This is a genomic window from Thermococcus sp. (assembly GCF_027023865.1).
GTDB lineage: Archaea > Methanobacteriota_B > Thermococci > Thermococcales > Thermococcaceae > Thermococcus.
Window position 1 is genome coordinate 1 of the sequence record NZ_JALVUC010000001.1, and the last position, 54285, is coordinate 54285.

Sequence of the window (54285 nt, forward strand, 5' to 3'; positions counted from 1 at the left end):
TCAAAACCTGTATTGTCCCTGAAGCTCTGGCCGTCAGCGTGGACGAGTCTGACATTTTTAATTCCTAAAATCTTTATCTTTTCTCTCATTCTCATCAACCGGTCGTAGGAATAATCCACCGCTACAATCTCTCCCTTATTCTCCATCAGCGCCGCCACGTGGAAGGTCTTTGAACCTGGGGCTGCCGCTAGATCAAGGATCCTGTCTCCAGGTTCGGGGCTTAGGACGTGGGCGACGTAGGCTGAAGCCAGATCCTGGATTACGAACTTCCCTTCCCTGTACCACTCGAACCTCGTGACCGGTGTTTTGTATTTAAGAACTTTCAGGACATCAGGAACAGGAGTTAAGGCAGTCCTAACGCCCTTTTCTTCAAGGTAGTCTCTCAGCGAGTCCACGTCCGTCTTCAGGGTATTAGCTCTAACGTAGTATCTCTGCGGCCTGTTGTTGCTGAGGAACAGACGAACGGCTTCGTCATAGCCCAAAAGGTCGATGATGTACTCAACGTACCAGCGTGGATGGGAGAATTTAACTGAGAGCCACTCTGCTCTGTCTTTTTCCTTCAGCTTCTTTAGCGCCTTTTCGATGTCGAACTTCTCTATCGAGTGCATCAATGCGTTGACGAACTTAGCCCCTGAGAAATCGAGGCGCTCCTTAACAACGCGGATTATCGAGTCAGTGGCAACGGCGGGCGGGACCTTTCGGAAGTGTATCTCAAATGTTCCTATCCTTAAGAGATTTGTCAGATAGGGGTCGAGGTCTTCAACCGTTGAGCCTTTAAGGGCTGAATTAATTATGAAATCGATTTTAGCCCGCCACTTCTCAATCTCAAAGACGTAGGCGTGGGCCAAACCCCTCGCCTTCTCACGATCTTTTCCGGTTGCCCTTTTGAAGACCCTCTCGAGGGCATGCTTCGATGACAGCTCGCGTTCCTCAACTAGGCTTAACGCGTCCGCCACCATCTCATGAAAGCCCACACGGTAAAACAGCTCCATGGGCAGGACTCCGATGGGAGCTTTAAAAATGTGGTGGTGAGGTTTATTAGGAAGAACGTTTAACCCAGAGACGGTGGTAGCATGGAGGAGGTTGATAGGTTAGTGTTCAATTTTCCCCTCTTCAAAGATTATCGGGAAAAGGAGCGGTTCCTCAAGGTCGTTGGACTCTTAGTGAGCCACCAGATAACGTTTGAGAAAGCTGCCGAGCTTCTGGACATGAGGCTAGAAGAGCTGGTGTTCCTCCTCGACAAGCTCGGGGTGGGATACTCACTTCTCGATGAGGAAGAGATAAAACTTGAGAGAGAAGAGGCCGATAAACTCATGGGGGAGCTGAAACGTGAGGACCGTCTTTAATTCGTCCCCACTTATAATCCTTGGAAAGCTTGGATACTTAACTAGTTCGATAGCACTTTTTGGAGAGGTTTACGCTCCTGAGGGAGTTCTGCTGGAGATCACCACGAAGGAGGATGAGGTAAGCGCCCTTCTGCGAGAACTTACGGAGAGGAACCTTATCTCAGTCATGGAAATTGAGAAAATCACCGAGTTGGAGTATCTGGGACTTCACAGGGGGGAACTGGGGGCAATAACCCTTGCAAAGTGCCTCGATGCTGTGGTCGTTCTCGATGACCTGAAAGCCAGGAAAGCCGCAAGACTTGAGGGCTTGAATGTTATAGGTACGCTGGGCATACTGAGGATTTTAAACGAAACCGGCATGCTCAAAGAATCCCCCCAAACGCTTTTGGAAATTTTAACCCATGTTGGTTTCCGGATTCGCCCCGAGCTGTTTTACAAGGTTATGGGTGAGAAAGAATGATTCTCGATACTGACTACATCACCGAAGACGGAAGGCCCGTCATCAGGGTGTTCAAGAAAGAGAACGGCGAGTTCAAGATAGACTACGACAGGAACTTTGAGCCGTACATCTATGCTCTCCTGAGGGACGATTCAGCGATTGAAGACATCAAAAAGATCACAGCCGAGAGGCACGGCACGACGGTGAGAGTAGTTAGGGCCGAGAAGGTGAAAAAGAAGTTCCTCGGCAGGCCGATTGAGGTCTGGAAGCTCTACTTCACCCACCCCCAGGATGTTCCGGCGATAAGGGACAGAATAAGAAAACATCCCGCCATTGTAGACATCTACGAGTACGACATACCCTTCGCAAAAAGATACCTTATCGACAAGGGCTTAATCCCGATGGAGAGAGATGAAGAACTCAAGATGCTTGCCTTCGACATTGAGACACTCTATCACGAGGGTGAAGAGTTCGCCGAGGGACCGGTTCTCATGATAAGCTATGCCAGTGAGGAAGGGGTAAGAGTTATAACCTGGAAGAAAATCAACCTTCCCTACGTCGACGTCGTCTCCACCGAGAAGGAGATGATAAAGCGCTTCCTCAAGGTCGTCAAGGAGAAGGACCCGGATGTTCTCATAACTTACAACGGTGACAACTTCGACTTCGCCTACCTCAAAAAGCGCTGTGAAAAGCTCGGTGTAAACTTCACGCTCGGCAGGGACGGTAGCGAACCGAAGATACAGAGGATGGGTGACCGTTTTGCCGTCGAGGTAAAGGGAAGGATTCACTTCGACCTCTACCCCGTCATAAGGCACACCGTCAACCTGCCCACTTACACGTTGGAGGCCGTCTACAAGGCCATCTTTGGGCAGCCAAAGGAGAAGGTCTATGCCGAAGAGATAGCGCAGGCCTGGGAAACGGGCGAGGGCTTAGAAAGGGTGGCACGCTACTCAATGGAGGATGCACAGGTTACCTACGAGCTGGGAAGGGAGTTCTTTCCAATGGAGGCCCAGCTCTCGCGCCTCGTCGGGCAGAGCTTCTGGGACGTCTCGCGTTCCAGCACGGGCAACCTCGTTGAGTGGTTTCTCCTGAGGAAGGCCTACGAGAGGAACGAGCTGGCACCAAACAAGCCTTCCAACCGGGAACTTGAGAGGCGCAGGGGTGGCTACACCGGTGGCTATGTCAAGGAGCCTGAGAAAGGACTGTGGGAGAATATAGCTTACCTCGATTACAAAGCTCTTTACCCCTCGATCATCATCACCCACAACGTCTCGCCTGACACTCTCAACCGCGAGGGTTGTAAAGAGTACGACGAGGCTCCGCAGGTTGGTCACAGGTTCTGCAAGGACTTCCCCGGCTTCATCCCGAGCCTCCTCGGCGACCTCTTGGAGGAGAGGCAGAAGATAAAGAAGCGTATGAAGGCCACGATAGATCCGCTGGAGAAGAAGCTCCTCGATTACAGGCAACGGGCCATTAAGATCTTGGCCAATTCATTCTACGGCTACTATGCCTATGCAAAGGCCCGCTGGTACTGCAAGGAATGCGCCGAGAGCGTTACCGCGTGGGGTAGGGGATACATTGAAATGACCATGAGAGAAATAGAGGAGAAGTTCGGGTTTAGAGTGCTCTACGCAGATAGCGTCACCGGGGATACGGAGATTATCATCAGAAGACGGGGCAGAATTGAGTTCGTTCCAATTAAGAACCTCTTTGAGTGCGTTGATTACAGGGTTGATGAGAAAGAGTACTGTGTTCTTAATGGGGTTGAGGCGCTAACACTGGACAACAGGGGTAGGCTAGTGTGGGAAAGAGTTCCATACGTCATGAGGCATAAAACAGACAAGAGAATTTACAGAATATGGTTCACCAACTCTTGGTATCTAGATGTTACAGAAGACCATTCTCTGATAGGCTACCTGAACACAAGCAAGGTCAAACCCGGAAAGCCCTTAAAAGAGCACTTCGTCGAGGTCAGGCCTGAAGAACTGGGGGATATAGTTAAGTCACTCATTACACCCAATCGGCCAATTGCTCGCCCCATCAAGGCCAACCCAATTGCCGTCAGGCTCTGGGAGCTTATTGGCCTGCTAGTTGGAGATGGTAGCTGGGGAGGGACTTCACATTGGGCCAAATACTACGTTGGCCTCTCCTGTGGGCTGGATAAGTCTGAGATAGAGAGGAAAGCTCTAAAGCCTCTAAAGGAGGCAGGCATTATCTCTAACTACTACGACAAAAACAAGAAGGGCGATGTTTCCATATTCTCCAAGTGGCTCGCGGGATTCATGATCAAATACTTCAAAGATGAAAACGGGGGCAAAACCATTCCCAGCTTCATGTTAAACCTTCCGAGGGAATACATAGAGGCCTTTCTACGGGGATTGTTCTCAGCGGACGGAACAGTGAGTTTACGTAGGGAAATCCCCGAAATTAGACTGACAAGCGTTAACAGAGAGCTTAGTGATGCCGTGAGGAAGTTGCTGTGGCTGGTTGGGGTCTCCAACTCACTATTCACCGAAACCAAGCCAAACCGGTATCTGGAGAAAGGAAATGGAACGCATTCAACTCACGTGAGGATAAAGAACAGGCATCGCTTTGCCGAGAGGGTAGGCTTCCTCATAGACAGAAAATTCACCAAACTCTTGGAGAATCTAGGGGGGCATACAACCAAGAAGAGGACTTACAAATATGATTTCGATCTGGTATATCCCAAGAAAATCGAAGAGATAGCCCACGACGGCTACGTCTACGATATAGAGGTTGAGGGAACCCACAGATTCTTTGCCAATGGAATACTCGTTCACAACACCGATGGATTTTTCGCGACTATACCCGGGGCAGACGCCGAAACCGTCAAAAAGAAGGCTAAAGAGTTCCTAGATTACATCAACCCTAGACTGCCCGGTCTTCTGGAGCTCGAGTACGAGGGCTTTTACAGGCGCGGTTTCTTCGTGACGAAGAAGAAGTACGCCGTAATCGACGAGGAGGGCAAGATAACGACACGCGGGCTTGAAATCGTCAGGAGGGACTGGAGCGAGATAGCGAAGGAGACGCAGGCAAGAGTCCTCGAAGCCATATTGAGACACGGTGACGTTGAAGAGGCCGTTAGGATCGTCAAAGAGGTGACGGAGAAGCTGAGCAAGTACGAGGTTCCGCCCGAAAAGCTCGTCATCCACGAGCAGATCACGAGGGATCTAAGGGACTACAAAGCAACCGGACCACACGTGGCCATAGCGAAGCGCCTCGCTGCCAAGGGGGTTAAAATCCGGCCCGGAACGGTCATCAGCTACATCGTGCTGAAAGGCTCCGGAAGGATAGGAGACAAGGCGATACCCTTCGACGAGTTCGACCCCACGAAGCACCGCTACGATGCAGACTATTACATCGAGAACCAGGTTCTGCCAGCGGTTGAGAGGATTCTAAAGGCCTTCAGTTACAGGAAGGAGGACCTACGCTACCAGAAGATGCGGCAGGTTGGACTGGGGGTGTGGCTGAAGCCGAAGGGAGAGAGATGAAATTTACGTCTTTAGATGAATCCAGTACTGATATTTCCCTTTTCTTTTGATTCTGAGTTTTCCTTGAACGCAATACTCTCTAGAGGGCATCTTCCAAATTTGGGGTTGCAATGAGGTTGTGTGGCCACACCTATAGTGTGGGGGGGTTATGCAACTTTATCCTACCAGTACCAGCAGTAAATGAGCAAGATTTTTTTTATTCCAGAGATTGAATGAACTTTTTGTACTCTTCGATAGCCACGTCTAACTGTTCATCTCCGAATATAAATTTATGTATCCCAATAGCCCAGTTAAGGGTAGCTCTTCTAGCGTTATCGATTCCTTTGTGAGGATACTTGGTTCTGTATGAGGTATAGTAATTCTTGATTCTAAGTTTAGATATCCTCTTCATATCACTCATGGCTTCACCTCCCGTGAGTGACAGGATAAAACTGAGTTGCTAGTCTGCTCTGAATAGTACGTAGTTGATGATACTCATAAATTTAATGTTGCTACATGCGATGTAAGTTAGTTAGGTAACGAGACTTATGTTAGACCTTGGACTGTCCAACCCGTATCCTGTAAGTGTGCTCCTCTCCGTGGATCTTTTTGTAAGGGTAAGAAAAGGGGATTCTCCGAGAGAGTGATGATTATTTCTTTCAGTTTCCTTCTATGAGCATCCTGGAGGTTTCTAACCTGCTTGGCGGCCTTCTTTGTGAAGATGACTTCGTACATCAGTCTTCACCGAAGAGTTCTTCGAACTTCACGAAGTTGCCCTCCTAACCTCTTCCCTCATCCCTCTGAGCTCCTCGCGCTCCCTTTTTGTCAGGCTCTCATATCCGAGAAAGTTATCCACCTTTGAGTTAAGCGCTATGAGCAACTTTTCTATTCTCTCCAGCCTCTCAATGACTCGCTCAAACCCCTCGCCGTCTCATATTTCGGTGCTTTAGCTTAAATATCATTCCCATCAATTAGCTCCAGCACCTTTAAAATCCCCTCAACCCTTGGCACCTCAAAGCCCCTCTCGTGGATTCGCCGCACTCCCTCAGCTTCCGGATTTATCCAGACTGCCCACATTCCGGCCTTTAAAGCACCCTCAAAGTCCTCCGCGTAGGTGTCGCCGATGTGTACTGCCTCCTCTGGATTTATCCCAAATGTCTTGAGTGGCTTCTCGAACATCTCGGGCATTGGCTTGTAGGTCTTCACCTCATCGGCGAAGAAGGTCCTGTCAATGTAATCCATCAGACCAAAGCGCTCGAGAAGGAGCCTTGTGTAAGAGCCTGGCCAGAACATCACGTTGCCCGTAACGGTGACCTTCAGGTCTCTCCTCTTGACGCCTTCCAGGGCATCCTTCGCCCCCGGCAGGACTATCCTGTCCCCAATCCCGAGGGTGGCCCTTGCCGCCGCCCTCTTGACGAGTTCAACATCGATTCCAAGGACTTCCGCCAAAAGCTCCTGGCTCTCTTCGAGTGTTCTCTCCGGATTCCCGGCCGCTCTGGCGCGCATGGCCTTTATCCTCTCCCGAGCGAGGGTAACTCCCCTATCCGTTTTAGTCTCGTTCATTCCAGTTATCTCCGCAAGGCCCCTCGAGAGGGTGGAGAGCATGACGTTAATGTTGAGGAGGGTGTTCCAGACGTCAAAGGAGACCAGCTTTACCCTCATCTCTCCCACCCTGCAAGGTGTTGTAGCGGTTCCATCAGCCCGGCTTCCCTCAGGACGGCCTTCAGGTTCCTGAAGCGGGAGCGCATAACGAACAGTTCGTAGAAACCCTCGAGGTTGCCCCAGTGGCCATAGGCTGATAAAGCCAGGTACATAACCTCCTTCGGCTTGAGCTTCCTTCCGAGGCTCCCGTTGAGGGCCTTTAAGCCGGGTTTTATCTTCTCGAGGAGGCCTTCCCTTGCTATTAGGTGGAGCATCAGGTCTTCGACGGTTGGCTTCTTCCACTCTATCGCCTCGTCCTCGAAGGGCAGGCCGATTATGAGGGGAATTACTTCAGTCTCACCAATACGGTAGCCGAATTGAGTTTCCTCTCTCTCAAAGCCTGAGAGCTTCCCTGTTATGGACGCGAGGGCTGCGTCCCTGTCCTCGTCGATGTCTATGGCTGTGCCTATCATGTCCACTTTAAAGTCAAAGACATCCATCGCCCGGAGGAAGTTCCCGAGATTCCTGATGACGCCGGAGTTGCCCTCACTCGGGATAACCGCGAGGTAGTGGTTGTCGTGCTCCCTCATTAAGAGGTCAAAGTTGTCGCGCTCGAAAACGCGCTCTATGAACCTCGGGCCCCTCGGAGCATCCCTGCTCTCCTTGAACTCGAAGAGCTTCTTGGAGACCGCCTTGAAGAACTTGGCGTCGGTTTTGCCTTCAACGAACAGGACGCTCGTTTTAGCGTTCTCACCCGAGAATCCGCCCCTTACATCGAAGTCGAGGTACTTTCTCATCTCATAGCTCTCTTTGAGCGTGACGGAGTTTCCAGTGTTTGAGTAAATCAGAACGTTGTTCTCGTCCTTCTTAAAGCGACTCGCTATCAAGTCAATCAGCTCAAGGCTTGCTGTTACAACTGTCTCATCCCCGTTGAGAGAGTCAGCGAGTTCTAACAGCCCGTCCCGGTTCTTTTGGTACTCCGGAAAGAGAACTGAATTCTCATCGGCAAATTTTTCCCATCTGCTTCCCGTTACAACCCGCATTTACCCCACCATATTAATTGTTATCGCCCCAGCGACCGCGAACGTGCTCACAAGCACGTCTCGTTGAGGTAGTGAACTTGCAACTGAGTCTACCTGTTTTAAGGATATACTGGTCCGCGGATATTGTCTGACCTCCTCCCCGCCGTGAACGGCGAGGGTTCCAACGAATTAACCCCTCACCAATGACAGGGAGGTTTGAGGGGGCCTCATCAAAACCCACTAAAAAGCGGGTCTTCGACCCCTCTGGCTCGGCCTTGAGCCAATTACCCCTCCTCTGAGCGTAAAGACCGCCCAAGTTCGGGGTTATGGTTTTAACAACCTTCTTTAAGATATTAAACGCTCCAACTAAGTCCGCGTTAAAGATAAGCCCCGTTGCGGGACACTTAAATAATCCACGAACAAACCTCGCCCCATAATGAGGCTTCCCGCAAACGGGACAAACCTTAGACGTGAAAGCCTCATCAACAACCACGACACTAATACCATACTCCTCAGCAACTTCTTTAAGACGTTTGATAACGTAATTAAACCGCCAGACGTGGGAGAGGAGGAAATTCTGCTTTTTGCCCTTATCGGAGTTCCTGCTAATGCCCTTTGGATAACCAACGACAATCCTCGAAACTCCAAGGTGATAAAGCCTCTCGAGCGTCTGTCTTACCGCCGTGTTAATGTAGTGTTTGGCTTGGAGTTTGGCCTTCTCGTGCAGTTTTCTGAGTTTTCTGCTCGTTTTAACTCCAGACTTGTTGAGTTTGGACTGATAATCGGCAATAATTCTCCTAAAGTAGAAGTCTATGGCTTTCAAGGGTCTTCCGTTCACGAGGAAGCTTTCACCGTTCTCGACGTAAACGGCCATTAGGTTGTTTACTCCAAGGTCTATTCCCGTTGAAAGGTCGCCCAAGGATTGTCTTGGAACGCTCACCCACTCGCCGTTGATTAGCTTCTCCTTCACCGTGAAGCTAACGTGAGCGAACCATTTTCGCTTAACGGGGTCGTAAGTTATTTCTAATCTTCCTTGCTTCCCCTTCAAGTGTATTCTGCCTTTAAACTGGATTTCCAAGCGCTTGAATTTTCCGAGGCCTTTTAGGATTAGTTTGTTCCCTTCAATCTTGTATTGGTCGTTCCTAAGGACGATTAAACCTCCTTTCTTGATGTAGTTTGGTGGTTTTGGTTTGAACCATTCCAGCAGTTCTCCGTTCCTCTTGCTCCTTAAGAGTGAGAAGAAGCTCCGCCAAGCTTCAGCATTCTTCCTACAAATTTGCTGGACTGTTGCGGAACCGATTTCCTTCTTAAACTCTTCGTAAACTATCTTTTCGGTTTTGTTGAAGTCCACGATTTGTTCTTTGAAGAATCCTTGTCGTCTTAGGTAGTTCACCCGGTTCCAGATTTTGGCTCCAACGTCGGCTAACTCGAAGAGGATTTTCTCTTGGGCTTTCGAGGGTTGGAGTTTGAGGGTTACTGTTCTCTTCATTGTTCCTCGCTTTCGACTTTTTTAATCCAGAGTTTCATTGCTTCGGTTATGGCTACTCCTAAGGCTCCTCTGATTTTCCCATACTTCTTTTCCACGAGTTTTCTGAATTTCCTCTCGACTTCATCGTCAATGGAGATAGTGATGACTCCCATATTCTCCACCAACATTTAATAGTATGGCTTAGTATTTAAGCTTTTTGTTGAGTGCTTTCTCGCTTGATAGCTCTTGGGTGGTTTACTTCATCCCCGCCCTAAAGGGCGAGGCTTTCAGAAGAGAAAAGTAAGTTATCACCGCTACTGTCGCTGCCCCCACAACCTCCTGTCCTATGTCGTCCCAGCCGAGGGCATCGAGCTTTTTCCTCTTTTGTTTCAGTTTTTCAAGCCTGCTGTGTATCTCTCCCAAGGTTTTCATCCTGACCCCCATCCTTTCTCCGCGCTCAGGTTCGGGGTTCATCATCCCTTCAGTATTGGATTCACTCATCATCGCATTCCATGCTTCCCGGGAAAAGTTATAAAGGTTGAGTCCGAGCTTACTCTGGTGAAAAGAGATGAAGAGGGCTTTAACGCGCCTCATTGTGGCGTTAGTGGCGTTTTCAATGGTCATCATCCCCGCTTCTGCATCCACTCCCATTAACTCCTCCAACACGGTGATAGTTCTTCCCACGACCAAAGTTGCCAATGGCATCCCCCTCCACATCGGCGATGACGCGATAAGTGGCTCCCGCCTCGGCGCGTTCTTAGTTCTCCAGGGGATAAGGAACGGCACCTACAACGTTACCGTCTCCGTCCCAGTGGAGTACCACAGCGTTCCAATAGTGGATGCGAACCAGTTTTACACCCTCAACCGCATTGACATGCCCGACGTCGGGATAAACGTGAGTGATGAACCCTTGGGAAAGGCCGTCGTCGTGGCGGTCAACTTCTCAAGGGTAGGTTTCAACGAGAGTTCTGGGGCTTCTTATTTCCTTGACAGAAGCGTGGAGGTAATCTTCAACGAGAACACCACACCTATGATCCCAAAGGGAAACTATAAGGCGGTGTTCTCGACGTTTGACGGTAAGGGCACGCTCTACGTCTACTCCGTGAACAACGTAAGTGACGAGACAAAGTCCATAGGTGAGAGTCTGAACGCAGACGGCTGGACCCTTAGGTTCCTTGATATGAACATGAACTCTTCCAAGCTGCTCGTGGAGGTTGACTACCCTGATGGGGCGAGGAAGCCGAAGATAATGCTCGAGGGAGAGTACTACCTTATGTACACGGACTTTCAGGGACGGGGTGAGTTCCAGTCCTACGATTATTACCCTAGAAAAGAGATTAAGGAGCTTATGAGGGAAGGTACCCCGGCACTGTTCGTGTTCTCTCCAACGGAGTTCTTTGTGGGCATCAACAGTAATATGATGGTCGTTTACAACTACGCATCCTACAAAAAGGTTCGCGAATACCACGATGGAGACGTCTTCAAGGGGCAGTGGGTCTGGGACATCAACCCGACGAAGAACCTCACCACCCTCTACCTCCACGTAGACCCCTCGAAGGGCTTCAGAAGGGTCGAGGTTAAACCCGGTGGGAGGCTTGAGATACCTTTAAACTGGGGACTGAGCATTGTTCCACTCTTTGAGCGCGACTCTCAAGGGAAGGTCACGGGCGTTGAGGGTTACGTCTTTGTCAGGAGGGTTCTCGTGAAGAAAACGGTCCACTTTACGGCTCCGCTGGTCAACGTTACTAAAAATGTTAACTCCCTCATAATCAACGACACCTCCCTCAAGGCCCTGCCGAAGGACAAAAATGTTATCATAGTTGGTGGTTGGGTGAGCAACAAAGCTTGGAACCTCCTGACGAAGGTTTATGGAAACACAACGGTGGCCAAGATAAAGGTTGAGGTGCTCGAGAAAGGTTACGTCGTGGAATCTCTACCGAACCCCTACAACCCAGACTACCACGTGATAATCCTCGCGGGGAGGACGCATTCCCTGACGTGGAAGGCAGTTCAGGAGTTTATGGCGTCCTTTGGCTGAGCCGGTTCATCCCTGTTTCTTTTTGATAAAGTCTATCCTCTACGCCCTGTCGATGGCCGGTTTCTGGGGTTTCTTCAGGAGAGAGAAGAAGGTAAAAGGTATCAGAGTTTGAACCGCTCGACGCTTTCCTTGAGTTGCTTTGCAATTTCTCTCAGCTTCTCTGCTCCCTCATTCAGGGCATCAATCTCCTCCCTCTGCTCTTGCATTGCTGAGTTGACCTCTTCGGCGCTTGCGGTGGTCTCCTCTGCACTGGCGGCAAGCGTTTCGAGGGCTTGGAGGGTTCTCTCCACTTCCTCCCTTGTCTGTAGGGCCCGGTCTTTGACCTCTGAGACCCTCTGGCCAACGTTCTGTATCATCTCCGCTATGTAACCGAGGTAGCCTATACTCTCGTTCAGCGTCTCCGTTGAGCTTGCGACGTTCTGTACTCCCTTTCCCGTCTCCTGCACTGCGCGCTGAACCTTCTCGTCCATCTCGCTGATTATCTCGCTTATGTTCTCAGCGGCTTCCTTGCTCTCCTCCGCGAGCTTCCTTATCTCCTGGGCGACGACAGCGAACCCCCTTCCGGCCTCTCCAGCACGGGCAGCCTCAATGGCCGCGTTCAAAGCAAGGAGATTTGTCTGCTCTGCTATGGCACTTATCGTGCGCGTTATCTCTCCTATGCGCCGACTCATCTCACTTACGGCATTTACTGCCTCCTCAATAAAGCCCATGGAACGCTTTATGCTCTGTCTCCTTTCAGCCTGCCATCCTCGGCGGTCTTTATTACCTCTTCGATTGCCTTCTCAAACTCCTCCATCGTGCTCGTTGTTTTCCCCGTAACGTCGGAGACCATGCGCATTCCTTCCGTTATCTCGTTGATGCTTTCCTGCTGTCTCTGCGCCTCGGTGCTGACCTGTTCTATGGCCTCGCTCACTTGATTCATGGAGTTCCTCACGTTGGTCGCTATCTCGGCCAGCCCGTCCGCCTGCGTGTCCAGTTCCAGGCCTATGTCCTTGATGTTTCCGATTAGGGCTTTCAGGTTGCTTGACGTCCTCTGGAGGGCGGTTATAATTTCCTGTAGATCACCTTTGGCCCTGGCGTTTACCTCCTAGTCGAGCCTCCCCTTGGCCATGGCGTCGAGCTTTGCTATGACCCCGTTGAGCGTCCCAATGACGTCCTGTGAGATGGATTCAAAGGCTGTTATCAGCTTTCCTATCTCGTCATCCCGGTGGGGATAGTCTATTGAGCCTACGATCCGCTTTGCCTCCTGGAGGTTTCCGGAGCCGATAAGCTCTGCTGCCTTGGTGAGTTGTTCAACTGGCCTGAGGGCACCGCGCAGGTATCTGACGCTTAGGTAGATTAAGGCCGCCGCAAGGATTCCTATAATCCCGAAGCTGTAGGCAAGCTCTCTGGAGGCCTCTCTGCTGGACTCATTGAGGGCCTGCACCAGTCCCCCCAAAAGCCCCTCCTCGGGGGCGGTTGCCACCACAGTCCAGTCAGTTACCCTGCTTTTTGAAAACGCGAAGACCTGGGGCTTTCCATTGACGTCTGAGGTTACCACACCGCCCTCCGAGCCTCTCATAGCTTCTGCGAGTTTAGAATAAGAGGGATCTGTGAAGATGTTTAACCTGCCCACGAGGCTTAAGTCGGGGTGGATTATCACCGTTCCGTTGGGGCTTACCACGAAGAGGTATCCCGTTTTGCCTATCCTAGTTGACAGCATGCCATTAAATACGCTTGAGAAGTCCACGTCCACTCCCAGGGCGCCCTTAACATGTCCCTGGTACTCCACTGGAACAACGTAGGTTATTACCTTCTTCCCGGCTACAGTATTGATGTGAGGGGGCATCCAAAAGGCACCCTTTGAGACTGCCCTTCTATACCACTGGGACTTTGTCGCGTTGTAACTTGAGAAAAGCCCGGCTTTGGGATATGCAAAGACCCTCCCGAGGTTGTCTACATAGTATGTGGTCACTATGTTTGGATTGGAATCGTGGAGCTTCTTTAATTCTTTCATCATGGATTGATTAAAGAGTGGGCTCTTCAGGTACTCGGAGTAGATTTCTTCATTTAGGTAAAATCCTCCAATCGTATTTGCGTAGGTTTTTGCCAGTTGTTCTATTGGGGAAAGCTCGTTGTCCAGGGTGAGGGCATACTTTTCGCTCTCAAGCTGTGCGATCCTCTGTGCCTCCTCCCTCAGGTTTGGCGAGACCTGTTCCTGTATGTTGGCTCCCATGTCCCTATCGTCTTTACCTGAACGGCTGCGGTTATTAGGAGCAGGACTATGACCGTGCCAAGAAACGCCACGTAGAGCCTCTGACGGAACTTCACTGTCATCCCCCCATTGTGTGAAACTGTTCCCATAAGATTTTACCGATTTTTCAATCATATCACAAAACCGCTGGGAAATTTATAAGCGATTTGTGTAGGGTGGGATGTAGGTTTGAACTACGAACCTACTTCTTAGCGGTTATATCCCCAAGTTGGTTCCCGCTGATTAACGTTTTTAAGCCTGCACTTCAACTTAGGCCGGGTGAGAAATATGGTCGTTAAGGACTGCCCCGAGTGCCACGGCACCGGAAAGATTAAGGTGGGCGAGAAGGAGTGCCCCGTCTGCGGGGGCTGGGGATACGTTCCCGCTGATTTCAAGGTAGGAGACAAGCTGAAGGGCTACCGCAACCTCAACTACCTCGGAGTTGAGGATGAGGTTGATGAGATACCCTGCCCCGAGTGTCACGGGAAGGGAACTGTTCCGGTCTACGACACCTGCCCTGTCTGCGGTGGGACAGGCAAGGTTCTGGCCTGCGACATCTGCGGTAGGGTTAAAGGCCCGTGGGAGCCGGGGATGGAAACGACGTGGGTCTGCCCAGACTGCCTGAGGAAGTACAAGGTCGTCTACGTCCTCGACAAGACGTGTGACTACGAGGACGTTGAGGTCGGGAGTGTCTATAAGGGAATCATTGAAAGGGTGGAGCGCTTTGGCGTCTTCGTTGCCCTGAACCCGCACGTTACGGGACTGATAAAGCGGAAAGACCTTCTCGGTGGCAGAGAATACAAGCCCGGTGACGAGATTCTCGTTCAGGTTCTCGATGTGAGGCCAGACAAGCGCGAGGTTGACCTCGTTGAGTCGGCCCTCAGGCATTACAAGGAAGTGGTTGTTAGGAAGGAGCTTCCGGTGACCCTCACAAAGGACCTCAGTAAGGACATGGCCGGCAGGACGGTGAGGCTTCGCGGTGAGGTGACGCAGATACAGGTTACCGGTGGACCGACGGTCTTCACGATAACCGACGGGACGGGGATAACATGGGTTGCCGCCTTCGAGGCCCCTGGAGTCAGGGCTTATCCAAACATCAACGTTGGGGACATAGTAGAAGTCATTGGGAAGATAGCCTTCCACTCGGGCGAGATTCAGATAGAGGCAAGTGACATGGTTCGCCTCTGGGGTCCCGAGGCCGCCGAGGTAAAGAAGCGTATAGGAGAGGAGCTTGACAGGCGTGCCCAGCCACAGGACGTTGGATTTCTCGTGGAGAGCGAGGTCCTTGAGAAGCTCAAGCCGAAGATAATAAAGGCGGCTTTCATGATAAGGCGCGCGGTATACGAGGGCAGGCCCATACTGCTGAGGCACCACTCCGATGCAGATGGCTACACCTCCGGTCTCGCCCTGGAGTACGCGATAGTCCCATTAATAGAGCAGATTTCACCTGATTCCCAGGCCAGATGGAAGCTCTTCAAGAGGAGGCCTAGCAGGGCGCCCTTCTACGAGATTGAAGATGTGCTTAAGGACATAATCTTTATGGTTGAGGACCACGAGAAGTTCGGTGACCCCCTGCCGCTGGTTGTAATAGTGGACAACGGCGGGACGAGCGAAGACATACCCGCTTACAAGCGCATAAGGGCCTACGGCGTTCCAATAGTTGTAATAGATCACCACGACCCGCGTGAGTGGGTGAGCGAGGATAAAGCCAAGGTCGATGACTACGTTGATGTCCACGTCAACCCCCACCACGTAAAGCGCGGCTATTATGAACTTACCGCCGGAATGCTGGCGACAGAGGTGGCCCGTTTCATCAACCCGGAGGTCGAGGACAGAATCAAGCATCTGCCGGCAATAGCGGGAACCGGAGACAGGAGCAAGGCACCGGAGTTCTACCAGTACGTCAAGATAGCGAAGGAGGCCAAGGGCCTCACCGAGGAGGATCTCAAGAGGATAGCGGAGGTCATAGACCACGAGGCCTTCTACTGGAAGTTCATGGACGGACACGGCATCATAGATGAAATCCTCCTCCTGACGGGTAACCTCCAGAGGCACAGGGCGCTGATAGATGCGATTTACCCAGAGGTGAAGGAAAAGCAGGAGAAAGCCCTTAAGGCTTCCCTGCCTCACGTCAAGAGCGTCGTCCTTCCGAATGGCATAAGGTTCAACACGATAGACATCGAGCTGTTCGCCCCGAAGTTTTCTTACCCCTCCCCGGGCAAGCTCTCCGGCTTGATTCACGACCACTTTAAGGAGGAGTACGGTGAGGATGCGCCGATACTAACGCTTGCTTACGGCCCGGACTTCGCGGTGGTGAGGGCCGCGGACGGGATGGCGGCATACAACTTTGACCTGAACGAGATAATCCCAAAACTCCAGGAAGCGTTACCGAGCGCCGGAATAGAGGGCGGCGGCCACAGTTACGCCGGTTCGATTAAATTTTTCGAGGGTATGAGGAAGGAAGTCCTCGAGGAGTTCGCCAAGCAGGTGGTTAAGCTGAAGCGGGTTGACCCCCTTAACCTTTTTAACCCACCGCGAGAAACCTCTGAACGGAGGAATGCGAATGAAAGTTGTTCTTGAAGTGACCTTCAGGATGGGCGGTGTTTCCTACCGCGGCTACCGCTGGGAGGAGGATGCGCTTGTTTTTGAGTTTGAGAGGCTTGGAGATGCCTTCATCCAGGTTCTCAGTGACAGGAAGGTTGAGGAGGAAATTGAAAAGGCTCCTGCCAGAGTTCTGGTCGAGCTGAAGACGAAAGAAGGAGGAAAGGTCTTCGAGGCCTTTGAGAGGGATGGCCTCTACCTTGCGACCGAGCCTTAGGTTTTTATATTCCCTCTCTAACTTTCTCCGGTGATGCCCATGTTTATGGCCGAGTTCAAGCTCAGGTTTGGGGAGAAAAAGTGGTACGTTCGGAGAATCGTCGAGGCATCTAATGTGAAGGAGGCAGAGGAGAAGGCGAGGCACTACGCGGAGCTTATGAACCGCGGAGAAATCGAGTGGAAGCTGAGTTATGTTATCGAAGCCGGGAGGCCGCTCCTCATCGGCGACGAGGAGCTTGAGAAGCTCTCAGCGTGATATCTCGCAGGCAAGGTTTTCTTCCATTATTCCCCTCACTTCTTCGACCCTTTTGGTGTGACCGAGGGCGTACATGAGCTTCGTGAGCGTTGTCTCCTTCGTCATATCCCCAGCGGGTATAATCCCCGCCTCGAGCGCCCTCCTTCCCACCTCGTACCTCGTGAGGTCAACACCGCCATAGAGGGCCTGGGTCGTCATGACCACAGGTTTCTCCGGGACGACCTTAGAAACTGCCTCAAGCAGGTTCCTCCCACGGTAGGGTATTCCACCGGCGCCGTAGCCCTCGAGCACTATCCCGTCAGCTTCTCCGGCTATTGAGAGAAAGACCTCCGGCGAAAGGCCAGGAGTGAGTCTTATGTGAACGACGTTCGGGTCTATCCTGGGGTCGAAGGAGGTTTCACCCGCAAAGGCCGGCCTGTGCATCACGACGAGGGAACCGCCGCGGATGTATGCCACGTCCGGGTAGTTAATGCTCTGAAAGGCGTTCAGCCCGAGGGAGTGAACCTTTGAGACGCGGGTTCCTAGCATAATCTTGTTCCTGAAGGCGACGTAAACCCCGGGAATCCCGTCCCTGGCGAAGGTGATGGCCGTTCTGAGGTTCTCGGGTGCGTCGCTCCCGGGTTCTGTTATAGGGAGCATCGAACCCGTTATGACGACCGGAATCGGCGGGTTCCTCAGCATGAAGCTTAGGGCCGAGGAGGTGTAAGCTAAGGTATCCGTCCCGTGGGTTATCACTATCCCATCATAGTCGTCCAGTGATTCCCAGACGGCCTTCCCTATTGTTATCCAGTCCTCCGGCTGAATGAGCGTGCTGTCAACCCTCATGAGATCCCAGGAGTCGATGCTGATCCCGTCGTTCCTTTTTATTCCCGCTAATTCAATGAGTTCCTCCACTCCAAGCCCGGCTTTGTATCCCTTCTCCGTCATCCTGCTCGCTATCGTTCCCCCTGTGCCTATGATGAGAACCTTCACGCAATCACCGCCCTTGGTATTCTCTTCCCCCTTTTAGTCTTTTTGACAAATTTAACCCGAATTCCCGAATAGAATATGGAAAATATTCAGTTTTTACCCTTTATCATGAGCATCATGACGAAAGCTATGACGTTCATGGCTGAGGAGTAAAGAAAGGCTGCCTCAAGGGAGTGAACCTGCCACAGGTAGCCGGCTATTACTGAGGCCGGGAAGACGAAGACCCCGAATACCGTGTGGTACGCCCCAATTATTGTTCCCTTCTCATACTCCCTTGCCAAGTCCGCCATGTATGCCCTCGGCACTGTATCCTCGATAGCCACATAGAGGCCGTAGAGAACGAACGCAACCAGGAGCACAGGTAGGTTGCGAGCGTAGGCGAAGGCAAGTGCAGCCAGTGCTGCTATCCCAAAGCTGACTGTAATCATTCTCTTCTTCCCAAAACTGTCCGAGTAGGTTCCTATTGGATAGCTGAAAAACGCGTAGACGATGTTAAACAGTACGTAGAACGCGGTGCTCTGAATGACGGTGTATCCTAGTGATTCCGCCTTCCAGAGTGTAAACGCGTAGCTGTACCTCCCAAGTGCCCCTATGGCAACGACCGCTAGGAAGAACTGGAGGTTTCTATCATGAAGGGTTGAGATTCCTGTTATCTGCTTCTTAATCTCTGCCCCCCTGTCCTTCACGAACAATAGAATTACTATGAGAACCAGAACACCGGGAAGCACTGAGAGTGCGAAGAGGTAGCGGTAGGTCTTCTCCACAGGCATGTTCTTCATCAGCTCAAGGAGTCCTATGGCAACAATGGGGCCCGTTACCGCACCGAGCGTGTCCATCATTCTGTGAAATCCGAATGACCTACCGACCTTCCCCTTCTTACTGGATTCCGCTATGAGTGCGTCTCTTGGGGCCGTCCTCACTCCCTTTCCAAGCCTATCTAGGATCCTCAGGCTCAGAAAATCCCACCAGTAATGGGTGATGGCGAGGGCTCCCCTGGCCGCTATTGAGGTTAGGTATCCGAGGAAGATGAAAGCCTTTCTCTTCCTGAGCTTGTCGCTTACGTAGCCGAATATAACTTTAAAAAGTGAGCCAAAGCTCTCTATTGCTCCCATGATGGATCCACTGGCGAACTCTCCAACCTTAAGTACCTCGGTTAGGTAGCTTGGAATCACGGGGATTACCATCTCGCTGCTCATATCGTTTAGGAAGCTGACGATTCCGAGCAGGAAGACGTTCCAACTTACTCCAAAGATCCTCCTCTCTTTCTCATCCTCTAGGCCTTTTTCCATTCTTTATTCCCCCGGTTCATCCGAGCACGTGCTTTTCCAACACGTAGCAGTGGAAAGTTCCCTCGAAGACTTTCTCGTTTCTCTCGTTGAAAACTTCCGCTTCTACTACCCTCTCTCTGCCAAGGTCTTCCTTTATCTCCGCCCGGGCGATGAGTTTCTCCCCTACTTTCACCGGCTTGATGAACTTCACCTCCGCCTTTCCAAGGACGACAGTAGGCTCGTTCACGGCCAACATCGCAGCGTAATCCGCCAAACCGAAGGTGAAACCGCCGTGAACGAGTCCGTAATCATCGACGGCCATCTCCTCAGTGGTCAAAAGCTCGACCTCTGCATAGCCAGGTTCTATCCTGAGCGGTCTCCCTATAAGCCTCTCACTTGCCAGCCTGTGCGTTCTCTGCTCCACCTTGGTCACCCCAATTTTATGGGTTCACCTGAGGGGTAAAAGTTTATCTATTCCAGTACCCTAAGAAAGTTAGGTGATTGTGTGCACCCTCTGAAACGTGCGGTGGAGTACAAAGGCTCGGCCGAGTTCACGCGGAGCGAGCTTGTAGGGATACTCTCCTTCACCCTCAGGATTATGAGCATCAAGGAGGCCAAGGAGTTCGTAAACGAGGCCGTTGAGAAGGGTATGCTCACCGAGCGGGATGGGAAGCTCATCGTTGATGAGACCTTACTGGAAGAAGAGCGGAGCGAAGGAGACCTCTTTGAGGAGATGGTGGGGTACATAGCGAAGTCCTTAGGTTGGGAGAAGGAGGATGTCCTCGAGGGCATAAGCGAAATGCGGGAGCGCTACGGTGACCTGGATAGAAAGGTGTTGGTTTATCTCTTTGGTATGGGTAAAGGCGTTGATATGTCTAAGTTTAGAGAGAGACTTGAGTTATGAGCCTTTACGTTTTTCCCATTTGTGGTCCTTGGAAGTCACCATCCATCGTTGCCAAGTTCATGTCGTGAACCGCAGGTTAACTCTGTTTAAATTACTAAGCTTTTGATGATGCCCGCAAAACCATTTTAACATCCTCGTCGAACTCTTTTTGGGTGGTATCATGCCCAAGGAGGTCCTTATACTTGTTGACATGCAGCGTGATTTTATGCCGGGCGGAGCTTTGCCGGTTCCAGACGGGGACAGGATAATTCCAAGGTGCAATGAATACATAGGGGAGTTTAGAAAGCACGGCGCGCTGATAGTGGCAACGAGGGACTGGCATCCGCCGAACCACGTCAGCTTTAAAGAACATGGTGGGCCGTGGCCAGCGCACTGCGTCCAGAACACGCCAGGGGCGGAGTTTGTGGTTAACCTACCGGCCGATGCGGTGGTAGTCTCCAAAGCTACGGAACCGGATAAGGAAGCCTACTCCGGCTTCGAGGGCACTGATCTTGCCGAGATCCTCAGAAAGAATGGGGTGAAAAGGGTTTACATCTGCGGTGTTGCCACGGAATATTGCGTCAAAGCGACGGCCCTCGACGCGGTGAAGTACGGCTTTAAAGCCTATCTCCTTGGTGATGCCGTGAGGGGAATTAATCCAAGGGACGAGGAGCTGGCTTTGGAGGAGATGAAGAAGGCCGGTGTGACGGTTCTTTAACGACCCTCCCTTTCCACTCCTTCAGCAGAACTAGGAGAAGGTTGAGGACTATCGGGCCGATTATGAGACCTTTTATCCCCATTGCCCAAGTCCCACCGACCATGCCGATGAAAACGAGGGTCTCGTCGAGGTCTGTATCCCTCGCGACCATCATGGGCCTTATCGTATAATCTGGCATCGGAGAGACGAGGGAGAAGCCGTAGAGGGCTATCCCGATAGCATGGAAGTAAGCACCGTTCATGGCGAAGTAAGCGGCGGCAATAAGCCATGCCATCCATCCCTCAAAGAAGGGGACGAAACTGGAGAGAAAGGTTAAGAAACCAGCAACTATGGCCGTGTAGATGTTAGAAACCCCGAATATCAGGAAACCCACGGTCATGAGAACGCCTTTTAAGATGTTTAGAACGAGCCAGGCCCTGACGAGCGCTCCGAGGGTCCTGTCAAGACTTGCGAGTATCTCCTCGCCAAGCTCGCGGTTTCTCTCAGGCAGGGAAAGGACTATCTGGCTGTATATCTCTTCCGCGTAGGCTAGGGTGTAATAGAAGGTGAGGAGGAAGATGAGGACCTGCAGTAGGTACATCGGGATGGAAAAAGCGCCCTGTGATATGTACCCTGACAGTCTGGGAATCAGCTGGTTGAGAAAGCTCTGGATGAAGTTTCTGATGTCTGGAGGAAGGGGTTGCTGGAGAAGCCAGTCAAAGAAGTTCACAACACCGTTGTAAAACGAAAGGGCCACCTGGAAGGATATCATGAGAAGTTCAAACGTCAGTACCCCCCCAACCCCCACGGTTATGATGGTGAGAGCTACCGCTGACAGGGTTTTTCCCAGTTTTGGGGCTATTCTGCGGTGCACGGGATAGAATGCATAGGCTATGACAACCCCGAAAAAGACGGCAGTAACGAGGGGCTCAACCGTAGCCCACGCCACGTATGCAATGGCAATTATCGCAATCGCCCAAACCAACGTTTCAGCGCGCATTCCTCTCGACAGCTTTATTAACGCTCCCCTTATAAACCCTGTGTGGTGGGATTATGGAGGAGGAACTGGTGCAAGAGGTTTACTCCTACATCAGAAAGGCCGAGAGGAAACTCAAGGAGGAGCGCGTTGAAGCCGCCTACGACTTGTACATGGACGCACTTCATACAATAGCAGGCTATTTAGTTTACAGGGAATCGGGAATGCTCCTCTCTGGGAGAGAGCTGATGGGAATCGTTAGGGTTAGACACGGGGAGGTTTATTCCATCATCAAAAGGTACGAGGGTGTAACCGACGTTGACAGGGATACCCTGAGAGTCCTCGACGAGGACGTAAAGGGCCTCATGGAAAGGGTTCTACCCCCACTACTCCGGGAGTGAGCTCTAGCTTTTCATTCTTGACTGCTCTGCACGATTCAACAGCACCCTTAAGGGTTTTGAAAAATTCCCTGTCCCCCCTTAGTATCACGATGACCTCATTACCCCCTGGAGCGGAAAAGGCAATCTCGATGGTCTCGCTCGATCCGTCGTAGGAGACGCTTTTCGGTCCCATCCGAAGGTTGAGGGAGTGCTCTCCGTCTATCGAGAGGATCTCAAACTCGCCCTTGGAGTAGAAGATGCTTATGAACGGGGTGGAACCTTCTGCCGTCAAAGGGACGCGGCGCTCCCCGTAGAAAACCGCACTCCCGCGGGCAGTTCCGAGGTAGAGGGAATGACAGAGGCTGTGGACGTAATCGCCCAAAGCTTCATAAACCTTTGAGTGTTCACTCAATGACATCACCATAATCAGTTTGCAACTAAGTATATTGGTAATTGCCCGTTAACGGTGGTTTCGATGAGGGTAGTCTCAGCGGATACAGGGGGTGCGCTCCTCACCGAGGATTATGAGCCAGTTGGGCTCATAGCAACGGCCGCTGTCCTCGCGGAGAAGCCCTACAGAACGGCAACGCTAAACAGGGTGCGCTACGCCGACCCCTTCAACTACGACATGAGCGGTAGGCAGGCCGTCAGGGATGAGGCGTTTTTAGCGGTCGAACTCTCGAGAGAAGTCAAACCGGACGTTGTTCACCTAGACTCGACCATCGGTGGAATAGAGGTCAGAAAGCTCGACGAACCGACGATAGACGCTTTGACCATAACCGACCGTGGGAAAGAGGTCTGGAAGGACCTTGCGAGAGATTTACAGCCGCTGGCAAAGAAGTTCTGGGAGGAAACCGGTATCGAGATAATCGCCATCGGAAAGTCGAGCGTCCCCGTGAGGATAGCGGAGATTTACTCCGGTCTCTACACGGCCAAGTGGGCAATCGACTACGCGAGGAAGAATGGAAAAGTCATGGTTGGCCTTCCCCGTTACATGGGGGTCGAGATAAGGCCCGGAAAGATCTACGGCGAGAGCCTTGATCCAAGGGAGGGCGGCCTCTTCGGGGAAATCGATGCAGAAACGGAGGGAATCGGTTGGGAGCTTTACCCAAACCCGCTCGTGAGGAGATACATGGTTCTTGAGGTTTGGAGGGAGTGAGAGACTCTTAACTCCAATGTTTAACTTTTTTTGATAGCCATACCAATAGTAGCGGCTGTATACCCCCTCGTGGTCGTGCTAGAGTTGGCTTTCATGGTGGTTAAGGCGACTGGGTTCTTTTACCCCAATCCGGGTTTCCCGGTAGGGGTAACGGGCACGAGACCGTGCCCTCGGGCTGAGCCGAAACTGGTGACAGGAGTAGGTGAATGAGTGCCCGTAAACTTCCCCATCTTTAGCGAGGGGTTAAAGCCCCTCACGGCGGGGAGGAAGTCAGTACTTCCACGACCGCTTCGATCCTGTGAACGTTTGGAACCGGTTATCTCGGCCCGGAAAACTGGAGGAGGGGCCTGGGGGAGCTTTCATGATCACCGTCCAGTGCTGGCTATCATGTGGGCGATCGACTGCATCAACGAGTACTACATGGTGGCAGTTGGGTTTCCCTCCATTTTTTGTGCAACGCCCTGATATGGGGAATTATTCCATATAACATGAGGGGGGAAGAAAAAGGGACTGGCGCTACGGCTGGTTCTGATCCAGCTCGCTCGGGAACTTTATGGCATCGAAGGGGCACGTCTGGTTGCAGACACCGCAGCCGGTGCAGAGGAGCTCGTCTATGTGAACTTTCTTCTTCTCCGGGTCGTAGACGAGAGCCGGACAGCCTGTTAAGAGGATGCAGGCCTTACAGCCCGTGCACTTGTCCTCGATGACTATCGGCTTCTCCCCGATTTCCCCACGCCTTATCACAGGTATAACGCACTCGCGCCTCGCTATGATCACCGCGGGCCCTTCAATTTCCATTGCCTCCTCAATGGCCTCCCTCGTAGCGTTAAGGTCGTAGGGGTCGACAGTCTTGACGTACTTAACGCCGAGCGCCTTAACCAGAGCCTCGATGTCTATCTCGTTGAACTTCCTGCCGGTTTCGCTCCCGCCGGTTGCCGGGTTCGGCTGGTGGCCTGTCATTGCCGTCGTCCTGTTGTCGAGTATCATAACCAGGACGTTCAGGTTCTTGTAAACGGCGTCGACCAGCGGCTGGATTCCGTTGTGGAAGAAGGTGGAATCGCCTATCGTCGCGATTATCTTCTTGTCCATGACGATGCCCTGCCCGTTCGCCAAGCTGATGCTTGCGCCCATAACATATTCCGTCCATATCGCCTCAAGCGGCGGGAGGAGCGATAACGCGTAGCAGCCTATGTCGCCGTGTATCGGGATGGAGTAACGGCCGAGCTTTAAATCTCTGAGCGCATCCAGAGCGGCCCTGTAAGAACCGCGGTGCGGACAGCCGGGGCACATAACGGGGGGCCTCTTTGGGGCAAGGCTCTCCGCGCGGGCAACCCCCCCCGGCTTCTCATAAGTCTTCTCTTCCTCGCCGATGAGCTTTAAGAGGGCATTTTTGACGAGGCTCGGTGTAAGCTCGCCCTCTAGAGGGAGGTGGCCGGTCCTCTTGCCGTAAATCGGGGCTTTAAGCCCGGCCTCGTAGGCCGCTATTTTGACCTCCTCCTCAAGGAACGGGGCACCGTCCTCGATGACTATCGCAAAGTCCACACTCCTGAGGAAATCCACCACGAGTTTCCTTGGGAGCGGATGGGGTGTCGAGAGTTTGAGAATCCTGAAGTCCTTCCCAACTTCCGGCAGGACCTCCCTTACGTAGTTGTAGGGTGCGCCCTCAACGATTATGCCGATTCTACCGCTCCCCTCGATCCAGTTGAAGGGCATGCCGTTGAACTCTTCCTCGATTTTAATTAGAGTCTCATTTAACCAGCGGTGCCTCTTCCTGTTGCCATCCATGCTTGCTCTGACGTAGCGCTCGATGTCCTTCTTGAAGACGGGCTTTCTGTTAAGCTCAATGAACTCGCCGACCTCAACGTCCGAGGTGGTGTGGTTTACCCTTGTCGTCGTGCGGAAGATTACGGGAACCTTGTAGCGCTCGCTGAACTTGTAGGCGTATTTTACCAAATCATGGGCCTCCTGCGGGTCTGCGGGTTCGAGAACCGGGAGGAGGGAGATTTTGCTGTAATATCTGTCGTCCTGCTCGGTCTGGGAGGTGTGCGGCCCCGGGTCGTCCGCCACGAGGATAACGAGACCGCCTTCAACACCGGAATAAGCCAGGCTCATGAGCGGGTCGGCGGCGACGTTGAGACCAACGCACTTCATGGTTACAAGCGCTCTCAGTCCGGTGTAAGCAACTCCAGCGGCCTCTTCTAGGGCCACCTTTTCGTTGGGTGCCCACTCGGCGAAGACCTCTGGTTTTAGTCTTGCTATGGTCTCGACGACTTCAGTTGAGGGCGTTCCGGGATAACCCGTTGCAAAAACGACGCCGCTCTCGAGGGCACCGTAAGCTATGGCCTCGTTGCCCATGAGAAGCTTTTTCACCCCGGTTCGGGGTTTAAAACCGGTAGAACCGTAATCCTGAACTCTGTCCATCAACACCACCTGTTGAGTGTTGCCCTCCGGAGTTAAAACTCTATGCCCAGCGAAAGGAAGACAAAACCGAAAAATTTTCAATATCTGCGCAGGTTCATTCTGTAGGCCCCACGCTCGACGTCCGCGTTTCTGTTTCTGCCCTCCCTCTGGAGAGAAGGATGTAGAGACTTATCCCAATGATGACGAAAACCGCCACGATAAGCAGCGCCGTGCAGCCATAGCGTTCCATAACGTAGCCGAGTCATGGGAGCGTTCTTTATCTTCCAAGCGGCATTCATTTAAAAGGTCTACCCTAAAACATAAGGGGATAATATGAAAGTGGGTGAGATACTGAAAATGGTTGATGAGGCCGTGGCGAACCTTGAGATAGCCGTGATAGCTAACCAGAACCGGGTGTTTGAAAGTCCCCAGACGAGCTACGAGTTCGCCCAGCGCGTTGTTGAACTCCAGGAGGATCTTGATGACCTCAAAAAACTCCGGGAGGAACTATCAAAGCTCAACCCTGAGGATGAGATGGAGGACCACTATCCGAAGGAGGACGTTAAGAGACTCGTTAAAATGCTCAACCTCTTGGGAGGAATCGACACCCACTTCTATTGAGGTGGTCGTATGGATCTCGGGGAGCCGGGGAGAAGTTGGTCACCTTCTAGGACGCAAGGGCTGGGGAGTCTCTGGAGCACTTCCAGTGGAAGAACGCAGGGGAGGATACTCGAGGTCGTTAAAGTTTCTGTTTAAAGAGCCTCCTCAGCGCTTTAATTTCCTTATCTCTTAGCCTGTTCTCCTCCCATCGCTCCCTCATACTCAAGCTCTCGTCCTCCAACTCCAGAACGGCCTTCCTTACTCCACCGCGCGGATGGCCGCAGTCGCCCTCCCACCGTGGAATCAGGTGGAGGTGTAAATGAGGAACCGTCTGGCCCGCCGCCCTTCCAAGGTTCATGCCGACGTTGAAGGCATCTGGCTTCAGCGTTTCCCTCAGGGCCCCCATTGCGAGTTCCATCCCCTGGATTAACGCCAGTTTTTCATCCTCCCTCAGATTCTCCCAGCGCTCGACGTGCCTGGCGGGGACGACGAGGAGATGCCCCCTGTTCGCTGGATAAGCATCGAGCAGAACTTTTATCAGGTCGTCCTCGTAGAGGAGCTGTTCTAGGGGGGGTCTACAGAACGGGCACTCCATCACCAACACCAAAGGCTTAAAACCGGTTCCTTATAAAAAGTCGCCGGTGGGAGGATGGGTGAGGAAGCACTTGAAGAGATGAAGAGAACCTATCGGAAGTTTCTGGCAACCGGTCTTGGGCTGATGCTGGTTGCCTTTGCGTTGATGATATCGCACCCCCTTGGGAGAACTGCGTCGCTGGCGCTGGCGATAGTGATATTCCTATTCGCGTTCGTCCCCCTTGAGTTTGCGCGCAGGATAGCTAGGAGGATGGCGATGGTCACCTTAAGGGACCAATAGAAAAGCTTAATTAACTGCCCTCCAATTTACATGGGAGAAGGACATAGCGATGATTTATGAGGTGATGTAAAATGGCGTTTGTACCACCACAGGCCGGTTATGACAGGGCTATTACTGTTTTCAGCCCTGACGGAAGGCTTTTCCAGGTGAACTATGCTAGAGAGGCAGTGAAGCGTGGAGCGACGGCCGTTGGCGTTAAGTGGAAGGATGGTGTTGTTCTGGCCGTTGAGAAGAGGATAACAAGCAAGCTGATCGAGCCGAGTAGCTACGAGAAGATTTTCCAGATCGACGACCACATAGCGGCCGCCCCGAGCGGTATAATAGCGGACGCGAGGGTTCTCGTTGACAGGGCCAGGCTGGAGGCCCAAGTTTACCGTCTCACCTACGGCGAACCCGTTCCGCTCAACGTTCTAGTGAAGAAGATATGCGACCTCAAACAGGCCCACACCCAGTACGGCGGTGTGAGGCCCTTTGGCGCCGCTCTCCTCATGGCCGGCGTCAACGACAAGCCGGAGCTTTATGAGACGGACCCGAGTGGTGCATACTTTGAGTGGAAGGCTGTCGCGATAGGAAGCGGAAGGAACGTGGCAATGGCCATCTTCGAGGAGCACTATAAGGACGACCTTGACATGAAGGGCGCGATAAAGCTCGCCATACTCGCCCTGGCCAAGACCCTTGAGGAGCCAAGTGCAGAGGGGATAGAGGTCGCCTACGTAACCATGGATGATAGGAGCTGGAAGAAGCTCTCTAGGGAAGACGTGGAGAAATACCTCTCTGAAATAGTTGAGGAAGCCAAGGAAGAGGAAGTCGAGGAGAGGGAAGAGGACTACTCCGAACTCGACCAGAACTACTGAGGTGGCGGGCGATGCCTGTAAGCCTTGATAAAGCTGTCATCGCCCGGCTCAAGACCCACGGCGAGACCTTTGAGGTACTCGTTGACCCTTACCTTGCGAGGGACTTCAAGGAGGGCAAGGAGGTTCCCATTGAGGAAGTCCTCGCCACGCCCTTCGTTTTCAAAGATGCACACAAGGGAGATAAGGCGAGCGAACACGAGATGGAGAAGATATTCGGCACCAGCGACCCCTACGAGGTTGCGAAGACCATCCTGAGGAAGGGTGAGGTTCAGCTCACCGCAGAACAGAGACGGCAGATGATTGAGGAGAAGAGGCGTTACATAGCGACGGTCATACACAGGCACGCCGTTGATCCAAGAACCGGCTATCCCCATCCCGTCGATAGGATCCTCAAGGCCATGGAAGAGGCTGGAGTTCACGTTGATCTCTTCAAGGACGCGGAAGCACAGGTTCCGGGGGTCATCAAGGCGATAAGGCCGCTCCTTCCAATAAAACTGGAGATGAAGATTATCGCCGTCAAAGTACCCGGCGACTACGTTGGAAAGACCTACGGTGAGGTTAGGAGATTCGGGACGGTTAAAAGGGAGGAGTGGGCCAGCGACGGCTCGTGGATGCTCCTCATCGAGATTCCTGGGGGAGTTGAGGAGGAATTTTACGAGAAGCTTAACGCCCTTACCAGGGGCAGTGCTGTAACTAAACTGATAGAGAGGAAGGGGCTATGAAGAGGATTTTTGTTAAGCCAAGGGAGCTTGTTGTTCCTGGGACTCTACTCGCCCAGGGACCGTATAAGAACGGAAGAGGAACTTTCAGGGAAGGGAACAGGGTCTACTCAACGGTGGTCGGTCTGGTGGAAGCCAGGGGCGACCTCATACGTGTTATCCCGCTCGAAGGCCCTTATATGCCTGAGATGGGAGATAACGTCCTTGGAAAGGTAGTGGACGTCCGTTTCTCCAACTGGGCCGTTGACATAGGTGCACCTTACGAGGCCAGCCTTCGCGTCCAGGACGCCACAGAGGAGCGTATCGACCTCATGAAGACAGACCTAAGAAGGATATTTGATATAGGCGACATAATCTATGCCAAGATAAAGGGCTACAACGAGATAAACCAGATAGACCTCACCACAAGGGGCATGCCATTCCACGGCGGTCCACTCAGGGGCGGCCGACTAGTGACCATAACGCCGTCGAAGGTACCGAGGCTCATAGGTAAGGGCGGTTCGATGATCAACCTCATCAAGAAGCTGACCAACACCCGGATAATAGTCGGCCAGAACGGCTGGGTTTGGGTCAGCGGCAGGAACGACGAGCTTGAAAAGCTCGCCATCGAGGCCATTCTCAAGGTTGACCGCGAGAGCCACACCCAGGGGCTCACCGACAGGATGAAGGAATTCCTAACCAAGAGGCTTCAGTCCCTTAAGGAAGAGGGAGTTATCGATGAGGTACCTCAGGTTGAGGAGAGCAACGGTGAAGGTGAGGCAGAATGATGGGGAGACCAGAGGGTTTAAAGCTCATAGATGAGAACGGTAGAAGGGTTGATGGCAGGAAGAAGTACGAACTCAGGCCGATAAAGATGGAAATAGGCGTTCTCAAAAACGCAGATGGTTCGGCCTATGTTGAGTGGGGCAAGAACAAGATTTTGGCGGCCGTTTATGGCCCAAGGGAGATACACCCTAAGCACCTTCAGCGGCCTGACAGGGGGATCCTGCGCGTTCGCTACAACATGGCCCCCTTCAGCGTTGAGGAGAGGAAGAAGCCCGGCCCGGATAGAAGGAGTGTTGAGATAAGCAAGGTCGTCCGCGGCGCCCTTGAGCCGGCCCTTCTCCTTGACGCGTTTCCGAGGACGGCAGTTGATGTCTTCATAGAGGTTCTCCAGGCTGATGCCGGGACCCGCGTCGCTGGCATAACCGCCGCCTCACTTGCCCTGGCGGATGCAGGCGTCCCGATGAGGGATCTCGTTGCGGCATGTGCCTCTGGAAAGATAGACGGGGAGATAGTGCTTGACCTCAACAAGGACGAGGACAACTACGGTGAATCTGACATTCCTGTTGCTATAATGCCCCTGAAAAACGACATAACGCTCCTCCAGATGGACGGCTACCTCACAAGGGAAGAGTTTATGGAAGCAGTCAAGCTCGCCATCAAGGGTGCAAAGGCCGTATACCAGAAGCAGAGGGAAGCCCTCCGGGAGAAGTACCTCAAAATAGCAGAGGAGGTCGGTGGAAATGAGTGATACGGAAGTTATGGCGGGCATAATACGTGACAGGATCCTCTCTCTCCTCAGGGATGGGAAGCGCATCGACGGCAGGGGGCTTGAGGACTACCGTGAGCTGGAGATCAAGGTCAACGTCATTGAAAAGGCAGAAGGTTCCGCCTGGGTCAAGCTCGGGAACACGCAGGTCCTCGTAGGGATAAAGGTGGACATGGGCGAGCCGTTCCCGGATTTGCCGGATAGGGGGGTTATAACCACCAACGTTGAGCTCGTGCCACTCGCTTCACCAAACTTTGAACCCGGTCCACCCGATGAGAACGCCATCGAGCTGGCGAGGGTAGTTGATAGAGGCATAAGGGAGAGCGAGGCGGTTGAGCTGGAGAAACTCGTTATAGTACCGGGCAAGCTCGTCCGCGTCGTCTTCATAGACGTCCACGTCCTGGACCACGACGGCAACCTCCTCGATGCAACAGGTATAGGAGCCATAGCCGCACTACTCACCACAAAAATGCCGAAGGTGGCATACAACGAGGGAACTGAGGAAGTAGAGGTGCTCGACGAGTACGAGCCTCTTCCGGTCAGGCGGATTCCAATACCGGTGACAATGGCCAAGATAGGAAACACCCTGATCGTCGACCCGAGCCTTGACGAGGAGCTCGTCATGGACGGTAGGATAACCATAACCGCCGACGAGAATGGCATGATATCCGCGGCCCAGAAAGGTGAAGGCGGGAGCTTCAAGCTTGAGGAGGTAATGTACGCCATAGACACCTCAATAAAGAAGGGCGCGGAGCTTAGGGAAAAGGTGCTTGAGGTGGTTAAGTCCACCTGAGGACTTTTCACTGTTCTCATTCTTTTGTCGGTTCCTTTTCATCCTCTAGTCATTTCAGAAAGAAATATAAACACAAACGCCTAGAATAGTTCCAGCCCTTACGATTAACCGGGGGGAACAATCATGGGTTTGTTTGACAGTATTAAAAAGAAGGATGAAAAGTCAAGGCCGATCAGGAAGCCTCCTGCGTCAGTCAAGAAGGAGGTTTCTTCTTCTAGGCATGACATCGATGTGGTGCCCCTTGAGGAAGATGTTCTTGCTAAGGAGATAGTTAAACCGCAGATACGCTACCTCAGGAAGGTGGTTGTGACCAGCTACTCGGACCTTGAAAGGATTTCAGAGGAGCTCCAAAACGGCAATATAATCCTCGTTGATCTCGGTCCGCTTGAGGTCAAGCCTGAGGTTCTTGAGAAAGTTGCGGAACAGCTCAAGGGTATGGTCAGTGCCCTCGGTGGACAGGCGGCCAAGGTGTGCAAGAACGAGATAAAGCTCATCTTAGTGCCGTCGGACATAAAAATCGCCAAGTGATTTCGCCTTTCTTCTTCCTATGACTTTATAAAGGAGACCCCGCCCTATTCTCCGGTGGTGTGAGATGATCGAAAAGCGTGAGAACGAGCTTGGATCAGAAGACGTTAAGGTTGTCACCCTTGGGAACTGCCCTATATGCGGGGGAAAGGGAACGCTCAAGGCAATCCAGTACGTCCATGATATCCCCTACTTCGGGAAGGTCATGGAGAGCACGATAATCTGTGAGAAATGCGGCTACCGTAACGCAGACGTTATTCCGCTGGAGGACAGACCGCCGAAGCTCTACACCGTCAGGGTTGAAAACGAGAAGGACCTTTTCACTCGCGTTGTGAGGAGCAAGAGTGGAACAATAGAGCTTGACGAGATAGGTGTCAAGGTAGAACCCGGACCCGCTGCGGAAGGCTTCATCACGAACGTTGAGGGTGTTCTCGAGCGCGTCAAGGAAGCCCTCCTAATGGCGAGGGGATTCAAGGAGGGGGAAGGCGATGAGGAGGCCGTTAAGAAAACCGATGAGATACTGGGGTATATTGAAGAGGTTAGGAGAGGCAGGAAGCCGCTCACGATTAAAATAGCCGATCCCCTTGGCAACAGCGCGCTGATAGGAGAGAAGGTCAAAAGCAGATTTCTAACGCAGGAAGAGGTTGATAGTCTGAGCCTTGGCCCCTATGTGAGGGTCAACCCGGAGGAGTTTGAAGAGTCTTCAGAGAACGCAGAGAATAGATCCACTCAGAGATAAACGACCTCTTTCGCCAGGAGGTTCCTCCTACGGAGAAATCAACTTTCCCCAAGGGCAAGGGAGGCCTTTAGAACATCGCTCACGACCCCGCTTGCAGTCTCCTTCGGCCCTGCTCCGGCCCCCCTTATGACCAACTTCCCGAGGAGGTCGGTCTTTATCACCGCCGCGTTCTCGTGACTTCCAACGGCGAGGGGGCTGCTCCTGAGGATCTCTCTCGGCTCGACGGTTACATTTCCCTCCTCGACCGTCGCGACGAGCCTCACGGTTCTACCCCTTTTCTTCGCCCTTTGGACTTTCTCCATGTTTACTCTTGATATTCCCCTCACCCTTGCTTCGTCGAAGGTTACCGGCTCGAAGGCGACGCAGTGAAGTATGGTGGCCTTGTAACCTGCGTCTATTCCTAAAATATCCCCGTCTGGATTTTTCTCGGCTATTCCAAGTGATTGGGCTTCCCTCAGTGCTCCTTCGAAGGTCTCTCCCTCTTCCATCCGGTTCAGGATGAACGTCGTTGTCGCGTTTAAGACCGCCTCAACCCTCTCAACATCGTCCCCTAAGAGGTTCTCGCGCAGAAGGCCGATTACCGGCGTCCCCGCCATCACCGTCGCCTCGAATAAGTATGGGAGATCCCTCCTCTCAGCTTCTCTCGTCAACTTCGCATAATGGAATGCCAAGGGAGGCTTGTTACTTGTGATGACAGCCTTCCCACCCCTTAGTGCTGCCAGATGCCATCTCCAGGCGTTTTCCCCGTTAGTAACGTCGATGACGGCCCCAGAGTCAACCTCATTAACGGCTTCCACCGGAGTGAAATTGTAGACCTCGTAGTCGTTTGTCCAGGAGGAGAGCTTTCCAAAGGTCTCTTTGACGAGCAGGGCTTCCTTGAGGTTTATTCCTTCTGGGAGCCAGATCGTTCCACTAGTGTCGGTGATGCTTACAATCTTAACGTTTATGCCGTACCTCTCACGGAAGAGCTGCTCCTTCTCAATAATAACCCTCGCGACGGCCTTTCCAACGTTGCCGAAACCGAGGAGGGAAAGTTTAATCTCCTGCATTGACACCACCTAAGAGAAAATGGGGGGACTTTAAAACGCTCACCTGTTGAGGATTACCTTTATGATGTCCATATCCCTGGCGATTCCGACTAGCTCGTCCTCTCCTTTTATGACGGGCAGCTGCTCGATCTTGTACTGCACCATCTTCTGGGCCACGTCGTAGATGCTCATATGTGGTGTGGCCACGATAAGCTCGCGGTTCATTATCTCCTCGACCGGCTTTTTGGGGAGCTGAAGTTCTGCCTTCTCGAAGAGCAGTGTGGGGTTACTCTCGAGGATCCAATCCTCCTCACTTGAAGCTGCCAGAGCCGTCTGCTTCATCACTCTAATTACTTCGCTATCACTTAGGAGATCCGTCTCATCCACCATTCCAACGAGGTTCCCGTCGTCGTCTATGACTGGGATTGCCATTGCATTGCAGAGGAGGAGGCTCTTGAGGGCGGCTTTAAGTGGCGTTCCGTGCCAGACTACACCGACGTTTCTCTGATAATACTCCTTAATCGTTATGTCCTTCATCTTCTCGTTCTTCGCCAGATAACGCCGCACGATGTCCCCAACCGTTAGGACACCGAGGACGTGGCTCTCATTATCAACCACCACTACCCTTCTGTAGTCAAGCTCAATCATCTTCCTAACGGCCTTTTTGAGGTCGTCATCCGGCTTTACGGTGGGAACCTCCCTCCTTATGAGCATCGCTAGCTGATCTTCGTCTGGATGGAGCAGAATCCGCTTTACGCTTATGACCCCCGTCAGGGTCTTGGTCTTTTTGTTGATGACTGGGAATGACCTAACCTTGTACTTTCTAAAAAGCTCCAGTGCGTACTCCCTTGTTGCGGGCAACTCTATGGCCACTGGATCCGGGGTCATCAGGGTTTTCACGCGCATTTTCTCACCACCGCTTTAAGTTAAAGCGCCCTCACCCTATTTTAATCTTTTCATGGACATCAGTAAAGGGTTAAAGAAAAGGGGGTCAGCCGAGGACGGCTAGGAAAACACCCGCGGCAACCGCCGTTCCTATGACACCAGCAACGTTCGGACCCATTGCATGCATCAGGATGAAGTTGCCTGGGTCTTCTTCGCTCGCCATCCTCTGGACAACACGCGCTGACATCGGCACCGCTGAAACACCGGCCGCGCCTATCATCGGGTTGATCTTTCCACCACTGATCTTTTCCATGAACTTCCCAAAGAGTACCCCCCCGGCGGTTGCCGTGGCGAAGGCGACTATGCCGAGACCTAGGATCATAAGGGTCTGTGCGGTGAGGAAGCTGCTGGCGCGCATCGTGGAGCCGACGCCGAGGCCAAGGAATATTGTGACGATGTTCATAAGCTCTTCCTGTGCCGCTTTGCTGAGCCTCTCGACGACGCCGCTCTCGCGGAAGAGGTTGCCTATCATGAGCATTCCAACGAGCGGGGCCGCGCTTGGGACGAGGAGGCCGATGGTTATCATGGCCACTATCGGGAAGAGGATCTTCTCGCGCTTTGAAACCGGCCTGAGTTGTTCCATCCTTATGCGTCTCTCCTCGGGGCTGGTGAGTGCCTTGATGATGGGCGGCTGGATGAGCGGGACGAGGCTCATATAGGAGTAAGCGGCAACCGCGGTCGCTCCAAGTATCTCCGGCGCGAGTTTTGTGGTTAGGTAGATGGTGGTTGGTCCGTCGGCGCCTCCAATGATGCCTATGCTTGCCGCCTGGTGGAGGTTAAAGCCGAGGGCTATTGCGGTGAGCATCGCTATGAAAACGCCTATCTGCGCCGCCGCGCCCATCAGTGCCGTCTTAGGGTCTGCTATGAGCGGGCCAAAGTCGGTCATTGCCCCAAGGCCGAAGAATATCAGGAGAGGCACTATCTCCGTCCTTATGAGGGTGTAGTATACTATGTCAAAGAGACCTGGTGGTCCGTAATGTTGGTTCAGGTAACCCAGCATGGCGAATATGTTGTCCCCTATGTGCGCGGGCAGATTCGGAGCAACGGGCCAGTTGACTAGGTTCCCGAGGGGTATGTTGACGAGGACGGCGCTTATGCCTATTGGGAGTAGAAGAAGGGGCTCCATCTTGTACCTGATGGCAAGGTATGCAAGCGTCAGCCCCACTATTATCATAACGATGTTGCCCCACGTTAGGTGGAGCAGACCCATCCCCTGGAAGAACGTCATTACTTGGTCTATCATTCCCGCCATGGCCCTCACCCAAGTTCGATTAGTGGTTGTCTGGTGTCGACTGTGTCGCCTTCTTTGACGAGGATTTTCTTTACTGTCCCGTTTCTTGGTGATGGGATTTCGTTCTCCATTTTCATTGCTTCTAGGATTATTAATCCTTGACCGGTTTTAACCTCTTCACCCTCTTTAACGAGGATTTTTAGAATTTTACCCGGCATTGGGGACGTAACAACACCCTCTCCCGCTGGAGCGGGTGTTGAGGTTGCTGGAGTGGCTGGGGCAACTGGAGCCGATACTGGAGAAGAAGCAGCGGCCGGAACACCCAAACCAGAGACCTGGGATGGTGTGCTCAAAGCTCCGACGTTGATTCCCAGCCCCTTCGCTTCAACATCGTAGCTCTTCTCGTTGAACATTACCCGGAACTTCCCCCCAGGGAGTTCCTCGACATCAACTTCGTACTCAACACCGTCAACGATGACCTTGACTTTCATCTTCACCACTTCCCTAACTCGTAGTTGAAATCCTCACCATCCTCCATTGAACTCTGCAGGCCGTAGAGACGCCACGCGTCGGAAACCTTTCTCCTGAAGGGTAGGGGTCTGAGCTGGCTTGCCTTCTCGGCGGTGTAAGCCAAAACCGCGGCCGTTATAACCGCGAGGTCCCTCGGCGGTATCTCCTGTTTCTCCTCCGCCTCTGTTTTGGGGACTGGAGTGGGTGCTGGAGATGAAGCGGCCGCAGTCTCCCTCTCAACGAGTCTTCTCTCAGTCCAGCCAACGGCGTAGAGAACCACCGCGAGTATTGACAGCACGGTGAAAACTATTGTAACACCCAGCACGGTGAGGTCAAGTCCCTCTATGAACTCCGCCATCGTCGTCATGCTAACACCTCACAGCGGTATGTTGCCGTGTTTCTTCGGCGGGAGCTTGACGCGCTTGCTCCCCAGGGCCTCTAGCGACATGATTATCTTCGCCCTCGTTTCAGCAGGGTCTATGACGTCGTCGATGTAGCCGCGAGCAGCTGCCACATACGGGTTGGCGAACTTCTCTCTGTACTCGGCTATCTTCTGCTGTCTGACTTCCTCAGGCTTCTCGGCCGCGGCTATCTCCTTGCGGAAGATTATGTTCGCCGCCCCCTCCGGACCCATGACCGCTATCTCCGCGGTGGGCCACGCATAGACGAAGTCGGCACCGAGGTGCTTGCTTCCCATCGCGAGATACGCCCCACCGTAGGCCTTTCTCAGCACAACTGTAACCATCGGCACCGTCGCCTCGGCGTAGGCGTAGAGTATCTTCGCGCCGTGCCTGATGATTCCGCCGTACTCCTGCTGCGTTCCAGGGAGATATCCCGGAACGTCGACGAGCGTAACTATCGGGATGTTGAAGGCGTCACAGGTTCTCACGAAGCGCGCAATCTTGTCTGAGCTGTCTATGTCGAGAACGCCGGCGAGATGAATCGGGTTGTTCGCTACGATGCCAACCGTCCCCCCGTTCATCCTTCCAAAGCCAACGACGGCGTTCGGAGCGAAGTACGGAAGAATCTCGAGGAAATCCGGGTTGCCGTTCTCGTCGCGGTCAACTATCTCATAGATGACCCCCCTCACGTCATAGCCCTTGTTCGGATCATCTGGAACGATGGTGTAGAGGTTTTCGGTCTTCCTGAACGGCAAGTCGCTGGTTTTGACGCGCGGCGGCTTCTCCACGTTGTTTGACGGGAGGTAGCCGATGAGCCTCCTGATGAGGGCAAGAACCTCCTCGTCGCTCTTTCCTATAAGGTGAGCCTGGCCGGCCCTCTGGGCGTGAACCATCGCTCCACCGAGCTGTACCGGTGTAACCTCTACGCCGGTAACGGCCTTGACGACCTGCGGCCCAGTGATGAACATGAAGCTCGCCGGATTATCCACCATGAGGATGAAGTCACCTATGGCGGGGCTGTAGACGGCTCCTCCAGCACAAGGACCCATTATAGCCGTAATCTGTGGAACCACCCCGCTCAGGAGGGTGTTCATCTTGAAGATGTCGCCGTAGCCCTTGAGCGAGTCGACGCCCTCCTGAATCCTCGCTCCCCCGGAGTCGTTGAGGCCTATAATCGGTGCACCGGCCTCAAGGGCTAGCTCCATGACGCGCTTTATCTTCGCCGCGTGCATCTCCCCCAGAGAGCCGCCCATGACGGTGAAGTCTTGGGCGAAGACGAAGACCAAACGGCCGTCGATGGTTCCATAGCCGGTTATGACACCGTCCGCCGGAAGCTCTTTCCTGTCCATTCCGAACTCCGTTCCGCGGTGTTTGACGAACATTCCAATCTCGACAAAGCTCCCAGGATCGAGGAGTTTTTCAACCCTCTCGCGGGCGGTGAGCTTTCCCTTGGCGTGCTGCTTCTCCACGGCCTTTTCGCCGCCCATCGCCAAAATCTCTCTCTTCCTCTCATACAGTTCGTTGACCTTCTCCTCCATGCTCATGAGAACTCCCCCTTGGGTGGCATGATGCCTGGCACTTGTAGTTTGTAAAGTTTAAAAGGGTTTTCAACCCTTAGAATGCCCTAATGGATAAAACATCCATTGAGTTTGGACTGAAAGTAAAACGCCGGAAGAAAAAAAGGGGATCAAATGTGTTGTATCGGCGTCTCAGCTCCACAGGCCTCACACTTGAGGAAGTAGAAGCGACCCTTTTTGATGATCTTCGTGTCCGGTGAGCCGCAGACCGGGCAGATGACGAACTCTCTGAGGTACTTTTTGAGCTTGTTACTTATGAGGTATGGCGTGAAGCGTCCTTGAAGGATAACGCGCCTTCCCTCAAGCGTTCCAGCGGTTCCGACCTCCCTCAGCAGGAACTTAAGAAGGTGGTTCGGTTCGCGGTTCATAGCCTCGGCTATGTCTAGGAAGTTCTCGATTATCGTCCTGTTGCCGGCTATCGTAACCTGCGCCGCGGGAACCTCAAAACGTGAAGCGTGATTTTTGACGTTCTCTGGAAGCTCATCATGGGCCTTCTCCAGAAGACCTTCGAAATCGTAAAAGTCAACCTTTTTCTCGCTCATGCTCTCACCTCCATCTTACCTCCCCTGCCCCGTTTATAACCTTTTGGCGTGGGTTGTCAAGAAAGAGTGGAAATGAAAACTCAAAGCACCCTGTAGAACCCAGCCCTTGGCTCATATATCCTCGCATCCCTCTTCAGGTCGTTCAGCAGTTTCCTAATATCATTCTCCGTGCCAATTCCGGCCTGCTTCGCCGCCTCGATAACCCTATCCTCCGGTGCTCCGAACTCGCCCTCACTCTCAAGGTTCTTGATGACGTCAAGGAGCCTGTCAATCTTGTTTATCTTCTTGGAGCTTTTACCGACCTCGAGGATGGATATGTCGAGCGTTCCTTCCTCATCAGTAGCGATGGTCCTTATCATCTCCTCGATTATCTGAATTGCCGCCCTTGCATCCTCCCTGGTTACCGTCTCGCTCAGCCGCATCCTCGCGTGGGCCTCACTGAGTCTTATCAGGGCCTCTAACTGTCTGGCAGTCACTGGAATCGGTTGTACGCCTTCCTCCTCGCCGGAGTGCTTGAACCCCTTCCTCATCCTCACGTAGTAGCGCTTTATCTCATCCATCGCTTCCCTACTGAGAGTGGGATGGACGTTCTTCCTTGCGTAGGCTATGTACTTCTTGAGCAGGTCGTAGGGTATCTTCGGCGTTACGGCCTCAGCCTCCCCCCTGCGGACCTTAAGGATGTGCTCAGCTATGCTCGCGTCAACCTTCTCATCAGGTTCATCCAACAGGAGGAAGATAAGGTCGAAACGGCTGAGCAATGTGGGCGGGAGGTCGAGCTGCTCCGGGAGGCTCTTATGTCTATTGAAGCGGCCGTACTTCGGATTTGCGGCCGCTATGACGGTTGTCCTCGAGTTAAGCGTCGCAGTGATGCCCGCCTTACTGATGCTGATGCTTTGCTGTTCCAGCGCTTCATGTATGGCGCTCCTATCCCTGTCACTCATCTTGTCGAACTCGTCTATGCAGTTGTGAACGATTATTCCCTCGGCGACGAAGTTGTGCTCTCCCGGAACGTAGAGGTCATAAACGTAGCCTTCATAGGGGATCTTTTTGATTGAGGTGATTTCATCCAAGAAATAATCCCTTGTCGATAGAATCTCAAGCTTAAGTCTGATCTCAGGGGTTAGGACATCGCTGAGTTTTACTACAAGTTTTCTCAGCTGGATTCTACTGGGCTGATACTTGTCCTTGGCGTAGGAGTAAACCGTACTCCAAAGCCCCCTCTCTTGAAGTAGCTTAGTCGGAACACTTTTAATGATCTCCTTTGCAACTCTCATTACAGGTTCAGCGGGAACCTTATCGCTTCTCGAAGAAACAAGGTGCTTTTTGGATGGTATGTCTTTGGCTTTAACGCTGTAACCTTTGACCGCGTTAAGCAGGTTTGTCACGTCTTCTCTTCCAGTTATCCGAATTTTGTTAGCGTTATCCCCCTGAATTACGCGCGCGTACACATCGAATCTCCTGAGCAGGAGTGCAAAGGCCCTATCCTTTTCAAAGTCGCTTGAGAGCATGAATTCTATATGAACAATGCTGCCTTTCTTGCTCCTCTTAATGGACACGCAGCCATCAGAGTCAAGTGCTCCTGCAACAAAGCCCTTCAGGGCCTCATCGTCCAAGGAGAAAGTATTCTTGAGGCTGTCTCCGGTGATATACTCGTAGAGGTAAGCGAGCAGTGGTGAACTGACGTGGAAGGTGACCGTCTCGCTTCTCATTGTCCGCTCGTATTCTCTCAGCTGTCCACCGTAGAAGCTTGAAAAGGCGCTCTTAATCTCCTGTATCTGGTCTCTGTGAATCTTTGACTGCACAATGCGGACGTGAACCTTCGAGCCATCTCGTTTTATCCACCCGTCTCCATAGAGGAAACCCAAGAAGTAGGCAAGCTCTGGGGTTATGTAAGCGACCTTAAGGCGCTCCCTGCGGTAGTTTGGACCGTAGGTTAACGGTCTTTCACGCCATTTTTCGTAAATCCCAAGTTCCCAGAGTATCTTCCTGAACTTCCCAATGCTGATGGAACCCTTTCCTGAAAGGAAATCCTTAGAAACGTTGTGCTTCCTGTTGAACTCAGCAAGGGTCTTGAACCTCTTGAGGACCTCTGCCTTCAGTTCTTCCTTTTCTTCCCGGGTCAATTTGACCTTCCAGTTTGATGGCAGAATGTCGAGTATGTAAACCCGTTCTTTAACTTGGGAAAGTTTAAGCGGGGCGACAATCCTATCTCCAACCCTGAACTTCTCAGCCTCCTTCCACTCAAGCGTCCTTCCGTCCACCAGGAGGTGGTCTGGAGTTAGGGTTACCTCGTTGCCGGAGTGGAACTTTATCCTGAGGAGATCTCCCTTCCAGGGCTTCCTGCGGATTATTGTTGCCTTTGAACCCTTTGTCTTCATGCTTTCAAGGTCGAGGGCAACAACGTTTATCTCCTTCTCCTGAATGTCCACGACCTGACCGTCTGAGAGGGCCTTGTAGGACTTGTTCAGCTCAAAGAGGTCTTCAATTCTCTGATATCTTCCGTCAACGAGAACCCTTGAGTCCGGATGCAGGCAGGCGAATCCACCGTCCGCTAAGACGAGAACACCCGCTTCTAAGACCCACGAGCCGGTGAACTCGTCTCTTACTGCCGCCGCTGTGTTGTGGACAACGAAGCCGTTGGCTATGAAGCTGTGAGAACCTTCCACCGTGAGATCGTAGACGTACTCGTAGGGGGAGGGAATGAATTCTTTTGTTATTCTTACCGGTTCCTCGGGAGTTAGAACCTGCCCGTTTATCTCCCGTGCCTGTACCCATCCATTTGGTGTCAGGAGCTTCGTCTCGGGGGTCACTGTTATCTCTTTCCTGTTCTCCCCTTTAATGCGAACGAGTTCTTTGGGAGCCTTTAGCTTCCAGAGGCGCAGGACTTTTCTCTCGCCGTCTTTGGTCTTCACTGCAAGTCCAAGGACCTCTGCGTCAACGCTCTTGTAATCATCAACTTCCCCAGGGGTGACCTTCTCAATGAGTTTTCCTATTTCAATCCTGCCCATGTTTGTCTCAATAATCGAATCCGGAGAGACACACAGCCCAGCCGCAGAACTGCTTTTACCACTCGTGTAAATCGCCCTTGGAGCTAAATTAGCCACGTAGCGGAGAATCTGGCTGTTGTGGACAAAGATATCGTTGGCAATGAAGTTGTGGTGCTCCGGAACCTGGAGGTCGTAGACCCAGGGGTGCTCCGGTTTGTACTCCTCGATCTCTTCAATCCTATCCCAGAAGATGTCGGACTCCGCTAGAAGTTTTCTGAGGTTCTCATCCTCCGTTTCAGGTATAATTCTCGGTTCGCTTTCTTTTCTCGGTGTTGCTATGAAACCCCCTTCTCTAAGCTCTTCCGCTTTCCTCGTCTTAAACTGTCCGTCCTCAAAGACGAAGAAGGGATGAGTTGGCGTTACCTTAATCTCCCTGCCGCTGCCGGTCTTTACCCTAAACATTCTCTCTGGAGCGGTTCTCTTCCAGGCTATATTGGCCTTGACCTTTCTTACCTTCAGGGTCTTCGCGTCGAGGGTGTAAAGTTCAAGGTCGATAGGAGCGTAGGCACCATCGTCAACCTTCCCGAGTGTCCCATCCTTTTCCGCCCTCTCAACGGCTTCTTCAACAATCTCTCCAATTTTTTTCAGGCTCCCATCGGCCAAAACAACCTCTGTGTTGTAATCAACGCACTTAGCTACTCCGGGGTCTCCCACAAGCAGGACGTGGCTCTCTCCCCTCAATTTGGTCCCGTCGGGCAGGTTTCTCTGAACTCCGCCGAACAGAGCTAAAGCTATGCCCTTCTTCACCGTCCTGTGGCCCCATATCGCCGGTGCTATTGAGTCCACTATCGCGTCAACTATATCCTTCCTCCTGGCAAGCTCGCGTATCTTCTGCTCGTCCTCTGGAGAGATCTCAAGCTCCTCTATCTCCTTGCTGAGTTGCTCTATGTGGTTGACCTCAAGAACCTTCTTAAAGATGGGCCTCTTGTCCTTCTGCTCGAGGATAACCCTGAGGATTCCGGTAACGAGAACGCGGTCACCCGGCAGAGCCGTGTCAACGAGGTCGTCGAGCAGAATTGCATCGACGAAGCGGGGCATCTGACCACCCTTCAAGCTCTCGGGTCTGTCCTGAAGGCGGAAACTCTGGAAGTTTATGAAACGACTCTTCTCTACGTTAAGGTCGACGTTTCTGCTTCCACAGGCGTCGCACTTGGCAGGCTTGACGAGGTTCTCGTATGGTCTCTGGAGTCTTACCATCTCGTTGCCGCAGTCCTTACAGACGAAGACGGCTTTTTCAACGAAGGGCTTGACCTCGCTGACGCGTGTGATGATTCCCTCAACCTGTATAAGACGGTTTATGTGCTCGCTCCCTATCTCCTTCACCAAGAGCGTCTTAGGGAGGTTAAAGAAGCGCGCATGAACCTTAAATTCCTCCTCTTTCAGGAGCTGTTCGCGGAGGACTATTTGAATCGCGTCCTCGGCCGCTAAAATGCTCTCCTCTGGGTTCTCCAAGAGTTCTGCCGCAAGCTCCGGGTCGTATGAATTGAGGTGCGTCCAATCTATCGAGAGTGAGCGCTTTGGGGTGAGCGTCAGCAGGTCCTTCAGCTTGTTTAGATAAACTCCTCTGCCCTCGTTGTCCACGTAACCCTTCAGGAAGTTCGCGTATCTCCCAATCATATCCTCGCGGTCCATCACTCCTCACCGAGCCACTCGTTTCTTATCTTTGAAAGCTGGAGGTAAACGCGCCTCTCCTCGGGCGAAAGGCGGGAAAGCAGTTCAAGGCTGTTTGGGCGCCACATTACGGCCTTCAGTATCTTGTTGAAGCGCAGCTTTTTTAGGTACTCGGTCTTCTTCTTGAGGTTGGCCAGCTTGGTGAGCTTGACGTTTATGGTTTCTATGCCCTCACCGGCGTTCATTCTGACGTAGTTTTCGAGGTAGTGCATGTAGAACTCGGCCCTGTCGTATAGGCCGGCCGGAAGCGGCATCACAGGCTCGTTCTCCCTCTCCTCGGCTATCGCCCTGTCTATTTCACCTATTATCTTGTCAGTCTCGTCAATGACCTCAACCACACCGGCCCCCCACAGCTCCCTCGCCTTCCAGTCCTCCACGAGAACGACGTCCCCGGCATTCCAATCGCCGAAGGGCCTGAGGATTTTAACGGCTACGAGTGCCCTCCCAGTGAGCATGATACCACCTGAACGACCTAAGATTTTTGGCTAATAAACCTTGCCGGAACAGCTTGGAACCCTGCTGAACTCGATTGTGCCAGTTCCTTTTCCACTCGAATGAATTCATGGGTACATACGAACCCCTGGACAATGGAGTCCTCGATAACCCTATAAACTTGGGGAGAAATTCGTATGGGGTGAGTGATAGTGCTGATAGGGATAATGAGTGATACTCACGACAACCTTCCCGCTATAGCGAAGGCGGTGGAGCTTTTCAACCGCGAGAACGTTGAACTCGTCATCCATGCCGGGGACTATGTTGCTCCATTCGTCGCGGGTGAGCTTAAAAAGCTCAAGGCGCCGCTTAGAGGGGTCTTCGGCAACAACGACGGTGAGAGGAAGGGTCTCTACGAAGCGCTTGGCATCTACGACGAGCTGATAGAACTTAAGGCAGATGGCATGAAGATAGCTGTAACCCACGGGACGAACGAGGTCCTCGTCAGGGCGCTGGCAAGGAGCAGGCTCTACGATGTGGTCGTCGTCGGCCACACCCACCGCTACGAGATACGCGAGGTGGGTAGGACGATACTCATCAACCCGGGGGAGGTCTGCGGCTACCTGACTGGGGTCAAGAGCGTCGCTTTGCTTGACACGAGGAAGAGGGAAGTGAAGATCATCAACCTCGACACAGGGGAGCTTCTTGGGGCGATGGGCCTCTGATGAGCGCCTCTAACTGGCGGTGAGTATGGAGGACATCCTCATTCCGAAGGAGAGGACCGACGCGGTCGTGTTCATCGGCGTTGACAGGCGAGAGAACGTTGAGTTCATAAAGGTCTATGCGGTCAGCGAGGAAACCGCTTTGGAGGCGTTAGAGGCTTTTATGAATGCGAAAGGCCTTCATCCAGCCGATTACCGTCTCGTGGGCAGAGGCAGGGAGAAGACCTCGGGAAAGCGGGCGATAACCACACGCACCGAGGAGGAGCTGTCCGCCCTCGCCTCAAGGCTCGGCCTCAAACTCCTCTCGAATGGCGTTCTTCACGTTGGTGATGCAGAGGAACTCTACCAGCTCACGCTCCTCAGCGAGGAACTCTACGGGAGGCTGAAGGAGGAGCGCTCCGGGGGGAGCCTGGAGAAGAGGAATAGAGGACTGACCATCAGCATCAGAAAAACCCTTGAACTCGGCCTTCCCACGCTGGTCGTCAACCTGCGCGGAATCAACCTCGAACCCCTGATTCCAGATGGGGCACTTCTACTTAGGGAGCCTTCCCTTACTGAGGTTTTGGAGATGATGAATGAGAAGGTTGTCGTCGTGGAGACGGTTTGGCCAGAAAAATACACTAGGATTCCTTTCGCGGTTAGGATGAACCTTCCACCCATGGCAAGGGAGGAGTTTGCCGGCGAGCTGGGGAGGAGGCTTGGCCTTCCGGTTGACCCGTCCCTCTTCACGGACTACCCTGAGTGGCTTCTAAACTACAGGAACCTCGACTTCCTTGTGGCAATTGTTAAGAAACTCATGGAAAAAGGGATAAATAGAGATGCCGCCCTTGAGACGGCCGTCGTGGTCAACCTCGGCTTCATCCCATCAGATTTTGGAGGACTCGGGGATTAGCTTCTCAGGGCCGAGAAGTATCTTTTGACCGCTCCTTTAAAGTCGGGGTTGTGTTTTCCGAGCGCGGCATTGATAAGCTCCTTCAGCTTTTCATCCTCGGCGATATACCCCAGGAGAAGGCCCTCGTCGACGCTCAGCTCAGAGAGAAAAGATGCCCCATCCAAGAAAGCTTTTCTGTCTCCCTCTTCCGCGAGAACCTTGAGCCACTCGAGGTATGGCCTGACCTTTTTGACCCTCCCCTGGAACTCCAGCCAGTCTACTGAGAGTCTACCGCCGGGTGAGATGTATTTTCCTGGGCTTTCAAGGTATGGCCTCAGCCTTTCTCCAAGCTTTGAGCCTAGGAGCTTCCCTTTGAAGGCCTCCAGTGAGTTGTAGTCTCCGCTCAGCCTTTTCTTGTCAACGAAGTCAAGGGAGTCGAAGAGCGCTACTCCCGTCAGATAACAGAGGGCTGCGAAGGGGATTTCCGACAGGATGATGCCCTCTTTTGTGACCCTGATGGGGCTTCCTATCTTTCTCTCACGCCCTTCCAAAAGGGTTCCCAAGGGATAGCTGAGGCTTTTTAGGCAGAACTCAAGCTCGTCCATTCTCCCACCACTGGAGTTTTTACCCTGGATACTAAAAGCCTTTTCGTCAGGTTTTTTAGAACCTCGCTGGAGATTCAATTGGTGGGAGAATGGAGTGGGTCGAGATAGACGGTTCCTATGGTGAAGGAGGAGGCCAGATACTCAGGACGGCCGTTGCACTCTCCATTGTCACTGGAAAGGCAACTAGGATAAAACGGATTAGGGTAAACCGCCCCAATCCCGGCTTAAGGCCTCAGCACCTCCATGGGGTTCTGGCTTTGAAGGAGCTGGGCGGTGCTAGGGTTGAAGGTGCGGGAGTTGGTTCGACGGAGCTTGAGTTCATTCCGGGTAAGACAAAGCCGAAGCACATTCGCGTCCCTATAAACACCACTGGAAGTATAACCCTCGTTCTTCAGGCGTTATTGCCGGCTATGGCTTTCACTGGCGGGAGCTTCGAGATAACAGGGGGGACGGACGTCCCCTGGAGCCCACCGATTGATTATCTGAAGAACGTCACTCTCTTCGCGCTTGAAACGATGGGGCTAAATGCTGAGCTTGAAATCAGGCGAAGGGGCCACTACCCGAAGGGTCGCGGTTTGATAGTCGGCAAAGTTGAGCCGTGGGAGAAGAGGAAGCCGTTAAAGGCGCTTGAATGGAGACGCATAGGCCGTTTCGCAGGAACAAGCCACGCGACCAATCTGCCGGCCCACGTTGCCGAGAGACAGGCCAAAGCGACCCAAGAGAGACTGCTGGAGCTTTATAACGTTCCGGTAGAGATTAAGCGAGAGATTTCACGCTCGTTCGGCCCGGGGAGCGGCATCGTCGTCTGGGTCGAGACCGATGGACTGAGGCTCGGCGGGGATGCTCTGGGGAAGCGCGGCAAGCCGGCGGAGGCCGTTGGCAGGGAAGCGGCGGACGAGCTTTTGGAGGCGCTGACGAGCGGGGCCGCGGTGGATAGGTTCCTTGGTGACCAGCTGATACCCTTCTTGGCGCTAGCCGGCGGAGAGATGAAGGTCGCGGAGATAACGAACCACCTCGTTACCAACGTCTGGGTTGTGGAGAGGTTCCTCGGGAAGATCTTCGAGGTGAAGGGCGAAATCGGAGGTCCTGGAGTGGTTAGGGTTGTGAGAAGAGTGGAGGTCTAACGAAGGGATTAGATACTCCCACTCCGAATTCTTTGTGATGTCTATGTTCAGGCGGGTCGAACACGAGAGGTGGATGGAGCAGGCGGAGAAGACCCTTCGCTCCGTCCTCAGGGACTTGGAAGGTGGAGATTATGAGTGGGTGAGCTTCAAGGCCCAGCAGGTGGCAGAGCTGGCGGTTAAGGCACTCCTTCGGGAAGTGGGCTTTGCCCCCATCGGCCACTCCATAACAAGACTTCTCAGAAACCTGTGAGATGAATGCTTTGATGTCTTGAGAGACTTGTTCCACATGGCTATGGAACTTAACTATGAACTAATAGCACCCCACTGTCCAGATGCCTACCCTGAGGGTTCTCCCTTTGAGTACTACTCGGAGGGCGTGGCCCCTGGAGATGATTGATTATGCTGAGGAAGTCCTCAACTTCGTCAAAAGAACGGCAGAGCGCCTCACTGGGGATTGAGAGTTTTGTGCAGAGTAGTTGGCTACTCCAACGGTGACGTCACGGTTGTTCCCTTTGGCTCCACGGCGAGGGTAACTACGACGAGGAGAGCTACATAGACGTGCTCATAGTGTCTGAAGTTGATTTCGATAGGCTACTGATAGGCGTTGTAATTGAGGTCCTTTTCAAATATGGCGAGCTGGTAGATCCCATCATTATTAAGCCGGAAGAGCTCAAAAGAAGAAGTAATGGCTTCCTTAAAACGATAATTAGTGGAGAAAACTCTCTCTACTCCTCCACCTCAACCCCATAGACCTTCTCTGGATTCTCGACATGGATTTTGTAAACGTCCTCCTCTGTGAAAACTCCGTTCTGCAGGAAAGCCTTCGTTCTCTTTGGAACGGTTTTCGGTCCCAGGACAGCCCCCGGCCGCCTTTTGTCGTCTATGTAGTCCGTCTCCATCATAAACCTGTTTCCCTGCTCTATCGCGGCTTTTATGTTCTTCCTGCTCGCGATTACGCTTGGGAAGACGCCGACCTCCTCAGCCACCTTGATCAGCGGTGGAGAGAAGTGTTTGACAACCTTGTACGGCTTTATTCCAACCTCTTTCACATACCCCCCGAGTTCTCTGAACTTCTCCTCGTCGAAGCTCTCCGTGTGCAGCTGGACTGCGCAGTCTGCCTCCTTAGCAAGGCTCATGCCATACTTCATAAGCTCTATGCTTGCCTGCCATATCTCCGCGGGAACCTCGTAGTGTGGCCTGCCTATCTCACCTATGCCTATCGCCTTCCCATCGAGGCAGAGCTTTTGCGCGTATTCCAAAGCTCTCATGACTTCGCTCTTTGCATATTCGAGGCCCTTTTCCCTCGCTAGGTAGTCGAACTCGGCAGGGTGGACGCCAACGATGGCGTAGGCCTTCACAGGGGTCTCTTTGTTAATCCTCTCAACCAGCTCAATGTGGAAGTCCATTGCCTTGGTGAAGTCCTCCGTCTTGAGGCCTGGGAAACCGTAGTCGTGGGCACTCTTATAGACGACGACGAGATGAGTGCCTCCGGCTTTGTGGAACTCCTCAACAGCATCGAGAAACAGCCCGTGATAAGGGTCGACGTGAAAGTGGTTGTCCCAGATTATCATAACATCACCTCACGATTGATAAACTTCAATGGCATCACCGTCCCTAAGCTTTAGCGTTCCCTCAAGAACCAGTGCCACCCGGTCGCCTTCGACTGCGAAATCCACTTTCCGGTTCTGGATGTGTATCTCCCTTACAAGGGCTATCCCATCGCCCTTCAGCTTGTAGCCCGGGTAGATTACTCCGTCAAGGACGACCCCGCCAAGAACCTGCCTCCCGAGTATGGAAGTAACCCCAGCCACTTGAAATCTTCCGACAGGTTTCTTTGACACCACCTCCTCCTTATCCGTTTTCCTGTCAGTCCATCGGCGAATTCTGCTCCAGATACTCATTCCCACCATCGGACTATTTCCCTTGGGGAGATGAGGATATGACCCTTATGGGCTAGGAGAGTGAACGGAGACTTCCTGAACCTTATCTTTACGAGTTCTTCCTCATCACTGAGCTGGACGACCGACGTTGCTATGTCCTCTAGGAAAGGCAGGGGGTTGAACTTCAGCTTTTCGACCACTGGGCGCTCGATTATGTAGACGTTCTTGCTCCTTCTGCTGCCGAGTTTTCTGCGGATAAGGTTGAGGAGGGTGTATGTGTTGTATATCCCCTTCTGGAACACCAGAAGCCGCTCAAGCCCGAGGACTAGGTGGATGTATCTCTCGTAGGACAGTTTCTCAAGCTCGCGCTCCAGCTTTCTCTGGTAGACGTTTGGATCCTCTTCGAACTCTATCCTGCCGACAACGTTGCCGACTTCCTGACTCCCACCTACCTTTATGACGTTGACGTCCTTCATTCCGGGGGAGAATCCCATAAGCTTGAGGTGGGTCGCATAAACCGGGAGTGTGTCGAAGATGTCCTCAATTACGAGGGGTATACCGTTTTTCTCGGAAAATGCCTTAAAGAAGTAAAGGGTGAACTCCGTCCCGAAGACTGAGCTGTTCTCCACTATGGTAAGTCCGCCGGTTTTTATGTTCTCTATAAGCTTTTCCAGGTCCTCGGCGGTCGTCAACACGGGCTTTTTCAGCTCCATCATGCTCCCAGCCCCCTGACGGCGATGTCGAACTTCTTCCCCGTGAGGGAGGGATTGACGCTCTTCTTTACATTTCCCCTGGCTCCCGTTGGGTAGGGATTCATTTTTATCACCGTGGTGGATATCCGTTCGAGTTCCTCCAGGACACCGCTTGATAGGGTTTCAAGTGCCTCCCTGTTCACGAGGTAGAATGCTTTCCTTCTCCTGTTCCCCAAGAAGCGTTGAATGCTGAGTATGAGCTGGTAGGAGTTGAGTGAGCTTCTCATAAAGAGGAACAGGTTCTCAATTCCCAAAACGAGGTTCAGCATGGGGTACTGTGCATCGCCGAGAACTCTCCTCCCCGCTTCCTCATAGTTCCTTATATAAACCCCCGCGTCCGGGTGGAAAGCTACTCTCGCCACAACGTTTCCAACTTCTTCCTCCTTTCCTCCGGTTTTTATGACCTTAGCACCGCTGAGATCCATTTCAACCCCCAAGAACCTCGCGCGAGTGGCTATCGTGTGCAGGGTGTCGAAGTCGTCGTCTATGAGTAGCGGAACCTTCCGCTCTTTGGAATATTCAACGAATGCCTTCAGAACGAACTCGGGGATATAGGATGGGGTGTACTCAAGCAGAACCGTCTCCCCTGGAAGAATGGAGTCGAGTATCTCAAAAGCGTCCTCCCATTCCATGGTCTCACCATGTAGAACTGTCCACGGAAGGATATAAACCTTTCACCCGCTTCGGAGGTGCTTTAAATAAAGAAATATTAAATAAGAAATAGCTAAATCACAGCAGGAGTCCCCGGAATCCTCGGGAAGGGTTGCACCTCGGCTATGTGCTCCGCTCCCACCATATACCGAACCAGTCTTTCTACGCCTATCCCTGCCCCCGCGCTGGGCCGCAACAGGCCAGCTTTGGCGACTTCAAGGTAGGGCCTGAACGCTTCGAGGCTTATCCCGGCTTTCCTCATCTTCCTGACTATAACCTTATACTCCCACTCCCTCTCGCCACCGCTGGAAACTTCTCCATAGCCCCCGGGTAGGTAGAGGTCATAGTTCCTGAAGTGGCCGGGCTTCTCGGGGTCTTCCCTGTCGTAAAACTCCCTCTCAATGTCCGTTATCCAGAATGGCTCCTTCATAAGTCTGCTTGCCTCTTCTTCACTCCCGAATTCCTCTTTTATCTCCTCCAGGGTAAAGCGCCTGAATGGTGGTCTCACCCGAGGTATCCTTCTCTCAAGTCCCCAGCTTCTCGCCTCCTTAAAGAGGCCACTGATGAGGTCCTCGATGAGTTTTATAACGTCGGCCATGCTCGCTCCGGCAATCTCAAAGTCGAACTGGGTAAACTCGTAGGTATGCCTTCCGTCGTCGGCGCTCCTTCCCTCAAGTCTGATGTTCGGTGAGAGGATGAATAGTTTGTCTATCCCCATCGCCACCGCCATCTGTTTGTGAAGTATCATACTATGAGTTAGTCTAAGCCTTTCCCCGTATACTTCAACTTCCAGAGGCTTCAGGGCTTCTCGTGCGGCAGGGTCTGGCCAGAGTGGGTCAGTTATCGAGCTGAGCATCACGGGAAGGAGCCACTTGAAGCCCCTGCCCACCATGTATCTTGTCATGTAGTCAATGACTCTCGTCTGAACTTCCATAATTGGTTCAATTTTTCTGGTCACGATTTGGAGAGCGTCCATATCAATCACCCATTTGTTGTCAAATCGCTCTCCCTTTATGCATTTTATGCAAGAAATTTTGGATTTTAGGCAAAATATGACATTTGACTGGCTAATTTTTTGGATGAATAACTGAATTTATGGCTTTAAACTGACGTTTGCTTCTTCCTTTGTCGATAACGTTATAACCTTCTACAGGAAACCCTACTTGGTGGTAAGATGGGAGTTTACATATCCACCCCCGAAGACCTCGTTCGCTATGGTTCCGCCACAGAGGAACAGCTTGAAACCCTGAAGAAGGCCCTCCTTGAGAGGAAGGACGTCCTAATCGTTGGTTCAAGCCGCTCTGGAAAGACGAAGCTCGTCGAAGCCCTTATGGGGTTCATACCCGACAACAGGAAGGTGGCGGTCATTACCGCCTATGGTGAGTTCAAGCCATTCAAGCCTAACATCGTTGTCATAGATACACAGTTTGACAGCCGCTCCATGAAAGTGAGGACCTCTGAGGTTATCTCGAAGATTCGCGCTATAAACCCTGATTACGTCGTCATCGACACGGTTCACACGATAGATGCTGCTAGGATATTCAGGGAGTTAATAGACGACTACTCATTCATCGTCACATCGCTCGCGCTCATCGACAACATAGAGGACGAGGTAAAGCACTGGCTGGGGATAGACGGTGGGACATTCGACAAGTTCGATGTCGTTGTTGAACTCAGGAGGGACTGGAGGACGGGGAAAAAGACCATAGATCGGATTTATGAAGTAAAAGACGGGACATTGAAAGTCCTTTTATAATCATTCCTTCTTGACTTTCCTTGACTTTATCATATTTCCGATTTCCCTTATAACCCGTGTTTGGCTCTTCATGTTTAGGTAGCCGAGGCGCCAGGCAGTATACAGGAAAATGTTGAAGGCCAGTGTTACAACCAGCGCCAGCGTGAGCGAGCTGAAGGTTATCCCCGCCATACTGTATCGGGTTCTCCTGAACATCCCCAGGGAAACGTAGTCCTCGGGTGTCATGTGCCTTATCTCCAGATGCGCCCTTACAGTTCCGTTCTCGGGCAGAAGGGAAAGCATGTGGTTCCAAGTCACGACGTAGACTTTGATGTGGGTTCCTTTCTCGATGCAGTGGGGGACTGTGATGTTCTTTTCCACCCAAAGACAGCTCCCATCCGGCAGAATCCTACCGCGAACGTCCGCGTGGCCGTAGGTCTGGAAGTAGAACGTCCCATTGTTTGGATTGATTTTAATGACCTCTATATCCTGCGTAGCCCCGCTGTAGACCAGCCCTCTAAAGAAGCGGTAGAGTCTGTCTATGAGTGAATTTGAGAAGTACTCGTCCCCCCAGACGATGTAGTAGCTTATGGTCCCGTCGTAATCCACCGTGTAAAGCACTCCAAGAGGGAGGTCGTCTGGTTTTGAGTAGATCGTCGGTAGATACTGGTTAACCTTCGCACTCTGCCAGGGAAGGTAGCCCTCAAGTGAATAGTCGCTTGAGGCTAGTCCTGCGAACCAGAAGATGAGAAAGTTCAGGACCAGCCATACGGTCAACCACTTCTTTGACACCGCGTTCCCCACTAAAGAAAGAAGGAAAATCAGCCCTTAAGCTTTTCCACGACCTCCCTCAGGTTGTCAAGCATCTCTTGAATATCCTCAAATGTCATGTACCCCATGTTGCCTATGCGGAAGGTCTTCTCCGCCACGCTTCCATAACCTTTAGCCAGCTCAAAGCCCCTCTCGCGCATCGCGTTGTAAAAGTCAACGCCCTTCATGCCCTCTGGAACGACGACCGCTGTAATGGTTGGACTCTCGTAGCCGGGCTCGGCCAGGACGCTGAGCCCCATGTCATTGACACCCTCGCGTATGGTCTCACTCCTCTTTCTGTACATTCCAAGCCACTCTCCCTTACCTCCCATCTTCTCCACGATGCGGAGGGTGATGTTGAGGCCGAATATCTGCGGGAGCGGCGGGGTTGACGGCGTTCCCTTCTTCTTCTCGTTGAACTTCCTGTAAAGCGGAAGGTCGAAGTACCAGCCCCTCTCGGGCATCTTCTCTGCTATCTCGAAAACGCGCTCGCTGACGGCGGACACGGCCAGTCCCGGCGGGACACCGAAGGCCTTCTGGCTGCTCGCGAAGACGAGGTCGATGCCCCATTCATCGAACTTTATGTCTGCACCGCCCATCGCTGAAACGGCATCGACGAAGAGCAGTTTGTCGTGCTCGTGAACCACTTTCGCCAGCTCCGGGAGCGGGTTGAGAACGCCGGTCGAGGTCTCGTTGTAAGTTACAGTGACGGCATGAACGTCGGGGTTCTTCCTGAGTGCGTCATCAAGCTCCTCCGGCTTAACGGCCTGTCCGGGGTTCTTCTCTAAGACAACAGCCTTCCTTCCGTTGGCCCTGACGACGTCGGCGAAGCGTTTTCCGAAGGCACCTATGATGGTGACGAGAACCTTCCCGCCGCGGGGGACGGTGTTCCTCACAGTGGCCTCCATGAAGCCGGTGCCGGAGCTTGGGAAGAGTATAACCTCGCCATTCTCTGCCTCCAAGAAGGCCTTAAGCCTGTTTAGTGTGTCAACGTGAACCTCTTTAGCCTCGGTAGAGCGGTGGCTGAACATCTGGACGGACATTATCGCGAGAACCTCGGGGAAGCAGGCGACTGGACCGGCAGTGAAAAGCTTGTATTTGGGCTTAACAAGCTCGTAGAGTTCCCTGTAAGCATCCTCATGCTCCATGTCGAACCTGAGTTCCATGATACCACCTCGGCGGGGGTTGAGGCGGAATCTATAAAAGGGTTCCTCCCGGCGGTGATGGGGTTTTGTTGAAGTTTTTTCTGATTTGAGTTCGGTGATGTGAAATCCCTTCAACCCGGCCAAGGCTTTTAAAATGTTTGAGACAACGCTTAGAAGGTGGTTTAATGAAACGCCCCCGTCTCATGGGAATAGCTCTGTTGGTACTCTCAGCCTTTACTGGAACCCTTGCCTTCCGGCTGGCAACCCCCGCAATAGCTTTCTACACCCGTGACATCCTCAGAGCTAGTATGCTGTCGGTTTCAATTGTTTCTATGTCCTTCGTCATCGCTAGGGCCTTTTCTTCAATTCTCGGAGGGCTGATACTCGAGCGGGGTAAGAAGCTCGTCTACATTGGTGCCGTGGCAATGATGCTCAATGGTTTCGCGGTTCAGCTCTATCCTTTAACCTCAAGCTGGGCACAGGTGGCA

The 54285-nt window shown here is 52.6% G+C and carries 62 protein-coding genes (1 of these 62 only partly in view); 27 read left to right on the forward strand and 35 right to left on the reverse strand.

Annotated elements, in window-relative coordinates; all coding sequences use genetic code 11:
* Positions 1-992: RsmB/NOP family class I SAM-dependent RNA methyltransferase (locus tag MV421_RS00005; RefSeq protein ID WP_297517649.1), on the reverse strand; the 992-nt coding region annotated here is incomplete at its 3' end.
* 81 nt (positions 993-1073) lie between these two features.
* Here MV421_RS00005 and MV421_RS00010 point away from each other — a divergent pair.
* Genes MV421_RS00010 through MV421_RS00020 form a run of 3 tightly spaced genes read left to right on the forward strand, consistent with a single transcriptional unit; the run spans position 1074 to position 5297 of the window.
* Positions 1074-1346 (forward strand): hypothetical protein, encoded by a 273-nt coding sequence (locus tag MV421_RS00010; RefSeq protein ID WP_297416843.1) that lies wholly within the window; start codon positions 1074-1076, stop codon positions 1344-1346.
* Positions 1330-1806, forward strand: a complete 477-nt coding sequence (locus tag MV421_RS00015) for a DUF3368 domain-containing protein (RefSeq protein WP_297416840.1) — start codon at positions 1330-1332, stop codon at positions 1804-1806. Before MV421_RS00010 ends, MV421_RS00015 begins: the two co-directional genes overlap by 17 nt.
* Positions 1803-5297: a DNA polymerase domain-containing protein gene (locus MV421_RS00020; protein ID WP_297517652.1), complete on the forward strand. Its 3495-nt coding sequence runs from the start codon at positions 1803-1805 to the stop codon at positions 5295-5297. The genes MV421_RS00015 and MV421_RS00020 overlap by 4 nt, the downstream gene beginning before the upstream one ends.
* 196 nt (positions 5298-5493) lie before the next feature.
* Here the strand turns inward: MV421_RS00020 and MV421_RS00025 are convergent, their stop codons facing one another.
* From MV421_RS00025 to MV421_RS00050, 6 genes are all read right to left on the reverse strand, one after another.
* Positions 5494-5697 carry a hypothetical protein gene (locus MV421_RS00025; protein WP_297416835.1) on the reverse strand — a complete coding sequence of 68 codons (204 nt, stop codon included), beginning with the start codon at positions 5695-5697 and terminating at the stop codon, positions 5494-5496.
* Positions 5698-6227: 530 nt separating this feature from the next.
* The gene (locus MV421_RS00030) at positions 6228-6938 is read right to left on the reverse strand and encodes an HAD family hydrolase (protein WP_297416833.1); all 711 of its coding nucleotides are present in this window, start codon (positions 6936-6938) and stop codon (positions 6228-6230) included.
* Positions 6935-7960: a DUF3226 domain-containing protein gene (locus tag MV421_RS00035; RefSeq protein ID WP_297416831.1), complete on the reverse strand. Its 1026-nt coding sequence runs from the start codon at positions 7958-7960 to the stop codon at positions 6935-6937. Before MV421_RS00035 ends, MV421_RS00030 begins: the two co-directional genes overlap by 4 nt.
* A gap of 13 nt (positions 7961-7973) precedes the next feature.
* Positions 7974-9428 carry a transposase gene (locus MV421_RS00040; RefSeq protein ID WP_297517655.1) on the reverse strand — a complete coding sequence of 485 codons (1455 nt, stop codon included), beginning with the start codon at positions 9426-9428 and terminating at the stop codon, positions 7974-7976.
* Positions 9425-9589, reverse strand: a complete 165-nt coding sequence (locus MV421_RS00045) for a hypothetical protein (RefSeq protein ID WP_297420682.1) — start codon at positions 9587-9589, stop codon at positions 9425-9427. The genes MV421_RS00040 and MV421_RS00045 overlap by 4 nt, the downstream gene beginning before the upstream one ends.
* 73 nt (positions 9590-9662) lie before the next feature.
* Complete coding sequence (locus MV421_RS00050; RefSeq protein ID WP_297420663.1) at positions 9663-9911, reverse strand: hypothetical protein; 249 nt, start codon at positions 9909-9911, stop codon at positions 9663-9665.
* Positions 9912-9975: 64 nt separating this feature from the next.
* Here MV421_RS00050 and MV421_RS00055 point away from each other — a divergent pair, with 64 nt between their 5' ends.
* A complete protein-coding gene (locus tag MV421_RS00055) occupies positions 9976-11445 on the forward strand; it encodes an S-layer protein (RefSeq protein WP_297420661.1) in 1470 nt (489 codons plus the stop codon).
* 101 nt (positions 11446-11546) lie between these two features.
* Here the strand turns inward: MV421_RS00055 and MV421_RS00060 are convergent, their stop codons facing one another.
* The 4 genes from MV421_RS00060 to MV421_RS00075 all read right to left on the reverse strand — a co-directional run bounded on the left by MV421_RS00060 (position 11547) and on the right by MV421_RS00075 (position 13761).
* Positions 11547-12155 carry a methyl-accepting chemotaxis protein gene (locus tag MV421_RS00060; RefSeq protein ID WP_297503781.1) on the reverse strand — a complete coding sequence of 203 codons (609 nt, stop codon included), beginning with the start codon at positions 12153-12155 and terminating at the stop codon, positions 11547-11549.
* Positions 12156-12163: 8 nt separating this feature from the next.
* The gene (locus MV421_RS00065) at positions 12164-12367 is read right to left on the reverse strand and encodes a hypothetical protein (protein ID WP_297503778.1); all 204 of its coding nucleotides are present in this window, start codon (positions 12365-12367) and stop codon (positions 12164-12166) included.
* Between the two features lie 165 nt (positions 12368-12532).
* Positions 12533-13660 (reverse strand): cache domain-containing protein, encoded by a 1128-nt coding sequence (locus tag MV421_RS00070; protein WP_297420657.1) that lies wholly within the window; start codon positions 13658-13660, stop codon positions 12533-12535.
* The gene (locus MV421_RS00075; RefSeq protein WP_297420655.1) at positions 13621-13761 is read right to left on the reverse strand and encodes a hypothetical protein; all 141 of its coding nucleotides are present in this window, start codon (positions 13759-13761) and stop codon (positions 13621-13623) included. The genes MV421_RS00070 and MV421_RS00075 overlap by 40 nt, the downstream gene beginning before the upstream one ends.
* Before the next feature lie 205 nt (positions 13762-13966).
* Between MV421_RS00075 and MV421_RS00080 the strand changes: the two genes are divergently transcribed.
* Genes MV421_RS00080 through MV421_RS00090 form a run of 3 tightly spaced genes read left to right on the forward strand, consistent with a single transcriptional unit; the run spans position 13967 to position 16751 of the window.
* Complete coding sequence (locus MV421_RS00080) at positions 13967-16258, forward strand: DHH family phosphoesterase (protein ID WP_297420680.1); 2292 nt, start codon at positions 13967-13969, stop codon at positions 16256-16258.
* On the forward strand, positions 16242-16496 hold the full coding sequence (locus MV421_RS00085) for a hypothetical protein (RefSeq protein ID WP_297420678.1): 255 nt from the start codon (positions 16242-16244) through the stop codon (positions 16494-16496). The genes MV421_RS00080 and MV421_RS00085 overlap by 17 nt, the downstream gene beginning before the upstream one ends.
* A gap of 39 nt (positions 16497-16535) precedes the next feature.
* Positions 16536-16751: a hypothetical protein gene (locus MV421_RS00090; protein ID WP_297420676.1), complete on the forward strand. Its 216-nt coding sequence runs from the start codon at positions 16536-16538 to the stop codon at positions 16749-16751.
* Here MV421_RS00090 and MV421_RS00095 read toward each other — a convergent pair.
* The 3 genes from MV421_RS00095 to MV421_RS00105 all read right to left on the reverse strand — a co-directional run bounded on the left by MV421_RS00095 (position 16743) and on the right by MV421_RS00105 (position 19412).
* Positions 16743-17723 (reverse strand): asparaginase, encoded by a 981-nt coding sequence (locus MV421_RS00095; protein WP_297420653.1) that lies wholly within the window; start codon positions 17721-17723, stop codon positions 16743-16745. The genes MV421_RS00090 and MV421_RS00095 overlap by 9 nt on opposite strands.
* An 86-nt stretch (positions 17724-17809) precedes the next feature.
* A complete protein-coding gene (locus tag MV421_RS00100; protein ID WP_297420651.1) occupies positions 17810-19009 on the reverse strand; it encodes an MFS transporter in 1200 nt (399 codons plus the stop codon).
* A 16-nt stretch (positions 19010-19025) separates the two neighbouring features.
* Complete coding sequence (locus MV421_RS00105) at positions 19026-19412, reverse strand: PaaI family thioesterase (protein WP_297420649.1); 387 nt, start codon at positions 19410-19412, stop codon at positions 19026-19028.
* An 81-nt stretch (positions 19413-19493) separates the two neighbouring features.
* On the opposite strand from MV421_RS00105, the gene MV421_RS00110 reads away from it, so the two are divergent.
* Positions 19494-19892 (forward strand): DUF2240 family protein, encoded by a 399-nt coding sequence (locus MV421_RS00110; RefSeq protein ID WP_297420647.1) that lies wholly within the window; start codon positions 19494-19496, stop codon positions 19890-19892.
* Positions 19893-20052: 160 nt separating this feature from the next.
* On the forward strand, positions 20053-20589 hold the full coding sequence (locus MV421_RS00115) for a nicotinamidase (RefSeq protein ID WP_297420645.1): 537 nt from the start codon (positions 20053-20055) through the stop codon (positions 20587-20589).
* Here the strand turns inward: MV421_RS00115 and MV421_RS00120 are convergent.
* Entirely contained in the window at positions 20525-21568 is a 1044-nt protein-coding gene (locus MV421_RS00120) for an AI-2E family transporter (RefSeq protein WP_297420643.1), read from the reverse strand. The genes MV421_RS00115 and MV421_RS00120 overlap by 65 nt on opposite strands.
* Before the next feature lie 53 nt (positions 21569-21621).
* Between MV421_RS00120 and MV421_RS00125 the strand changes: the two genes are divergently transcribed.
* Entirely contained in the window at positions 21622-21945 is a 324-nt protein-coding gene (locus MV421_RS00125) for a hypothetical protein (protein ID WP_297420641.1), read from the forward strand.
* Here the strand turns inward: MV421_RS00125 and MV421_RS00130 are convergent.
* Positions 21908-22342: a hypothetical protein gene (locus tag MV421_RS00130; RefSeq protein ID WP_297420639.1), complete on the reverse strand. Its 435-nt coding sequence runs from the start codon at positions 22340-22342 to the stop codon at positions 21908-21910. The two genes, MV421_RS00125 and MV421_RS00130, sit on opposite strands and share 38 nt — an antisense overlap.
* A gap of 57 nt (positions 22343-22399) precedes the next feature.
* On the opposite strand from MV421_RS00130, the gene MV421_RS00135 reads away from it, so the two are divergent.
* A complete protein-coding gene (locus tag MV421_RS00135) occupies positions 22400-23083 on the forward strand; it encodes a DUF4152 family protein (protein ID WP_297420637.1) in 684 nt (227 codons plus the stop codon).
* A 516-nt stretch (positions 23084-23599) separates the two neighbouring features.
* On the opposite strand, the gene iorA is transcribed toward MV421_RS00135, so the two are convergent.
* The gene (gene iorA / locus MV421_RS00140; RefSeq protein ID WP_297420635.1) at positions 23600-25504 is read right to left on the reverse strand and encodes an indolepyruvate ferredoxin oxidoreductase subunit alpha; all 1905 of its coding nucleotides are present in this window, start codon (positions 25502-25504) and stop codon (positions 23600-23602) included.
* Positions 25505-25816: 312 nt separating this feature from the next.
* Between iorA and MV421_RS00145 the strand changes: the two genes are divergently transcribed.
* Positions 25817-26104 carry a hypothetical protein gene (locus MV421_RS00145; RefSeq protein ID WP_297420632.1) on the forward strand — a complete coding sequence of 96 codons (288 nt, stop codon included), beginning with the start codon at positions 25817-25819 and terminating at the stop codon, positions 26102-26104.
* Positions 26105-26222: 118 nt separating this feature from the next.
* Here MV421_RS00145 and MV421_RS00150 read toward each other — a convergent pair whose 3' ends face one another.
* On the reverse strand, positions 26223-26678 hold the full coding sequence (locus MV421_RS00150) for an HIT family protein (protein WP_297420674.1): 456 nt from the start codon (positions 26676-26678) through the stop codon (positions 26223-26225).
* 54 nt (positions 26679-26732) lie between these two features.
* Here MV421_RS00150 and MV421_RS00155 point away from each other — a divergent pair, with 54 nt between their 5' ends.
* From MV421_RS00155 to MV421_RS00190, 8 genes are all read left to right on the forward strand, one after another.
* Positions 26733-26957: a hypothetical protein gene (locus MV421_RS00155; RefSeq protein ID WP_297420630.1), complete on the forward strand. Its 225-nt coding sequence runs from the start codon at positions 26733-26735 to the stop codon at positions 26955-26957.
* 71 nt (positions 26958-27028) lie between these two features.
* Entirely contained in the window at positions 27029-27811 is a 783-nt protein-coding gene (gene psmA, locus MV421_RS00160; RefSeq protein WP_297420628.1) for an archaeal proteasome endopeptidase complex subunit alpha, read from the forward strand.
* 11 nt (positions 27812-27822) lie between these two features.
* Entirely contained in the window at positions 27823-28533 is a 711-nt protein-coding gene (locus MV421_RS00165) for a ribosome assembly factor SBDS (RefSeq protein WP_297420626.1), read from the forward strand.
* Positions 28530-29297 carry an exosome complex RNA-binding protein Rrp4 gene (rrp4, locus tag MV421_RS00170; RefSeq protein ID WP_297420623.1) on the forward strand — a complete coding sequence of 256 codons (768 nt, stop codon included), beginning with the start codon at positions 28530-28532 and terminating at the stop codon, positions 29295-29297. Before MV421_RS00165 ends, rrp4 begins: the two co-directional genes overlap by 4 nt.
* Positions 29294-30043: an exosome complex exonuclease Rrp41 gene (gene rrp41 / locus MV421_RS00175; protein WP_297420618.1), complete on the forward strand. Its 750-nt coding sequence runs from the start codon at positions 29294-29296 to the stop codon at positions 30041-30043. Before rrp4 ends, rrp41 begins: the two co-directional genes overlap by 4 nt.
* Entirely contained in the window at positions 30036-30854 is an 819-nt protein-coding gene (gene rrp42 / locus MV421_RS00180) for an exosome complex protein Rrp42 (protein ID WP_297420615.1), read from the forward strand. The genes rrp41 and rrp42 overlap by 8 nt, the downstream gene beginning before the upstream one ends.
* Positions 30855-30977: 123 nt before the next feature.
* Positions 30978-31382, forward strand: coding sequence for a cell division protein SepF (locus tag MV421_RS00185; RefSeq protein WP_297420612.1), 405 nt, complete (start codon positions 30978-30980; stop codon positions 31380-31382).
* A gap of 64 nt (positions 31383-31446) precedes the next feature.
* Complete coding sequence (locus MV421_RS00190; protein ID WP_297420609.1) at positions 31447-32118, forward strand: ZPR1 zinc finger domain-containing protein; 672 nt, start codon at positions 31447-31449, stop codon at positions 32116-32118.
* A 38-nt stretch (positions 32119-32156) separates the two neighbouring features.
* On the opposite strand, the gene MV421_RS00195 is transcribed toward MV421_RS00190, so the two are convergent.
* From MV421_RS00195 to MV421_RS00235, 9 genes are all read right to left on the reverse strand, one after another.
* Complete coding sequence (locus tag MV421_RS00195; RefSeq protein ID WP_297420673.1) at positions 32157-33167, reverse strand: homoserine dehydrogenase; 1011 nt, start codon at positions 33165-33167, stop codon at positions 32157-32159.
* 39 nt (positions 33168-33206) lie between these two features.
* Entirely contained in the window at positions 33207-34052 is an 846-nt protein-coding gene (locus tag MV421_RS00200; RefSeq protein ID WP_297420606.1) for a CBS domain-containing protein, read from the reverse strand.
* Between the two features lie 85 nt (positions 34053-34137).
* Positions 34138-35343 carry a sodium ion-translocating decarboxylase subunit beta gene (locus tag MV421_RS00205; protein WP_297420603.1) on the reverse strand — a complete coding sequence of 402 codons (1206 nt, stop codon included), beginning with the start codon at positions 35341-35343 and terminating at the stop codon, positions 34138-34140.
* Positions 35344-35348: 5 nt separating this feature from the next.
* A complete protein-coding gene (locus tag MV421_RS00210; RefSeq protein ID WP_297420672.1) occupies positions 35349-35813 on the reverse strand; it encodes an acetyl-CoA carboxylase biotin carboxyl carrier protein subunit in 465 nt (154 codons plus the stop codon).
* Between the two features lie 2 nt (positions 35814-35815).
* Positions 35816-36190: an OadG family protein gene (locus MV421_RS00215; protein ID WP_297420671.1), complete on the reverse strand. Its 375-nt coding sequence runs from the start codon at positions 36188-36190 to the stop codon at positions 35816-35818.
* An 18-nt stretch (positions 36191-36208) separates the two neighbouring features.
* Positions 36209-37777: a carboxyl transferase domain-containing protein gene (locus MV421_RS00220; RefSeq protein WP_297420600.1), complete on the reverse strand. Its 1569-nt coding sequence runs from the start codon at positions 37775-37777 to the stop codon at positions 36209-36211.
* Between the two features lie 143 nt (positions 37778-37920).
* Positions 37921-38352 (reverse strand): translation initiation factor IF-2 subunit beta, encoded by a 432-nt coding sequence (locus MV421_RS00225; RefSeq protein ID WP_297420597.1) that lies wholly within the window; start codon positions 38350-38352, stop codon positions 37921-37923.
* An 80-nt stretch (positions 38353-38432) separates the two neighbouring features.
* On the reverse strand, positions 38433-43031 hold the full coding sequence (locus tag MV421_RS00230) for an MCM2/3/5 family DNA replication licensing factor (protein ID WP_297420594.1): 4599 nt from the start codon (positions 43029-43031) through the stop codon (positions 38433-38435).
* The gene (locus MV421_RS00235; RefSeq protein ID WP_297420591.1) at positions 43031-43525 is read right to left on the reverse strand and encodes a hypothetical protein; all 495 of its coding nucleotides are present in this window, start codon (positions 43523-43525) and stop codon (positions 43031-43033) included. Before MV421_RS00235 ends, MV421_RS00230 begins: the two co-directional genes overlap by 1 nt.
* Positions 43526-43714: 189 nt before the next feature.
* Here MV421_RS00235 and MV421_RS00240 point away from each other — a divergent pair, with 189 nt between their 5' ends.
* On the forward strand, positions 43715-44227 hold the full coding sequence (locus MV421_RS00240; protein ID WP_297420670.1) for a metallophosphoesterase: 513 nt from the start codon (positions 43715-43717) through the stop codon (positions 44225-44227).
* 25 nt (positions 44228-44252) lie between these two features.
* On the forward strand, positions 44253-45116 hold the full coding sequence (locus tag MV421_RS00245; protein ID WP_297420668.1) for a hypothetical protein: 864 nt from the start codon (positions 44253-44255) through the stop codon (positions 45114-45116).
* Here MV421_RS00245 and MV421_RS00250 read toward each other — a convergent pair.
* Positions 45113-45700 (reverse strand): hypothetical protein, encoded by a 588-nt coding sequence (locus MV421_RS00250; protein ID WP_297420588.1) that lies wholly within the window; start codon positions 45698-45700, stop codon positions 45113-45115. The two genes, MV421_RS00245 and MV421_RS00250, sit on opposite strands and share 4 nt — an antisense overlap.
* 89 nt (positions 45701-45789) lie before the next feature.
* Here MV421_RS00250 and rtcA point away from each other — a divergent pair, with 89 nt between their 5' ends.
* The 3 genes from rtcA (at position 45790) to MV421_RS00265 (ending at position 47574) form a co-directional block, all read left to right on the forward strand.
* Positions 45790-46824, forward strand: a complete 1035-nt coding sequence (gene rtcA / locus MV421_RS00255; protein WP_297503016.1) for an RNA 3'-terminal phosphate cyclase — start codon at positions 45790-45792, stop codon at positions 46822-46824.
* A 37-nt stretch (positions 46825-46861) separates the two neighbouring features.
* A complete protein-coding gene (locus MV421_RS00260; RefSeq protein ID WP_297420582.1) occupies positions 46862-47074 on the forward strand; it encodes a HEPN domain-containing protein in 213 nt (70 codons plus the stop codon).
* Positions 47075-47391: 317 nt separating this feature from the next.
* On the forward strand, positions 47392-47574 hold the full coding sequence (locus MV421_RS00265) for a hypothetical protein (RefSeq protein ID WP_297420578.1): 183 nt from the start codon (positions 47392-47394) through the stop codon (positions 47572-47574).
* On the opposite strand, the gene MV421_RS00270 is transcribed toward MV421_RS00265, so the two are convergent.
* From MV421_RS00270 to MV421_RS00290, 5 genes are all read right to left on the reverse strand, one after another.
* Positions 47550-48395: a TatD family hydrolase gene (locus MV421_RS00270; RefSeq protein ID WP_297420575.1), complete on the reverse strand. Its 846-nt coding sequence runs from the start codon at positions 48393-48395 to the stop codon at positions 47550-47552. The genes MV421_RS00265 and MV421_RS00270 overlap by 25 nt on opposite strands.
* 9 nt (positions 48396-48404) lie before the next feature.
* Positions 48405-48734, reverse strand: coding sequence for a tRNA-binding protein Pbp11 (gene pbp11 / locus MV421_RS00275; RefSeq protein ID WP_366938877.1), 330 nt, complete (start codon positions 48732-48734; stop codon positions 48405-48407).
* Positions 48722-49420 (reverse strand): DUF257 family protein, encoded by a 699-nt coding sequence (locus tag MV421_RS00280; protein ID WP_297420572.1) that lies wholly within the window; start codon positions 49418-49420, stop codon positions 48722-48724. Before MV421_RS00280 ends, pbp11 begins: the two co-directional genes overlap by 13 nt.
* Positions 49417-50088, reverse strand: a complete 672-nt coding sequence (locus MV421_RS00285; protein WP_297420570.1) for a DUF257 family protein — start codon at positions 50086-50088, stop codon at positions 49417-49419. The genes MV421_RS00280 and MV421_RS00285 overlap by 4 nt, the downstream gene beginning before the upstream one ends.
* A gap of 92 nt (positions 50089-50180) precedes the next feature.
* Complete coding sequence (locus tag MV421_RS00290; protein ID WP_297420568.1) at positions 50181-51083, reverse strand: asparagine synthetase A; 903 nt, start codon at positions 51081-51083, stop codon at positions 50181-50183.
* Positions 51084-51281: 198 nt separating this feature from the next.
* On the opposite strand from MV421_RS00290, the gene MV421_RS00295 reads away from it, so the two are divergent.
* Positions 51282-51863 (forward strand): ATPase, encoded by a 582-nt coding sequence (locus MV421_RS00295; RefSeq protein WP_297503014.1) that lies wholly within the window; start codon positions 51282-51284, stop codon positions 51861-51863.
* Here the strand turns inward: MV421_RS00295 and MV421_RS00300 are convergent, their stop codons facing one another.
* Both MV421_RS00300 and MV421_RS00305 read right to left on the reverse strand, forming a co-directional pair.
* The gene (locus MV421_RS00300) at positions 51864-52634 is read right to left on the reverse strand and encodes a hypothetical protein (protein WP_297420561.1); all 771 of its coding nucleotides are present in this window, start codon (positions 52632-52634) and stop codon (positions 51864-51866) included.
* Between the two features lie 29 nt (positions 52635-52663).
* A complete protein-coding gene (locus MV421_RS00305; protein ID WP_297420558.1) occupies positions 52664-53818 on the reverse strand; it encodes an alanine--glyoxylate aminotransferase family protein in 1155 nt (384 codons plus the stop codon).
* Between the two features lie 164 nt (positions 53819-53982).
* On the opposite strand from MV421_RS00305, the gene MV421_RS00310 reads away from it, so the two are divergent.
* A protein-coding gene (locus MV421_RS00310) for an MFS transporter (protein ID WP_297420556.1) crosses the window boundary here: on the forward strand, positions 53983-54285 show its 5' portion. 894 nt of this gene lie beyond the right edge of the window; 303 of the gene's 1197 nt are visible here — the first part of the coding sequence; its start codon is at positions 53983-53985; its stop codon lies beyond the right edge, outside the window.

Bases quoted from the DNA above. Each gene is read 5' to 3' on its own strand.
- rtcA (WP_297503016.1), top strand. From the start codon at position 45,790: ATGGAGTGGGTCGAGATAGACGGTTCCTATGGTGAAGGAGGAGGCCAG.
- MV421_RS00145 (WP_297420632.1), top strand. From the start codon at position 25,817: ATGAAAGTGGGTGAGATACTGAAAATGGTTGATGAGGCCGTGGCGAAC.
- MV421_RS00060 (WP_297503781.1), bottom strand. From the start codon at position 12,155: ATGGGCTTTATTGAGGAGGCAGTAAATGCCGTAAGTGAGATGAGTCGG.
- MV421_RS00235 (WP_297420591.1), bottom strand. From the start codon at position 43,525: ATGCTCACTGGGAGGGCACTCGTAGCCGTTAAAATCCTCAGGCCCTTC.
- MV421_RS00120 (WP_297420643.1), bottom strand. From the start codon at position 21,568: ATGCGCGCTGAAACGTTGGTTTGGGCGATTGCGATAATTGCCATTGCA.
- MV421_RS00295 (WP_297503014.1), top strand. From the start codon at position 51,282: ATGGGAGTTTACATATCCACCCCCGAAGACCTCGTTCGCTATGGTTCC.
- MV421_RS00230 (WP_297420594.1), bottom strand. From the start codon at position 43,031: ATGGACCGCGAGGATATGATTGGGAGATACGCGAACTTCCTGAAGGGT.
- MV421_RS00030 (WP_297416833.1), bottom strand. From the start codon at position 6,938: ATGAGGGTAAAGCTGGTCTCCTTTGACGTCTGGAACACCCTCCTCAAC.
- MV421_RS00100 (WP_297420651.1), bottom strand. From the start codon at position 19,009: ATGGAAAAAGGCCTAGAGGATGAGAAAGAGAGGAGGATCTTTGGAGTA.
- MV421_RS00080 (WP_297420680.1), top strand. From the start codon at position 13,967: ATGGTCGTTAAGGACTGCCCCGAGTGCCACGGCACCGGAAAGATTAAG.
- MV421_RS00085 (WP_297420678.1), top strand. From the start codon at position 16,242: ATGAAAGTTGTTCTTGAAGTGACCTTCAGGATGGGCGGTGTTTCCTAC.
- psmA (WP_297420628.1), top strand. From the start codon at position 27,029: ATGGCGTTTGTACCACCACAGGCCGGTTATGACAGGGCTATTACTGTT.
- MV421_RS00130 (WP_297420639.1), bottom strand. From the start codon at position 22,342: ATGTCATTGAGTGAACACTCAAAGGTTTATGAAGCTTTGGGCGATTAC.
- MV421_RS00025 (WP_297416835.1), bottom strand. From the start codon at position 5,697: ATGAGTGATATGAAGAGGATATCTAAACTTAGAATCAAGAATTACTAT.
- MV421_RS00270 (WP_297420575.1), bottom strand. From the start codon at position 48,395: ATGATAATCTGGGACAACCACTTTCACGTCGACCCTTATCACGGGCTG.
- MV421_RS00150 (WP_297420674.1), bottom strand. From the start codon at position 26,678: ATGGAGTGCCCGTTCTGTAGACCCCCCCTAGAACAGCTCCTCTACGAG.
- MV421_RS00260 (WP_297420582.1), top strand. From the start codon at position 46,862: ATGTCTATGTTCAGGCGGGTCGAACACGAGAGGTGGATGGAGCAGGCG.
- MV421_RS00245 (WP_297420668.1), top strand. From the start codon at position 44,253: ATGGAGGACATCCTCATTCCGAAGGAGAGGACCGACGCGGTCGTGTTC.
- pbp11 (WP_366938877.1), bottom strand. From the start codon at position 48,734: ATGGTGGGAATGAGTATCTGGAGCAGAATTCGCCGATGGACTGACAGG.
- rrp4 (WP_297420623.1), top strand. From the start codon at position 28,530: ATGAAGAGGATTTTTGTTAAGCCAAGGGAGCTTGTTGTTCCTGGGACT.
- MV421_RS00205 (WP_297420603.1), bottom strand. From the start codon at position 35,343: ATGGCGGGAATGATAGACCAAGTAATGACGTTCTTCCAGGGGATGGGT.
- MV421_RS00155 (WP_297420630.1), top strand. From the start codon at position 26,733: ATGGGTGAGGAAGCACTTGAAGAGATGAAGAGAACCTATCGGAAGTTT.
- MV421_RS00215 (WP_297420671.1), bottom strand. From the start codon at position 36,190: ATGGCGGAGTTCATAGAGGGACTTGACCTCACCGTGCTGGGTGTTACA.
- MV421_RS00125 (WP_297420641.1), top strand. From the start codon at position 21,622: ATGGAGGAGGAACTGGTGCAAGAGGTTTACTCCTACATCAGAAAGGCC.
- MV421_RS00200 (WP_297420606.1), bottom strand. From the start codon at position 34,052: ATGCGCGTGAAAACCCTGATGACCCCGGATCCAGTGGCCATAGAGTTG.
- MV421_RS00210 (WP_297420672.1), bottom strand. From the start codon at position 35,813: ATGAAAGTCAAGGTCATCGTTGACGGTGTTGAGTACGAAGTTGATGTC.
- MV421_RS00250 (WP_297420588.1), bottom strand. From the start codon at position 45,700: ATGGACGAGCTTGAGTTCTGCCTAAAAAGCCTCAGCTATCCCTTGGGA.
- MV421_RS00290 (WP_297420568.1), bottom strand. From the start codon at position 51,083: ATGGACGCTCTCCAAATCGTGACCAGAAAAATTGAACCAATTATGGAA.
- rrp42 (WP_297420615.1), top strand. From the start codon at position 30,036: ATGAGTGATACGGAAGTTATGGCGGGCATAATACGTGACAGGATCCTC.
- MV421_RS00010 (WP_297416843.1), top strand. From the start codon at position 1,074: ATGGAGGAGGTTGATAGGTTAGTGTTCAATTTTCCCCTCTTCAAAGAT.
- MV421_RS00090 (WP_297420676.1), top strand. From the start codon at position 16,536: ATGTTTATGGCCGAGTTCAAGCTCAGGTTTGGGGAGAAAAAGTGGTAC.
- MV421_RS00020 (WP_297517652.1), top strand. From the start codon at position 1,803: ATGATTCTCGATACTGACTACATCACCGAAGACGGAAGGCCCGTCATC.
- MV421_RS00040 (WP_297517655.1), bottom strand. From the start codon at position 9,428: ATGAAGAGAACAGTAACCCTCAAACTCCAACCCTCGAAAGCCCAAGAG.
- MV421_RS00220 (WP_297420600.1), bottom strand. From the start codon at position 37,777: ATGAGCATGGAGGAGAAGGTCAACGAACTGTATGAGAGGAAGAGAGAG.
- MV421_RS00165 (WP_297420626.1), top strand. From the start codon at position 27,823: ATGCCTGTAAGCCTTGATAAAGCTGTCATCGCCCGGCTCAAGACCCAC.
- MV421_RS00070 (WP_297420657.1), bottom strand. From the start codon at position 13,660: ATGGGAGCCAACATACAGGAACAGGTCTCGCCAAACCTGAGGGAGGAG.
- rrp41 (WP_297420618.1), top strand. From the start codon at position 29,294: ATGATGGGGAGACCAGAGGGTTTAAAGCTCATAGATGAGAACGGTAGA.
- MV421_RS00185 (WP_297420612.1), top strand. From the start codon at position 30,978: ATGGGTTTGTTTGACAGTATTAAAAAGAAGGATGAAAAGTCAAGGCCG.
- MV421_RS00075 (WP_297420655.1), bottom strand. From the start codon at position 13,761: ATGACAGTGAAGTTCCGTCAGAGGCTCTACGTGGCGTTTCTTGGCACG.
- MV421_RS00035 (WP_297416831.1), bottom strand. From the start codon at position 7,960: ATGCGGGTTGTAACGGGAAGCAGATGGGAAAAATTTGCCGATGAGAAT.
- MV421_RS00055 (WP_297420661.1), top strand. From the start codon at position 9,976: ATGAAGAGGGCTTTAACGCGCCTCATTGTGGCGTTAGTGGCGTTTTCA.
- MV421_RS00225 (WP_297420597.1), bottom strand. From the start codon at position 38,352: ATGAGCGAGAAAAAGGTTGACTTTTACGATTTCGAAGGTCTTCTGGAG.
- MV421_RS00190 (WP_297420609.1), top strand. From the start codon at position 31,447: ATGATCGAAAAGCGTGAGAACGAGCTTGGATCAGAAGACGTTAAGGTT.
- MV421_RS00135 (WP_297420637.1), top strand. From the start codon at position 22,400: ATGAGGGTAGTCTCAGCGGATACAGGGGGTGCGCTCCTCACCGAGGAT.
- MV421_RS00280 (WP_297420572.1), bottom strand. From the start codon at position 49,420: ATGATGGAGCTGAAAAAGCCCGTGTTGACGACCGCCGAGGACCTGGAA.
- iorA (WP_297420635.1), bottom strand. From the start codon at position 25,504: ATGGACAGAGTTCAGGATTACGGTTCTACCGGTTTTAAACCCCGAACC.
- MV421_RS00195 (WP_297420673.1), bottom strand. From the start codon at position 33,167: ATGCAGGAGATTAAACTTTCCCTCCTCGGTTTCGGCAACGTTGGAAAG.
- MV421_RS00115 (WP_297420645.1), top strand. From the start codon at position 20,053: ATGCCCAAGGAGGTCCTTATACTTGTTGACATGCAGCGTGATTTTATG.
- MV421_RS00050 (WP_297420663.1), bottom strand. From the start codon at position 9,911: ATGATGAGTGAATCCAATACTGAAGGGATGATGAACCCCGAACCTGAG.
- MV421_RS00065 (WP_297503778.1), bottom strand. From the start codon at position 12,367: ATGAATCAAGTGAGCGAGGCCATAGAACAGGTCAGCACCGAGGCGCAG.
- MV421_RS00305 (WP_297420558.1), bottom strand. From the start codon at position 53,818: ATGGAACTCAGGTTCGACATGGAGCATGAGGATGCTTACAGGGAACTC.
- MV421_RS00285 (WP_297420570.1), bottom strand. From the start codon at position 50,088: ATGGAATGGGAGGACGCTTTTGAGATACTCGACTCCATTCTTCCAGGG.